Genomic DNA, 56,299 nt, shown 5'->3' with positions numbered 1-56,299 from the left:
GGCCTCCTCGGTGTGCGGGCGCAGCGCCGCGTCGTACGCGCGGGTCCAGGCGACATTGCGCTCGGTGTCGGCGGGATCGGCGAAGCTGGCGCCGAAGGCCGTGGAGAAGAGCGCGTCGCGGTAGGCGAAGGCGGTGTCCTCGGCGCCGACGCGGTGGCAGGCCCCGTCGATCGGGAAGACCACGGTCTGCGTGTGCATCGACGGGATCGTCTCCCCGTACGTCATATGGGCCTCGATCGCTCCGTCGGAGAGCTCCTTGCTGAAGTTGCCCTTCCAGTAGTGGAAGAGGCCCGGCGGCAGATCCTCGTCGAAGAGGGTGTTGATCGCCGGGTACGGCATCCGGTCCACGGCCTGCCCGATGACCTTTCCCAGCCCGGCGAGAGCGGAGCGGACCTTGTCGTCCTCCTCGACCGAACCGCTGAAGCAGGTGAGGACGCCACAGACCGGACGACCGTGCCAGCGCTCCGGCAGGAAGGGCAGCTGAGGCCCGAGGAATATGGCGAACAGGGTGTTCAGCGCCTCGGGGGACTCGGCGTTCAGCTCCTGCCAGCGGCGTGCGACATCGCCGTCGAGCGGATAGAGCGTGACACCGCCGAAGATGTCGTCCACCGGGTGCAGCCGGTACTCGAGCGAGGTCACGACGCCGAAGTTGCCGCCTCCGCCGCGCAGCGCCCAGAAGAGGTCGCTCTCGTGGCGCTCGTCGCAGGTCACGAAGGTGCCGTCGGCGGTCACCACGTCGGCCGAGACGAGGTTGTCGCAGCTCAGTCCGCAGCGGCGGGAGAGCGTGCCCATGCCACCGCCGAGGGTCAGGCCGCCGATGCCGGTCGTGGAGACGACGCCACCGGTGGTGGCGAGGCCGAACGGATGGGTCGCGTGGTTGAAGTCGCCCCAGGTGCAGCCGCCCTCGGCGCGGGCGGACCGGGCCTCGGGGTCGACGCGGACCGCCCGCATCCTGGTCAGGTCCGCCACGACGCCGCCGTCGCAGGTGCCGTATCCGGCGGCCGAGTGGCTGCCGCCGCGGATCGCGAGCGGCAGCCCGTTGTCACGGGCGAAGCCGACGGCGGCGATGACGTCACCGGCGTCGACGGCCCGGACCACGACCGCGGGGTGGCGGTCGTGCATCGCGTTGTAGACGTGGCGGGCCTGCTCGTACGTGGGGTCGCCGGGCGCGACGACCTCGCCGCGCACGGCGGCGCGCAGCAGCTCCAGGGGCAGATCCGCGAGGTCGGGGGGTGGGGTGGCGAGCGTGCTCATGATGCGTCCCTTCAGGAGGGCGGGGACGTGTCTCCGCGGTGCCTGTCGCGCGGGGCCGCCGGTCCCGCGCGCCTCACTTCGTTTGTAGGCCGCCGGGGCGGCCTGCGCATCGGCCGAACCGCCCAACCACGGCCGGCCGCCGGCATGGGCGGAACAGCCCAGGCGCGCCTAGGCCGCCAGGCCGTGGGAGTACGCGTAGGCCGTCGCTGCCGCACGGGAGGACACGCCCAGCTTGGCGAAGATGTTGTTGAGGTGGCGGGCCACGGTGTGCTCGCTGATGATCAGTGACCGGGCGATGTCCCGGTTGGTGCCGCCCGCCGCGACCAGCCGCAGGACCTCGGCCTCCCTCGCGGTGAGGCCGCCGGGCCGGGACCTGCGCGTCCCGCCGGCCAGGGCCGCCGCCCGCCGCGCGTCGGGAACCGCGCCGAGCCGCTCGAACGCCGCCCGCGCGGCCGTCAGCTCCAGCCGCGCGGCCTCGTCGTCGCCCGCGGCCCGGTCGGCGGCGGCCAGCAGCACCCGTACCTGCGCCGCCTCGTACGGCACCCGCAGCTCGAGCCAGCCCGCCAGCGCGCGGCGGAGCGGCCGCAGGGCCCGGTCGGGGTCGTGCGCTCCCTGCCGGGCCAGTTCCAGCGCTCCGAGGGCGGTGTCCGCCATGGATCCCAGCAGCGTCGCGCCGGCCGTCGGTTCACCGGCGAGCGCCAGGAGCTCCGCGACCGCCTCGGCCGCGCCCTCGATGTCCCCGACGGCCAGATCCACCTCGGTCTGCGCCGCCCGCAGCCGGGCGCGCCCCAGCACGTCATGGCGCGCGTCTCCCTGACACACCAGGGCCAGCCGCAACCCGGTCACCGCGGCGTCTGCCTTCCCCTGCGCGAGCCGGAGCAGCGCGAGGCCGGGCTGCGGGATGCGGCCGAGGTCGTTGGCGTGCGTGTACGCGACGGCGGCGTCGTCGTGCCGGCCGCGGCGCCGGGCGATCTCACCGGCGACGTACTGCGCCTCCGCGGCGGCCTCCAGGCTGTCGGGCAGCACCTCCTCGCAGACCAACTCGGCCTCGGCGTCGGCGAGCGCCCACTCCCCGAGTAGATCGAGCACCTGCACATGGTGGATCCTGCAGAGCCCCCGGAACGGGTTGTCGGTGAGAACACCCGGGCCGGGCGCGAGGGGGGCGGCGGGCCAGGCGGCGGTGCCGGGCGCCGGGTGGGCGACCATCCCGCTCCGGATCCGGGCGGTGCCGGGCGCCGGGTCGTCGCTGCCGCTGCGGGCGGGCCGGGGAGCTCCGCCCGCGACCGGGTCGCTGCCGTTGCGGGCGGGGCCGGCCGCCGGGCCGTCGGCTGCGTCGGGGCCGGGTCCCTCGCCCTTGGTGCGGGCGGGAGTTGGCGCCGTCTTTGGAGCCGGCCCCCGGTCAGGGGCCGAGGCCGGAGGGCCCTCCGTGGCCGGGCCGGTGGTCGGCGGGCCACTGGGAGCGGCGGGGCCGCCCCACACGCCGGGCGCGGGCCTCACGGGCGGCACCGGGGACAGCCCGGACGGGGACAGCGGGTCCAGGCTGCCGGTCGCACCCGCCCGGGGCGTCGGGTCGGTTGCCGCTCCTGTTGCCCGGGTCGTCGGGTCTACGGCCGCTGGGTCGGCGGCGCCCGCACCCGCCCGGGTCGTCGGGTCCCCGGCCGCCCCCGCCGATAGGCGAACGGCGCTCGCTCCCACCGCCCCGCGTCCGGCCCCGGACCACGGGCCCGCGCACCAGGCCATCGCCGCCGTCGTCCATTCGACCGCGCGGCCGAAGTCCGCCGCCTCCATGCACTGGGTGAGCGCCAGGCAGTACAGCCAGCCGGTGAACATGCCGTTCAGCTCGCCCGCCGTCACCGCGCACATCGCGTCGTCCAGGACGGCCAGACCTTCCGCCCTCCGGCCGTTGCCCAGCAGCGCCGTCGCGTGGGCCTGGCGGCTCAGGGCGACGAGTCCGGGGCTGCCCGCCTGACGGGCGATGCGGTACATGCGGCGGGCGGCGGACAGGGCGCCGACGGGGTCGTGGTGCTCCCGGGCCTCCTCCACATCGGTCCAGGCCAGATAGCACTGCTCCGGGCACTCCGGTACCTGCTCCAGATGGTGGCGGGCCCGGTGCAGCCAGCCCGCCGCCGCGGCGGGCCGCCCCAGGTTCCGGTACTCGAAGTAGATCCACCAGGCCGCGTACCCGGCCCGCCGGTGGTCGCCCGCCACCGCGTAACCGGCGTGGGCCCGCAGCCGGGCGCCGAGCGACTCGTCCACGTGCCCCGCCCACCACGCGGCGTCGGCCAGTGTGTCCAGGTCGTCCGGGTCGAGGGCGTGGGAGGGGTGCGCGTCGAGGTGGCGCAGCACGGCGTACGCCTCGGCCCAGGACTCGCGGGCCGCCGCGTCCCGCGCCCACTCCACGGAGGGGGCCTGCTGGACGGCCATGGCCGCTCCCTTCCCCTCCAGAGTAGGAGCGGAGCGGGTCTCCTGCGCGCCCCCGGCGCACAGACGGGCGCGCCCCGCCCGTCCCGTGAGGGTGAGCGGAGCGCGCCCGTGTGCTCGTGCCGGTCGTCAGCTCACTCGGCGAGCGTCACACCGCTCGCGCGGAGCATCTCCTCGCGCTCGACGAGCTTCACCCGCTCACGGCCCTGCGCCTCACCGAGTGCCTTCTCCGCCGCGTCCAGGCTGTGCCAGCCCTCCCACGTCGTGTACGTGACGCCCCGCGCCTCCAGGAACTCCACGATCGACTGCTCGTCCGGGGCGTCGGGGGTGTGCAGGCGGCCCTCGCGGTGGTCGTCGAGAAGGTTCGCGACCGTCTCGTTGGCGTCGCCCTTGGTGTGGCCGATGAGGCCGACCGGACCGCGCTTGATCCAGCCGGTGACATACGTCGACCGGAGGTGCTCGCCGCCCTCGAGGACCCGTCCGCCCTCGTGCGGCACGGTCCCGCTGTCGAAGTCGAAGGGGAGCTTGGGCAGCTCGTCGGAGAGGTAGCCCACCGCGCGGTAGACGGCCTGCACGTCCCAGACCTGCGTCTCGCCCGTGCCCTTCACATTGCCCGTGCCGTCCAGCTCGGTGCGCTCGGTACGGAGTCCGACGACCTTGCCGTCCTCACCGACGACCTCGGTCGGCGACTCGAAGAAGTGCAGGAACAGCTTGTGCGGCCGGTCGCCGACGTCCCGGATCGCCCAGTTCTCCAGCGTCTTGGCGACCATGTCGGTCTGCTTGTTCTTGCGGCGCTCGGCGATCGAGCCCTCGTCGTAGTCGATGTCCTCGGGGTTGACGATGACCTCGATGTTCGGCGAGTGGTCCAGCTCCCGCAGCTCCATGGGGCTGAACTTGGCCTGGGCCGGTCCGCGCCGTCCGAAGACGTGGACCTCCAGCGCCTTGTTCGCCTTGAGCCCGTCGTAGACGTTCGCCGGGATCTCGGTCGGCAGCAGCTCGTCCGCCGTCTTCGCGAGGATCCGCGCGACGTCCAGGGCGACGTTGCCGACACCCAGCACGGCCACCTTCTCGGCCTCCAGCGGCCAGGTGCGCGGCACGTCCGGGTGCCCGTCGTACCAGGACACGAAGTCGGCGGCGCCGTACGACCCGTCGAGGTCGATCCCGGGGACGTCCATCGCCCGGTCAGCGCTCGCGCCGGTCGAGAAGATGACCGCGTCGTAGAACGCGCGGAGGTCGTCCAGGCCGAGGTCCGAGGGGTAGTCGACATTGCCGAAGAGACGTATCTGCGGCTTGTCCAGCACCTGGTGCAGCGCGGTGATGATGCCCTTGATGCGGGGGTGGTCGGGCGCGACGCCGTACCGGATCAGCCCGAAGGGCGCCGGCATCCGCTCGAAGAGGTCGATGGACACGCCCGGCTCGGCGGCGGCCTCGGACTTCAGCAGGGCGTCGGCGGCGTAGATGCCGGCGGGGCCGGCGCCGACGATTGCGACCCGCAGGGGGCGAGGCATGAGGGTTCCCTTCGAGCGACCTGGGCGGCGGACAGCCGTCCTACTTAGGTCACCCTTTCAAACCCCTGACACGGGCCGGTACCCGCCCCCGGCCTATGACCCCATAAGGCGGCCTTATGGGATCCCCCTCAGCAGCCTTATGACAGAGAGCCGACGAAGACGGCCCACGCGGGGGCGCCGACGAGGAGGACGGGGCCGGTGGGGGTCTTGCTGTCGCGGACGGGGACGACGCCGGGAACGCCGTCGAGAACCTCGAGGCAGTCGCCGCCGTGGCCGTCACTGTAGGAGCTCTTGCGCCATGTGGCGCCTCTCAGGTCGTACTGGCGTCGCATCGTTTGAAGTCCTCTGCTGCCGACTCGATCAAGGCGAGGGACGCCTCCGGTGACAGCGCGGCGGCCCTGAGTAGATCGTAAGAGGCTCTTGCCCGCTTCACCATTACGGGATCGTCCAGCAGAGTTCCCGAATACCAGCCCTCTGTATAGGCCGTTGGGGGCGCGTCCTTGAACTCCATGAGCTTCAGCGTCCCGGCCATCTCCGGGTAGGCGCCGACGGCGTACGGGATTACCTGTACCAGCACCCTCCGGTCGGCCGCGTGGGCGAGGACGTGTTCGAGCTGATCGGCCATGGCGGCTGGGCCCCCGACGGGAGTTCGTAGCACGTTCTCGTGCAGGATCACCCAGAACGGCGTGCGGTCGGGGCCTTTGAGGATGCACGCGCGCTCCTTCCGGGCGGCGACTTTCTCCACCACGAAGTCCTCGGGGGCGAGGGGGTTGCTCGCCAGGGTGACCGCTCTTGCGTACGAAGGGGTCTGGAGCAGGCCAGGCACAAGCGTCGAGGCGAACTCGCACACATCGGCCGCGTGCTTCTCCAGCTCGGCCACTTCCGCGAAATAGGACGCGTAGGGCGACTGGTCGATCAGCTTCCGGCACATCCGCTCGAAAATGCCATCGGTTTGTAGCACCTCGTCGATCCGCTGCGCCACATCCAGCTGCGGCTTCCGAATCGCCTGTTCGAACTGTCCGATATACCCGCCCGAAACGAAGACCCGCCGCCCCAGCTCCGCCTGAATTAACCCCGCCGCCTCCCGCCGCCGCTTCAGCTCGGTCCCGAAGAACTCCCAGGCATCCTGCCGCGACCTATTGGCCATGGGTTAACTCCCCTGTGCTGCTCCGCAGTTGTAGCGCGTGTGCAACGGACGATTCTAGGTGGGTAGGGCCAGAGTGGGGGACGTAAACGGGAAATGGATTCGGAAAGGTCCGCCAGGGTGAAGAAGGAAGAGGAGAACCAGGCTCCGGTTGGGAGCATTGACGACGCGCGGGAGGCGGTGGCGGAATTGCGTGCGGCTCTGGAGAAAGTCGGTGTCAGGCTGCCTTCGCTGGGACTCGACCCCGTCTCGTGCGCGTACGAAGTGCCCCGGCCCCTGGTCGAATTGGGACGCTGCACGGTCGAGACGGCCCGCCGGCTGGCCGCTGCTCTACCGGGGGAAGGATGAACGGGATGGCCTTGCCCGTCGGGCTGTACGTCGTAGAGATCCGCACAGGACGTGTGGGCCGAGTCATGGGGCACGAGGGGCCCTACCTCCAGCTGAGACCCTTCGGCGGTGGCCGGGAATGGGACTGCGAACCGGAGGGCGTCCGGCTCGCGACGGCCTCGGAGCGGCTCAGTGCCGCGACGGCGTACGCGAACGCGCGGAGCCGGGGGGAGGTGCCGTGAAGGGGCTTTCGGGCGGCGCCCGGTCAGCCGTAGCAGGTGATGTTGCAGATGGAGACGCACTCGTGGCGCGGCACAGCGAGAAAACTGATGAGGCCGCGCCCACTGAGGATGTCGAACTCCCGCAGGCCGCCCTCGCGGTCGGTCGGCCGACCCACCTTGGTGGCCTCGTGCCCGAGTGCGGCGAGTTCGGTGGCCAGGCGCTCCACCTCCGCCACGACCCCTGGCGGCAGGCCGGCCGTGATGTATTCCTGGCTCGCGACGAAGACGGCCCACGAGTGGACGAAGGCCCGGAGCGGAGCGAGGCTCTGCGTGTGCTGGGCGTTGGTCGTGGCCTCGAAGAGGTGTTGTGTGAGTGCGGGAATCCGGCTGGACGCGATACGCGCAACAGCAGCGCGCAGGGCGTCGGGGGTCAGCTCGGGGAACGGGATCAGCGGCCTGTAAAGGCCGTCGGGCGGCGCACTCACAGAGGCCTCCGGTGCGGATGGGGCGGGTCCTCGTACCGTACCGCCCGGGTCGGGGCGTGGCCGGGGGAGCTTTCAGGAGCGGGCCGCCGGGGCCGCGCCGTACGGGACAATGGGCCGTATGAGTCTGTTCCGCGACGACGGCATCGTGCTGCGCACCCAGAAGCTGGGTGAGGCGGACCGCATCATCACGCTCCTCACGCGCGGTCACGGGCGCGTACGCGCCGTGGCGCGCGGGGTGCGGCGGACGAAGTCGAAGTTCGGGGCGCGGCTCGAACCCTTCTCTCACGTGGACGTGCAGTTCTTCGCGCGGGGCAGCGAGCTGATCGGGCGCGGGCTGCCGCTGTGCACGCAGAGCGAGACGATCGCGCCGTACGGCGGCGGGATCGTCAGCGACTACGCCCGCTACACCGCCGGGACGGCGATGCTGGAGACGGCGGAGCGGTTCACGGACAACGAGGGCGAGCCGGCGGTGCAGCAGTATCTGCTGCTCGTCGGGGGGCTGCGAACGCTCGCCCGGGGCGAGCACGCGCCACATCTCATCCTCGACGCGTTCCTGCTGCGCTCACTGGCCGTCAATGGTTACGCGCCCAGTTTCGAGGACTGCGCGAGGTGCGGCATCCACGGTCCGAACCGTTTCTTCTCGGTCGCGGCGGGCGGAGTCGTATGCGGCGACTGCCGGGTGCCCGGCAGCGTCGTACCCTCACCGGAGGCCGTCGGCCTCCTCAGCGCGCTGCTGACCGGCGACTGGGAGACGGCGGACGCGTGCGAACCGCGTCATGTCAGGGAGGGCAGCGGGCTGGTGTCCGCCTATCTGCACTGGCACCTGGAGCGCGGCCTGCGCTCGCTCAGATACGTAGAGAAATAGGAGATGTGAGCCGCATGGCACGACGCGGAATCCTCGGACGGTCCCGCCGTGAGTACAAGGTCCCCGAGCCGCACCCCTCCGGCGCGCGCCCCCCGAAGATCCCGGCCGAGCTGGTGCCGAACCACGTGGCGTGCGTCATGGACGGCAACGGCCGCTGGGCGAAGGAGCGCGGGCTGCCGCGCACCGAGGGCCACAAGGTCGGCGAGGGTGTCGTCCTCGACGTGCTCAAGGGCTGCATCGAGATGGGCGTCAAGAACCTCTCCCTGTACGCCTTCTCCACCGAGAACTGGAAGCGCTCGCCGGACGAGGTCCGCTTCCTGATGAACTTCAACCGGGACGTCATCAGGCGGCGCCGGGACGAGATGGACGAGCTGGGGATCCGGATCCGCTGGGTCGGGCGGATGCCGAAGATGTGGAAGTCGGTCGTCCAGGAGCTCCAGGTGGCGCAGGAGCAGACCGTCGACAACGACGCGATGACCCTGTACTTCTGCGTCAACTACGGCGGCCGCGCGGAGATCGCGGACGCGGCGCAGGCGATCGCGCGGGACGTGGCGGCGGGGAAGCTCGACCCGTCGAAGGTGAACGAGAAGACCTTCGCGAAGTACATGTACTACCCGGACATGCCGGACGTGGATCTCTTCCTGCGGCCGAGCGGCGAGATGCGCACCTCCAACTACCTGATCTGGCAGAGCAGTTACGCGGAGATGGTCTTCCAGGACGTGCTGTGGCCCGACTTCGACCGGCGTGACCTGTGGCGCGCGTGCCTGGAGTACGCCCAGCGCGACCGCCGCTTCGGCGGGGCGGTCCCGAACGAGGAGCTCGCGGCCATGGAGAACGGGCTCGTCAAGTGACCGGCTGACCGCGACGGCGTACGCGAGAGGGCCCGCACCGATCAGTCGTCGGTGCGGGCCCTTGCGCAGCCAGGGTCACTTCGCCGCGCACTCCGCGCACGTGCCGAAGATCTCGACCGTGTGCGCCACGTTCACATAGCCGTGCTGCGCCGCGATCGTCTCCGCCCACTGCTCCACCGCGGGGCCCTCGACCTCGACCGCCTTGCCGCACATGCGGCACACCAGATGGTGGTGGTGGTCGTCCGTCGAGCAGCGGCGGTAGACCGACTCGCCGTCGCTGGTGCGCAGCACGTCGACCTCGCCCGCGTCGGCGAGGGACTGGAGGGTGCGGTAGACCGTGGTCAGGCCGACGGAGTCACCGCGGTGCTTGAGCATGTCGTGCAGCTCCTGCGCGCTGCGGAACTCGTCCACCTCGCTCAGCGCCGCCGATACGGCGGCTCGCTGCCGGGTCGACCGGCCGCGCACGGGGGGTCCTGCAGTCGCCACAGGTGCCTCCTCACAATCGCCCGCACAAACACTCTGTCGGGCGCCATTCTGCCAGCTCGCGCTGTCGGTCCGGTCAGGCCGCGATGTCGTCCTTCGTCGGGCGGGTTCCCGGGACCGCCAGGTCGCACGTCTCGGCGGCGGCCTCGACCGTGCGCGCGCGGCGCCTGGCGAGGGGCCCCGCGAGCGCGGTGAGGGCGATGAACACGGCGATGGCCAGCAGCACGATGGTCGCGCCCGGGGAGACGTCCTGGTAGTACGTCGTGACCGTGCCGGCCAGCGTGACGCCCGTACCGATCACCACGGACAGGACGAACGTGGCCCGGAAGCTGCGCGTCAGCTGCTGCGCCGCCGCGACCGGCACCACCATCAGCGCGCTCACCAGCAGCAGACCGACGACCCGCATCGCGACCGTCACCGTCACCGCTGCGGTGACGGCGATGAGCAGGTTGAGCGCCCGGACCGGCAGACCCGTGACCCGGGCGAACTCCTCGTCCTGGCTCACCGCGAAGAGCTGGCGGCGCAGCCCGATCGTGACGAGGACCACGAAGGCCGCCAGCACGCAGATCGCGGTGACGTCCTCGGTGGAGACCGTGGACAGCGAGCCGAAGAGGTACGAGAGCAGGTTCGCGTTCGAGCCGTTCGGCGACAGGTCCATCAGCAGGACACCGCCGGCCATGCCGCCGTAGAAGAGCAGCGCCAACGCGATGTCGCCGCGGGTCCGTCCGTACGCCCGGATCAGCTCCATGGCGACCGCGCCGGCGACCGAGACGGCCGTGGCCATCCACACGGGGCTGGCCGACAGCAGGAAGCCGAGGCCGACGCCCGTCATGGCGACATGGCCGATGCCGTCGCCCATCAGCGCCTGACGGCGCTGCACCAGGAAGATGCCGACGGCGGGCGCGGTGATGCCGACGAGTACGGCCGCGAGGAGCGCCCGCTGCATGAAGGCAGGCTCGAGGAATTCCATGATCAGGTCAGCAGTCCCGTGCGGAGCGGCTCGTCGGCCGCGTGCGGATGTACGTGGTCGTGGCCCGGCAGCGCGTGCTGGCCGACGGCCTTGGGCGGGGGGCCGTCATGGACGACGCAGCCGTCCCGCAGCACCACCGCGCGGCTGATCAGCGGCTCCAGGGGGCCCAGCTCGTGCAGGACGAGCAGCACGGTCGCGCCGCCCGCGACCTGCTCGCGCAGGGTGTCCGCGAGGATCTCCTGGCTGGCGAGGTCGACGCCGGCCATCGGCTCGTCCATGATCAGCAGCTCGGGGTCGGAGGCGAGCGCGCGGGCGATCAGGACCCGCTGGTGCTGGCCGCCGGAGAGCGCGCCCACGGAGTCCTTGGCGCGGTCGGTGAGGCCGACGAGCGCGATGGCGCGGTCGACGGCGGCCCGGTCCGCCCTGGACATCGGGCCGAACTTCCTGCGGGAGAGCCGGCCCGAGGAGACGACCTCGCGCACGGTGGCGGGGACGCCGGAGGCGGCGGTGGTCCGCTGGGGCACGTACCCGACGCGCGTCCAGTCGCGGAAGCGCCGCAGCTCGGTGCCGAAGAGGGAGATGGCGCCGCCGGTCAGCGGGACCTGCCCGATGACGGACCGGACGGCGGTCGACTTGCCGGAACCGTTGGCGCCGAGCAGGGCGACGACCTCGCCGCGCCGGACGGTGAGATCGATGCCGCGCAGGACGGGGCGCGAGCCGAGCGCCGCCGTGGCTCCACGGACGGATATGACGGGCTCCATGGGCTGCGCCTCCATTGCCTGGGTCGCTGATGTGCGGGTCACTTCGCGCCGAGGGCCTTCTTCAGCGCGGCGAGATTGGACCGCATGACCTCGATGTAGTCATCGCCCCTGGACGTGTCCGTGATTCCCTCCAGCGGGTCCAGGACGTCGGTCTTCAGACCGGTGTCCTTGGCGAGGGTCTTGGCGGTCTTGTCGCTGGCGAGGGTCTCGAAGAAGACTGTGGTGACCTTGTCCTTCTCCGTTATGTCCTGGAGTTCCTTGATCCGTGCGGGGCTGGGCTCGGCCTCCGGGTCCACCCCGGAGATGCCTTCCTGGTCCAGGCCGTACCGCTCGGCGAGGTAGCCGAAGGCGGCGTGGGTGGTGATGAAGGTCTTGGTCGCCGTGTTCTTCAGGCCCTGCTCGAAGGAGGTGTGCAGGGCGCCGAGCCTGGTGACCAGCTCGGCGGTGTTCTTCTTGTAGGCCGCCGCGTGGGAGGGGTCGGCCTTCTCCAGGGAGGCGCCGACGCCCTTGGCGACCTCGGAGTACTTCACCGGGTCCAGCCAGATGTGCGGATCGGCGCCGGCCTCGCTCTCGTGGCCGTGCTCCTCGCCCTTGTGTTCCTCGGTCCCGTGGCCGTGGTCGTGGTCGTGGCCGACCCCGGTTCCGTGGCTCTCCAGAGTGGTGAGGGTCCCGGCATCGACGGTCTGCTTCACGTCGGCCTGCTTGATCGCCTCGTCCACCGCGGGCTGCACGCCCTTGAGGTAGAGGATGTAGTCCGCCTCGCCGAGCTCGCCGATCTGCCTCGGCTTGAGCTCCAGGTCGTGCGGCTCGGTACCGGGCTTGGTCAGAGTGGTGACCGAGACGTGTTCCCCCCCGATCTGCTCGGCGAGATACTGCAGGGGATAGAAGGACGCCACCACGCTCAGCTTGCCGTCGCTCTTCCCGTCGGCGGCGCCGGAGGCCCCGGAGCAGGCGGACAGGGAGAGAAGACCGAGGCAGACGGCCCCGGCGACGGCGGTGGTGGGTATGAGGCGGCGTACGTTCATGACACTCATTTTCAACAAAAGTGGAAACGATTGTCAACAAAGCTGCTCGGCGGCCGCCCCCCGCCCACCGATTTGATCCGGAGGGTGCCGCCGCCGGTAATCTGACTCCAATTCGTCCTCGTAATGAAGAGAGCACCGTGGCCGCCGACAAGATCGACACCATCGTCAGCCTGAGCAAGCGCCGTGGCTTCGTCTACCCGTGCAGCGAGATCTACGGCGGTTCCAAGGCCGCCTGGGACTACGGACCGCTGGGTGTCGAGCTCAAGGAGAACATCAAGCGCCAGTGGTGGCGCGCGATGGTCACCGCGCGCGAGGACGTCGTCGGCATCGACTCCTCGGTGATCCTGGCGCCCGAGGTCTGGGAGGCGTCCGGTCACGTCGCCACCTTCTCCGACCCGCTCACGGAGTGCACCTCCTGTCACAAGCGTTACCGCGCGGACCACTTGATCGAGGCGTACGAGGCCAAGCACGGCAAGGAGCCGGCCAACGGCCTCGCCGACATCAACTGCCCCAACTGCGGCAACAAGGGCCAGTTCACCGAGCCCAAGCAGTTCTCCGGCATGCTCGCCACGCACCTCGGCCCGACCCAGGACGCCGGCTCCCAGGCGTACCTGCGCCCGGAGACCGCGCAGGGCATCTTCACCAACTTCGCCCAGGTGCAGCAGACCTCGCGCAAGAAGCCGCCGTTCGGCATCGCGCAGATGGGCAAGTCCTTCCGGAACGAGATCACTCCGGGCAACTTCATCTTCCGTACCCGCGAGTTCGAGCAGATGGAGATGGAGTTCTTCGTCAAGCCGGGCGAGGACGAGCAGTGGCACGAGTACTGGATGGAGCAGCGCTGGAACTGGTACCGCGACCTCGGCATCCGCGAGGAGAACATCCGCTGGTACGAGCACCCCAAGGACAAGCTGTCCCACTACTCGAAGCGCACCGCCGACATCGAGTACCGCTTCAACTTCGGTGGCAGTGAGTTCTCCGAGCTGGAGGGTGTGGCCAACCGCACCGACTTCGACCTGAAGGCGCACTCCGCGGCCTCCGGCCAGGACCTGTCCTACTTCGACCAGGAGGCCGGCGAGCGCTGGACTCCGTACGTCATCGAGCCGGCGGCCGGCGTCAACCGCGCCATGCTCGCCTTCATGCTCGACGCGTACATCGAGGACGAGGCGCCCAACGCCAAGGGCGTCATGGAGAAGCGCACCGTGATGCGTCTCGACCCGCGCCTCGCGCCGGTGAAGGTCGCCGTGCTGCCCCTGTCCCGCAACCCGCAGCTGTCGCCGAAGGCCAAGGGCCTGGCGACCGACCTGCGCAAGAACTGGAACATCGAGTTCGACGACGCCGGCGCCATCGGCCGCCGCTACCGCCGCCAGGACGAGATCGGCACGCCGTTCTGCGTGACCGTCGACTTCGACACCCTCGACGACGACGCGGTGACCGTGCGCGAGCGCGACACCATGAAGCAGGAGCGCGTCTCGCTGGACCAGATCCAGTCCTACCTGGGCGGCCGTCTCCTCGGTTGCTAGGCCTCACGCCGAAGGCCCCGGTTCCGCAGTGGCGGAACCGGGGCCTTCGGCATTTCCGGCAGGTCGTGCGGCGGGCGGGGCTATGCGCGCAGGCCGCGCAGCAGCAGCGCCACCACCGCGTCGAACTCGGCGTCGACAGTGGGGCTGCTCCACTCCGGCGCGTACGCCGGGTCGTGGAAGCGGGCGGTCGCGTCGAAGACGGCGCGGGCGGTGCTCCCCGTGTCCGCCGGCGCGAAGTCCCCGGCGCCGACCCCCTCGTCGAGGATCTGCCGGACCTGACCGACGAGCGCGCCGATGTGGGCGTCCACGACTCCGCTGTTCTCGTCGATCAGCACGCCGTACGTGGCGAACAGCTCGGGGTCGTCCAGGGCCTTGTGGCGCTTGGACGCGAAGAGCGCGGCGAGCCAGTCGCCCAGCTTGCCGGGCGCCGGACGGCCCTGGGCCCCGGTGATCTGGGAGAGCGCGCCCTCGGAGCGGGCCAGCCAGCGCTCGGTGACGGCCTCGCGCAGCGCCGCCTTGGTGCGGAAGTGCCGGTAGACACTGCCGTGGCTGACGCCCAGCGCCCGGGCCACGTCGACGACCGTGGCCTTCGCCGGGCCGTAGCGCCGCAGCACCTCCTCGGTGGCTTCGAGGATGCGGTCGGCGGTCAGCGGCTCGGTGCTCATAACCAGTGAAGGTACCCGCCTGTGCGGACGGCTCAGCGCTCGCTGTCGAGGTGGGCCATCTGAGCGGCCGGGTAGCGCTCGCCCGCCGCGGCGTCCGCGGGGACGGCCTGCTCGATGGCGGCCAGGTCGTCGGCGTCGAGGGTCAGGTCGAAGGCGCCGAGGGCCTCGGAGAGGCGGTCGCGGCGGCGGGCGCCGACCAGCGGGACGATGTCGGTGCCCTGGGCGAGCACCCAGGCGATGGCGATCTGGGCGACCGTGGCGCCCTTGCGCTCCGCGAGCTCCCGGAGCCGGTCCACCAGGGCCAGGTTGTGCTGGAGGTTCTCGCCCTGGAAGCGGGGGCTCATCCCGCGGAAGTCATGGGCGGCCAGCTCCCGGTCGCGGGTGAAGTGGCCGCTGATCAGACCGCGCGAGAGCACGCCGTACGCGGTGATGCCGATGCCGAGCTCGCGGGCGGCCGGCAGGATCTCGTCCTCGATCCCGCGCGAGATCAGGGAGTACTCGATCTGGAGATCGGCGATCGGGGCGACCGCCGCGGCCCGGCGCAGGGTGTCCGCGCCGACCTCCGAGAGGCCGATGTGGCGGACATGGCCGGCCTCGACCAGCTCGGCGATGGCGCCGACCGTCTCCTCGATCGGGACGTCGGGGTCGACGCGGGCGATCCGGTAGATGTCGATGTGGTCGGTGCCGAGGCGCTGGAGCGAGTACGCGGCGAAGTTCTTGATCGCGGCCGGGCGGCCGTCGTAGCCGGTGAAGCCGCCCTCGACCGTGCGCAGGGCGCCGAACTTGACGCTGGTCAAGGCGTGTTCGCGCAGGCCGGCCGGGGCGGTGCGGAGCGCTTCGTTGATCAGCAGCTCGTTGTGGCCCATGCCGTAGAAGTCGCCGGTGTCGAGGAGCGTGATTCCCGCGTCGAGCGCGGCGTGGATGGTCGCGAGGGACTCGGCGCGGTCGCTGTCGCCGTAGAGCGCGGACATGCCCATGCAGCCGAGGCCGAGCGCGGAGACGAGGGGGCCGGTGGCGCCGAGCGGGCGGGTGGGGAAGGGGGTGGTCGTCGTCATGACGCCAACTATGGCATGTCGAATGACAGATTTCAATATCTGTCATTCGGTGCGCGGTGCGGTGGAAATCGTGTGCCGGGGTGCCGGAAAGCGGGGTACGGTCACGGGCATGTTCTCGTTCTTCCAGATCTACGAGTGAGAGTGCGGCGGGCCTCGCCCCCGCCTCCCGACCACGCGATTGCCGGATCACTTCTCACCAGGAATGGGAGACCCCCATGGCCAAGAGCCGTAACAACCTCCTCGGCGTAGGCGGACAGCGCAAGAAGCTCTCCCGCGCCGACCGGCAGGGCAACGGCCCCGCGCGGAACGCCGACCGCAAATCGGCGGCGGAGCAGAAGTTGGAGCTCGTCCGCAAGATGCGCGAGCGCGCGCAGGGCGCCGAAGGCGCGGAAGACACCGACAACGCCGCCGAATAGCCGTGCGAGCGGGCGCGACCACGTGAACGGCTGAGGCTGCCGCCCGTCACCACAGCGCGGGGCCCGGGTCACCTTCGTGACCCGGGCCCCGCCTGTGCGCAGGTCGCCGCAGCCCATCACCCTCGGCAGCCGCAGACCCGGCAACCCGGTCGCGGCCCCCGCCGCCGGCCGGTCCCCGCGATGTCCGCCGCGACGAGGACACCGCCGAGGATCCGGCCGGCGACCATGGAAGTCCGGCCGTGTCCCCGTGCACGGCGCGTGGCCCTGCGCCCGGTGGCTTCAGGCGCCGGCCCTCGCGGAGGTCTGAGCGCCGGCGGACTCCAGGCGGCCCGCGTTCCGCTCGGCGGTGCGGCGGGCCCAGGCTCCGCTGGTCAGCGCGCCGGCCAGCAGGACGCACAGGCCGCACCCGGTGATCACCCACCAGGCGGCCCGGCTCGCCTCGACGAAGCCCTCGACATGCGACGCGGGGCTCACTCCCGACGCCAGTACGGCCCCGACGACGGCGACGCCCAGGGTCGCCCCGATCTGGCGGCTGGTGGAGGCGACGGCGGCCGCCACGCCCGCCTGGGCGCGGGGCATCCCCGAGACGGCGGTGTTGGTGATGGGCGCGTTCACCATGCCGAAGCCGAGGCCGAACAGGACGTACCCGGTGAAGAGCAGCGGGGTGGACGCCTGCGCGTCGAGTACCGCGAAGACGAGCCCGCTCGCGGCCATGGCGATGCCCGCGACCAGCAGCGAGAGGCGGGGCCCGCGAGCGCCCACGAGCCGTCCGGACAGCGGCGCGCAGACGAGGGTCAGGCCCGCCATCGGCAGCATGTACAGCCCCGCCCGCAGGGCGGACAGGCCGCGGACGTCCTGTAGATAGAGCGTGTTCAGGAAGAGGAACCCGCTCAGCGCGGCGAACGCGCTCACCGCGATGACCGTGGCCCCGCTGAACGGCGCCGAGCGGAAGAAGCGCAGGTCGATCAGGGGCTCACGGCGCCTCGGCTCGTACAGGAGGAGGCCGGCGAGCGCGACGGCGGCCGGCGCGGCAGCGAGCGGACGCCGCTCGATGATCGCGTACGTGAGCGAGCCCAGGAAGACGATCACCAGGAGCTGGCCGATCGGGTCCATCCGGCGTGGCCTGGGCGCGCGGGACTCGGGGACGTACCGCAGGGTCAACAGCAGCGCGGCGAGACCGATGGGCAGATTGATCCAGAAGATCGAGCGCCAGCCGACCGACTCGACGAGGAGGCCGCCGACGAGTGGGCCCGCGGCCATGGAGATGCCGACGACACCGCCCCAGACGCCGATCGCGCGGGCCCGCTCGCGGGGTTCGGTGAAGGTGTTGGTGATGATCGACATGGCGACCGGGTTGAGCATGGACCCGCCGACGGCCTGGACCATGCGGAACGCGACGAGCGAGGTCAGATCGGGCGCGAGCGAGCAGAGCAGTGAGCCGAGGGTGAAGAGGACCAGGCCGGTGACGAAGACCTTGCGGCGACCGATGCGGTCGGCGGTCGAGCCGGCGAGCATCAACAGCGAGGCGAGGACCAGGGTGTAGGCGTCGATCGTCCACTGCAGCCCGGCGACGGTGGCATGCAGCTCCTTCTGGATGGAGGGGAGCGCGACATTGAGGACGGTGTTGTCCAGGCTGACGATCAGCAGGCTCATGCAGCAGATCACCAGGACCAGCACGCGCCGCCGGGATGTGAGCTCTGGCATACGTCGATAGTACGACTAACTAATGACTGCGGGTGTGCGCGACAATGGGGCAATGACCGCGTTCACTCCTCTCGCCATCGGCCCGCACACCGTGCAGCCGCCGGTGGTGCTCGCGCCCATGGCCGGCATCACCAACGCCCCCTTCCGCACTCTCTGCCGTGAGTTCAGTGGCGGCAAGGGGCTGTTCGTCAGCGAGATGATCACGACACGGGCGCTGGTCGAGCGCAATGAGAAGACCATGCAGCTGATCCACTTCGACGAGACGGAGACGCCTCGCTCGATCCAGCTGTACGGCGTGGACCCGGCCACGGTCGGCAAGGCCGTCCGCATGATCGTGGAAGAGGACCTGGCCGACCACATCGACCTGAACTTCGGCTGCCCGGTCCCGAAGGTGACCCGCAAGGGCGGCGGCTCCGCGTTGCCGTACAAGCGGCCGCTGCTGCGGGCGATCCTGCACGAGGCCGTCTCGGGCGCGGGCGACCTCCCGGTCACCATGAAGATGCGCAAGGGCATCGACGACGACCACATCACCTACCTCGACGCCGGGCGGATCGCCGTCGAGGAGGGCGTGACCGCGATCGCGCTGCACGGGCGGACGGCGGCGCAGCACTACGGCGGCACGGCGGACTGGGACGCGATCGCGCGTCTGAAGGAGCACGTGCCGGAGATCCCGGTGCTCGGCAACGGCGACATCTGGTCGGCCGACGACGCCCTGCGGATGATGCGCGAGACGGGCTGCGACGGCGTCGTCGTGGGACGCGGCTGCCTGGGGCGCCCGTGGCTGTTCGGCGACCTGGTGGCGGGCTTCGAGGGCACCGGCGCCTTCGCCGAGCCGACGCTGCGGGAGGTCGCGGACGTGATGATCCGGCACGCGACGCTGCTCGGCGAGTGGATCGGCGACGAGTCGCGCGGGGTCATCGACTTCCGTAAGCACGTGGCCTGGTACCTGAAGGGCTTCGCGGTCGGCTCGGAGATGCGCAAGCGGCTGGCGATCACCTCGTCGCTGGACGAGCTGAGCGCTCAGTTGAGCGAGCTCGACCTGGATCAGGCATGGCCGGTGGGCGCGGACGGCCCCCGGGGCCGTACCTCGGGCAACAACCGGGTCGTCCTGCCGGACGGCTGGCTGAAGGACCCCTACGACTGCTCCGGGGTCAGCGCGGACGCGGAACTGGACACGTCGGGCGGGTGAGCCCACATGGGCGAGGAGCCGCTCAGATGGTCCGGATGCTGGAATTCCGGCTGTGAGCGCGGCGTGATCCTCGCCACCCCTGATAGGAGGTGCGCTCAGATGAGCGGTTCAGAGGTGGCTGCAATTCTCAAAGGGTGGCACTGGGTGCCACCCTTTGTGCATTCAAGACTTGAACGCATAGCAGTAGTTGGGCGCTCGTATGAGCGCTTAGTCTTTAGTTTGAGTCAAAGAACCTTCGAGGAGTGAAGGGCTGAGCCGCCCCTGGGTTACCCCCTAGTCACTTTCGATCTGCTGGCGGACGGGTGGTTAAGGCCGTATGACGGGTAGGCGTACATACCCAGACGCCTTCGATCTGGGTATGTTCCTCGCCGTCAGGGCAGCCACCGAGTCCTCGAGGAGTCGAGACCCGTGTCGGAAAACAAAGATCAGAAGTTCGTGTACGACTTCACCGAGGGCAACAGGGACCTCAAGGACCTGCTCGGTGGCAAGGGCGCGAACCTCGCCGAGATGACCAACCTCGGCCTCCCGGTTCCTCCCGGCTTCACCATCACCACCGAGGCCTGCAAGGTCTACCTGGAGAGCGGCACCGAACCCGCCGCGCTGCGCGACGAGGTCAGCGCGCACCTCGACGCCCTCGAGCAGACCATGGGCAAGAAGCTCGGCCAGGCCGACAACCCGCTTCTCGTCTCGGTCCGCTCGGGCGCCAAGTTCTCCATGCCGGGCATGATGGACACCGTCCTCAACATCGGTCTGTCCGACGAGTCCGTGGCCGGACTCGCCCAGCAGGCCGGCGACGAGCGCTTCGCCTGGGACTCGTACCGCCGTCTGATCCAGATGTTCGGCAAGACGGTCCTCGGCGTCGACGGCGAGCTCTTCGAGGAGGCCCTCGAGGAGGCCAAGCAGGCCAAGGGTGTCGTCGTCGACACCGACCTCGCGGCCGCCGACCTCAAGAAGCTGGTCAAGCACTTCAAGAAGATCGTCTCCCGCGAGGCCGGGCGTGACTTCCCGCAGGACCCGCGCGAGCAGATGGACCTGGCCATCAAGGCCGTCTTCGACTCCTGGAACACCGACCGCGCCAAGCTCTACCGCCGCCAGGAGCGCATCCCCGGCGACCTGGGCACCGCCGTCAACGTCTGCTCCATGGTCTTCGGCAACCTCGGCCCCGACTCCGGCACCGGCGTCGCCTTCACCCGCGACCCCGCCTCCGGCCACCAGGGCGTCTACGGCGACTACCTGCAGAACGCGCAGGGCGAGGACGTCGTCGCCGGTATCCGCAACACCGTGCCGCTCGCGGACCTCGAGTCGATCGACAAGAAGTCCTACGACCAGCTGATGACGATCATGGAGACGCTGGAGACCCACTACAAGGATCTCTGCGACATCGAGTTCACCATCGAGCGCGGCCAGCTGTGGATGCTGCAGACCCGGGTCGGCAAGCGCACCGCCGGTGCCGCCTTCCGCATCGCCACCCAGCTCGTGGACCAGGGCCTGATCGACGAGGCCGAGGCCCTCCAGCGCGTCAACGGCGCGCAGCTCGCGCAGCTGATGTTCCCGCGCTTCGACGACAAGGCGAAGGCCGAGCTGCTGGGCCGCGGCATCGCCGCCTCGCCCGGCGCCGCCGTCGGCAAGGCCGTCTTCGACTCGTACACCGCCGTCAAGTGGTCCCGCTCGGGCGAGAAGGTCATCCTGATCCGCCGCGAGACCAACCCGGACGACCTGGACGGCATGATCGCCGCCGAGGGCATCCTGACCTCGCGCGGCGGCAAGACCTCGCACGCCGCCGTCGTCGCCCGCGGCATGGGCAAGACCTGTGTCTGCGGCGCCGAGGACCTCGAGGTGGACACCAAGCGCCGCCGGATGACCGTCAACGGGACCGTCATCGAGGAGGGCGACGTCGTCTCCATCGACGGCTCCACCGGCAAGGTGTACCGCGGTGAGGTCCCCGTCGTGCCGTCCCCGGTCGTCGAGTACTTCGAGGGCCGGATGCACGCCGGCGCCGACGACGCCGACGAGCTGGTCGCCGCCGTCCACCGGATCATGGCGTACGCGGACCGAGTACGCCGCCTGCGCGTACGCGCCAACGCCGACAACGCCGAGGACGCCTCGCGCGCCCGCCGCTTCGGCGCCCAGGGCATCGGCCTGTGCCGCACCGAGCACATGTTCCTCGGTGAGCGGCGCGAGATGGTCGAGCGTCTGATCCTCGCCGACACGGACGAGGAGCGCGAAGCGGCACTGAGTGCCCTGCTGCCGCTCCAGAAGAAGGACTTCGTCGAGCTGTTCGAGGCGATGGACGGCCTGCCCGTCACGGTCCGTCTCCTCGACCCGCCGCTGCACGAGTTCCTGCCCGACATCACCGAGCTGTCGGTCCGGGTCGCTCTCGCCGAGTCCCGCAAGGACGCCAACGAGAACGACCTGCGCCTCCTTCAGGCCGTGCACAAGCTGCACGAGCAGAACCCCATGCTGGGTCTGCGCGGTGTCCGCCTCGGTCTGGTCATCCCGGGCCTGTTCGCCATGCAGGTCCGCGCGATCGCCGAGGCCGCCGCCGAGCGGAAGAACGCCAAGGGGGACCCGCGCGCCGAGATCATGATTCCGCTCGTGGGCACGGTCCAGGAGCTGGAGATCGTCCGCGAGGAGGCCGACCAGGTCATCGCCGAGGTCGAGGCCGCGACCGGCACCGACCTGCGCCTGACCATCGGCACGATGATCGAGCTGCCCCGCGCCGCCCTGACCGCCGGTCAGATCGCCGAGGCCGCGCAGTTCTTCTCCTTCGGCACCAACGACCTCACCCAGACGGTGTGGGGCTTCTCGCGGGACGACGTGGAGGCCAGCTTCTTCACCGCGTACCTGGAGAAGGGCATCTTCGGGGTCTCGCCGTTCGAGACCATCGACAAGGACGGCGTCGGCTCGCTCGTCCGCAGCGCGGTGGAGGCCGGCCGGGCCACCCGGCCCGACCTGAAGCTCGGTGTCTGCGGCGAGCACGGCGGTGACCCGGAGTCGGTGCACTTCTTCCACGAGGTGGGTCTGGACTACGTCTCCTGCTCGCCGTTCCGCATCCCTGTGGCGCGCCTGGAGGCCGGCCGCGCGGCGGCCACCTCCACGGGCTCCGACAGCCGGTAGGGCCGAAGAGCCACTGAAGCACCGGAGCCGCCGTCCGTCCCCGACCCTCACCGATGGGCGGCGGCTCCGGGATGAAAGAGACGGGGCGGGACACCTTGTGCGGAGGTGTCCCGCCCCGTAGTCATTCGTCCGGTTTCAGAAATGTCAGTTCCTGTTCAGTCCCGGCCGGTTGAATTGTGGTCTGTTGAAGACCAGAAGATGTCCGTTGAACTCCGGACCATTTCTCGGGGGGTATTGGCGGAGGTCGATTTCCGCCATTCGTCCCGCAAAGAATGGTGGGGGCGCGGCCGCCGGATCCCCACCCGGCGGCCGCGCCCATTACCGCTGTCGGGCAAGTGAGCCGCAACCTTCGCCGACCGCCGCCGGACGCGCAAAGCCCCCCACGGTCTTCACGACGTCACCTCGGTCCTGAAGGTTTCCTGCCCGACGCCGTACAGCCTTTCGGTTTGCGCCCGTTCTCCGCGATGCGTTTCAACTGTGGCTGAAACACCCTGGTAACGTCCTGTGATGGCGTGCATACTCTTCGACGGGGGTGATTGCGGGTGCAACAGGTGGGGGTTCAATGCTTCGGATTCATTTCACTGGTGAAGACCTTGCCGGTGTCCGTATGGCCGCCCGGCCGGATGTGTTGTGGGAAACGATTCTCAGCTTTCACCGGCTAAGGGACCGGCGCGGTGCGATGGTGTTCGGGGAATGGCGCTCCGAAACCCGCACGCGGTTGAACGGTGAAACACGACTGCTCGGCGCACTCGTGCCGACGCGCGGCTATTTCCCCGACTTTCTGACACCGCCGGAGGGCGTCCTCGGCCTCGACGAGGGCCTCCAGGCGCTGCGGGCCACCCCACCGGCCCGGCTCCACGGCGAACTGACCCTGCTGGCCTCGGACCGCTCGGGAACGCGCGTCCTGCCCCCGCCGCTCTCCTCGCTCGCCGAGGGCTGCGCGGCGCCGCTGAGCCGCCTCCTGGGCGCGCTGCGCAGCTACCACCGGGCCGCCATCGAGCCGTACTGGCCCTACATCCAGGCGCGCGTGGACGCGGACCGGGCCGTCCGGGGCCGGGCCGTCCTGGACGGCGGCGCCGACGAACTGCTGGCCTCGCTCCCGCCGATGCTCCGCTGGCACGCCCCCGTCCTGGAGGCGGACTATCCCGTCGACCGCGACATCCATCTGGAGGGGCGCGGGCTGCTGCTCCAGCCCTCGTACTTCTGCCGGGGCACGCCGGTGATGTACCGCAACCCGGAGCTCCAGCCGGTCCTGGTCTATCCGATCACCCACACCGACGCCCCGGTGTGCAGCGAGCCGGGCGGCCCCTCCCTCGGCAAGCTGGTCGGCCACACCCGCTCCGCCGTGCTCCACGCCATCGGCGGCGGCGGCACGACCAGCGAACTGGCCCGCAGGGCAGGGGTGTCGCTCGCCTCGGCGAGCCAGCACGCCGGGGTGCTGCGCGACGCCGGCCTGGTGGTCACCCTGCGGCACGGCAACTCGGTCCTGCACACGCTGACCCCGCTGGGCACCGCCCTGCTCGGGGCGGGCGCCCAGCGGGACCCCTGTTACGCGCGGAACGGCCCGGTCACCTCGTAGGTGATGCCGCCGGACGAACTGCCGCTGGTGCCACGCTGGCTGGAGAAGTACAGCCGGTTGCCGGCCGGCGAGAAGGCCGGGCCGGTGATCTCGGAGCCGGACTGGCCGGTGATCCGGAGGAACGGCGCCACGATGTCGTCGGGCGTGATGACGCAGATCTCCATGTTGCCGCCGTCCTCGGCGACGAAGAGGTCACCGGAGGACGTGCCGGTGATGTTGTCGACGCCGGTGAGCGGAGCGGTTCCGGAGACCAGCGAGTCGTCGTAGGCCAGCTCGTAGGTGCTGTTCGAGAGGTTGACCTGCCAGACGCGGTTGTCGCCCTTGGTGGTGAACCAGACGGTGTTGTTCGCGTAGTAGCAGCCCTCGCCGCCGTTGAACCGCTTGGCGCCGGAGACCTGGTCGCGGGTGACGGTGGGGGAGCCGTCCGGATCCGGCACGGTCTGCCAGGTGAAGGAACCGGAGGTGCCGGTGCCCGCCTTGAGGACCTGGAGCGTGCCGGTGGACAGGTTGCCCCATGTGGTGGGGATGAACCGGTAGAAGCAGCCGTTCGTCTCGTCCTCGGTCAGGTAGATCACCTGACGGACGGGGTCGGCGGCGGCCGCCTCGTGCTTGAACTTGCCCATCGCGTCCCTGCGGGTGCTGGTGCCGCCCCACGGGTTGGTCTCGTGGACGGAGCCGAGGGACACCTCCTCGCACGACAGCCAGGTGTTCCACGGCGTGGCGCCGCCCGCGCAGTTCTGCCGGGTGCCCGAGAGGATGCGGTAGGCGCCGGTGATCGTTCCGGAGGAGTTGAACTTCACCGCGCTCGCGCCGCCGCCGGGGTTGATCTCCGAGTTGGAGACGTAGATCCAGCCGCTGCCGTCGGCGAAGCAGGCGCCGCCGTCAGGAGCGTTGTGCCAGGCGTACGAAGTGCCCGGGACCGTCTGGCCGGACCGGGCTATCACCCGGCTGGTGAACCCGCTCGGCAGCTGGATACCGTTCGCGTCCGCCGCGCCGAGCGCGCCGTACGGACCCGTTCCGGGCTGGGCGGGAGCCGCGAAGGCGGCCCCCCGCCACAAGGTGCCGCCGAAGGCGGCTGCCGACGTGCCGATGACCGCTCCGCGCAGGAAACTGCGTCGCTCCACGTCTCACTCCAGAGGGGGTGGTGACCGCCCCGCCGCACCGGTCGGCGGCGGGGTCGCGCGCTTCCGGAACCTAGGAGTACGGAATTGACGGTGCGGCAACAGCCGGTGAAGGGGAAGCGTCGGGTCGCCGTCGGCGCCGCGGGGCGGGTGCGCGAGGGGCCCCTGGCCGGTCAGGCCCCGCCCTCCAGCAGCGCCTCGAGGTCGGTGAGGCGCTCGCGCCAGAAGGTCTTGCAGGCCTGGACAGCGTCGGCGTCCGGGGGTTTGGTGCGGCCCCTCTCGCCCGCGGTGCACGATGGGGGCCGAGGCTACTCCCGAAAATTTCTTCCGCAGCGGCGATGAGTTTCGCCCACCACCCCTGTCTACCCCTCCGTAAGCGCGACGACAGCGACTGAGGAGAGCGGCATGAACCAGATGATCTTCGTGAACCTGCCGGTGAAGGACCTCGAGACCACCAGGAACTTCTGGAGCAAGCTCGGCTTCTCGTTCAACCCGCAGTTCTCCGACGAGAACGCCGCCTGCCTCGTGTTCAGCGACACCATCTTCGCGATGCTGCTGACCGAGAAGCGGTTCAAGGACTTCACCAAGAAGGAGATCGCCGACACGGCCACGACGACCGAGGCGATCCTCTGCCTCAGCGCCGAGAGCCGCGGAAAGGTCGACGAGCTCGCCGACGCGGCGCTCTCGGCCGGCGGGTCCACCGCCGGCGAAGCCATCGACGAGGGCTTCATGTACGGGCGATCCTTCCAGGACCCGGACGGCCACCACTGGGAGGTCATGTGGATGGACGCGGCGGCCGTCCAGGGCTGATCAGCCCTTGAGCCCCTCGTACGTCACGCCGGTGAGCTGCTCGGACGCGATCCAGAGCCGCTCGCCGGCGACGTCGTTCAGCGTCCACTTCGCCCGCCACGACGGCGCCGGCGCGCCCCTCCACATCAGGAACGACGGTCCGGTGAAGGAATCGGGCCGTACTCCCGGCGCGGTCGCCGCGTGCAGGGTCGGCAGCGCGCCCGACTCGGCCGGCTGGGCGACGGCCCTGTTGCCGAGTTCCACGATCCGCTCGACGGCCCTGCGGCCCTCCATCCGGACGCCGGCGGTCTGGAGGTTCGTCGCCGCGTAGCCGGGGTGGGCCGCCGCCGCGACCACGTCCGCCCCGGCCGCCCGCAGCCGCCGCGCCAGTTCGTGGGTGAAGAGCAGGTTGGCCGTCTTCGAGCGGCCGTAGGCGACCCAACGGCGGTAGCGCCGCTCGCTGTTGAGGTCGCCCATGTCGACGTTGGCCAGCGCGTGGAGCCCGCTGGACACAGTCACCACCCGGGCCCCCGCGGCGCCGAGGAGCCGGGGGAGCAGCAGCCCGGTGAGCGCGAAGTGCCCCAGGTGGTTCACGCCGAACTGCGTCTCGAAGCCGTCCGCCGTGCGTCCGTACGGCAGGGCCATCACGCCCGCGTTGTTGATGAGCAGATCGAGCCGCTCGTACGGGAACGAGCCCGCGAAGTCCCGGACGGAAGCCAGGTCCGCCAGATCCAGCTGCTTGAACTCCACCCGGGCGGTGGGGACGTCCCGGCGGAGGGCCGCCACGGCGGCGGTGCCCCGGGCCTCGCTCCGGCAGGCGAGCACGACCCTCGCCCCGCGCCGGGCGAGTTCGCGCGCGGTGACGAGCCCTATGCCGCTGTTGGCGCCGGTGACCACGGCGGTACGGTCGGCCTGGTCGGGGATCTTGCCTATGTGCCAGCCGGTCGTGGCCATGCGGACCTCCTCGTTCTTACTACCCAGTAGGAAAGAGCTCCGCACAGCCTACGGCCGCCCCCGCCGCCGTCAGGCAGAGACTCCGCCGTCGATCACCAGGTCCGTGCCGACCACCGACCCGGCGTCCTCCGACGCCAGATAGAGCACCGCGGCGGCGACCTCGTCGCCGGTCGAGATCCGTCCGAGCGGCGACTGGTCCTTCATCCGTACGGCGCGCTCGGCGTCCGTCTCGCCGGGCAGGAGCGACATCGACGAGTCGGCGGGGCCCGGGCTGACCGCGTTGATCCGGATACCGTCGGCGATGTGGTCGAGGGCGGCGGCGCGGGTGAGCGCGGAGACGGCGGCCTTGGAGACGGCATAGCCGGCGAGGCCCGGATGCCGGGTGTGGGCGCCGAGGTTGGAGGCGATGTTCACGATGGCGCCGCCGCCGTGGGACCGCATATGGGCGACCTCGGCCTGCAGGGACAGCAGGACACCGGTGACGTTGACGTCGAGGAGGGTCCGCCAGTCCTCCTCGGGGAGGTCGGCCACCGGCTGCCCGCCGCGGAAGACCCCGGCGTTGTTGACGGCGACATCGAGGCCGCCGAACCGCTCGGCGGTCCGTCGCACCAACTCCCGCGCGTCCCCGGAACGGGCCACGTCGGCGGTGAAAGCGGCAGCGGCGCCGCCCGCCTCCTCGATGAGGGCGACCGTCTCGGCAAGCGGCCCGGCGCTGCGACCGGCGACCGCGACCGACGCGCCCTCGGCGGCGAAGGACAGGGCGATCGCGCGGCCGAGGCCGCTGCCGCCGCCGGTGACGAGGACGGTCCTGCCCTGGAAGCGGGCGGCCGGGCGTGTGGATGTGCGTGCGGGCATGGTGACAACTCCCCGAATCAGGAGGGCCCTTGACAAGGCAGCCCCCTCTTATTTGACCGTACGTTCCAATATGAAGGCAGAAAGAAACGGCGCCGCAGCGCCGTTCCCGACAAGCCGTTCAGTCCAGCAGTTCCAGCGCCTGTTCCGCCGCCTCCCGCACCCGCGCCGGGTCCGTCGAGGCCTTGCCGACCAGCCGGATGCCCTGGAGGAGGACCAGCAGCATCCGGGCCAGCGCCTGCGGGTCGCGGCCCTCGGGCAGCTCGCCCCGGGCCCGGGCCCGGACGAGCGCCGAGTGCAGCAGGGTCTCGATCTGCTCCCAGCTCCGCTCCACCCGGCGGGCCGCGGTCGCGTCGTGCGGCCCCAGCTCCGCCGCCGTGTTGGTGATGAAGCAGCCGCTCAGGCGCAGGTCGTCGGCCGCGGCCTCGGCGGCGAACCGGCGCACCACCGCGCGTACGGCGGGCAGCGCCGGCCCCGGCCGGGACAGCTCCTCCATCAGCAGCGGATCGTTCAGCCGGAGGTAGCGGTCCATCGCCTTCAGATACAGCTCGTGCTTGTTGCCGAAGGTCGCGTAGATACTGGCGCGGCCGATCCCGAGGTGCTCGACGAGGTCCGACATCGTCGTCGCCTCGTACCCGCGCCGCCAGAACAGTTCGAGCGCTGACTGGAGCGCGGCGTCCGGATCGAATTCCTTGGTCCTGGCCACGCCGTGACTCTAGATCATATTGGAACGAGCGGTCAAGGAAGGGCGGTTATACCGTCCGCACCTCGAACACCTCGACCGAGACCTCCTCGTCGTCCAGGCATCTGCCCGTCTCCAGATCGAAGCGCTGCTTCAACAGCGGCGACGCCACGAACGGACGCCCCGACACCGAGCCGAGCAGTCCCCGCGAGAGCACCTGCGCGCCCGTGAACGGATCGCGGTTGTCGATCGCGTACGCCCGGCCCGACCGGTCCACGAAGAGCGCCGCCTGCCGCCCGTCCGGCAGCAGCGCCGCCACCCCGCGGCCCGGCGTCAGCCGGGACTCCTCGCAGACGGTGAGCCAGGCGTCGGAGGCGTGGGAGAGCTGAAGAGTCATCGCGCGGAAACCCCTTCCAGGGTGAGGATGGTGAGGTCGGGCTTGATCTGGTCGCGCTCCGGCACGAACCGGACCGACGGGTCCGGCGCGTCCGGCGCGTTGACGAAGGAGACGAAGCGGCGCAGCCGGTCCGGGTCGTCCAGGGTCTGCGCCCACTCGTCCTGGTAGCCGTCGACGTGCGCGGCCATCAGGGACTCCAGCTCGTCACAGAGCCCCAGGGAGTCGTGGACCACGACGTCCCGGAGGTGGTCCAGGCCGCCCTCCAGCCGCTCCAGCCAGGTGGAGGTGCGCTCCAGCCGGTCCGCCGTACGGATGTAGAACATCAGGAACCGGTCGATCAGCCGCACCAGTTCGGCGTCCGAGAGGTCCTGCGCGAGGAGGTCGGCGTGGCGCGGGGTCGCGCCGCCGTTGCCGCCGACGTACAGGTTCCAGCCGCTCGCCGTGGCGATCACGCCGAAGTCCTTGGACTGGGCCTCCGCGCACTCGCGGGCACAGCCGGAGACCGCCGACTTGAGCTTGTGCGGGGAACGCAGGCCCCGGTAGCGCAGCTCCAGATTGATCGCCATCTTCACCGAGTCCTGCACGCCGTAGCGGCACCAGGTCTGTCCCACACAGGACTTCACCGTCCGCAGGGACTTGCCGTACGCGTGGCCCGACTCGAAGCCGGCGTCCACCAGCCGCGTCCAGATCGCCGGCAGCTGCTCCACCCGGGCGCCGAACATGTCGATCCGCTGTCCGCCCGTGATCTTGGTGTAGAGGCCGAAGTCGCGGGCCACCTCGCCGATCACGATCAGCTTCTCCGGGGTGACCTCGCCGCCGGGGATGCGCGGCACCACCGAGTACGAGCCGTTGCGCTGCAGGTTCGCCAGGAAGTGGTCGTTGGTGTCCTGGAGCGAGGCCTGCTCGCCGTCGAGGATGTAGCCGTTGTTGAGGCTGGCCAGGATCGAGCCGACGGTCGGCTTGCAGACCTCGCAGCCCTCACCGCCGCGCGCCTCCGGCCGCCCGTGCGAGTCCAGGAGCGCGGCGAACGAGGTCAGCCGCAGCGTACGGGTGATCTCGTACAGCTCGGTGCGGGTGTACGAGAAGCAGGCGCAAAGACCGCTGTCGGCGGGCGCCGGGAGCAGCTGGCCGATCAGCTTCACGCAACTGCCGCAGCCCGTACCGGCCTTGGTGCACTTCTTCACCTCGGGCATCGAGGAGCAGGCCGTGATCGCCTTCTTGGTCACGTTGTGGCAGCTGCAGATCACCGCGTCGTCGGGCAGCGCGGACGGGCCGAGCGCCACGGGCGCTCCCGCGCCGGCCGGCAGCACCAGCTGCTCGGGGGAGACCGGCGGGACGGACCCGGTGAGCGGGCGCAGCATCCCGTACGAGTCGGCGTCACCGACCAGCACGCCGCCGAGCAGCACGCCGTCGCCGTCCACGACCAGCTTCTTGTAGATACCGGAGCGGGAGTCCGAGTAGACGACGTCCAGGCAGCCCTCCGCCGTGCCGTGCGCGTCACCGAACGACGCCACGTCCACGCCGAGCAGCTTCAGCTTCGTCGACATGTCGGCACCCGTGAAAGTGACATCAGCGGCTGCCGCCGCGGACTGCTCCCCGGCCGCGGCGATCGTCGCCGCGGCCGTCTGCGCCATCTCGTAGCCCGGCGCGACCAGGCCGTAGACCTTGCCGTCCGACGCCAGCGCGCACTCACCGATGGCGTACACCGCCGGGTCCGACGTACGGCACTGTTCGTCGATCGCGATACCGCCACGCTCGCCCACGGCGAGACCGCAGTCGCGGGCCAGCTGGTCCCGGGGCCGCACACCCGCCGAGAAGACGACCATGTCGGTCTCCAGCTCGGAGCCGTCCGACAGCCGCATCGCGGTGACCGTGCCGTCGGCGGTGAGGACCTCCTGGGTGCCGATGCCGGTGTGGACGGCCAGCCCCATCTGCTCGATCGTGCGCAGCAGCGCCGCGCCACCGCCCTCGTCGACCTGCACCGGCATCAGCCGGGGCGCGAACTCGACGACGTGCGTCTCCAGGCCGAGGCCCTTCAGGGCGCCCGCCGCCTCCAGGCCGAGCAGACCGCCGCCGACCACCGCGCCGACCTTCGACGTCTTCGCGAACTCCTCGATCGCGAGGAGGTCCTCGATCGTGCGGTAGACGAAACAGCCGCGCGCGTCCTTGCCGGGCACCGGCGGGACGAACGGGTACGAGCCGGTCGCCAGCACCAGCGTGTCGTAGGTGAAGGACCGCCCCGAGCGGGAGACGACCGTGCGGCTCTCCCGGTCGACGGTCTCGGCCGGGTCGTCCAGATACAGCTCGATCCCGTGCCGCTCCATGAAGCCGCCCTCGACCATCGAGAGGTCGTCCGGGGTCTTGCCGTCGAAGTACGAGGTCAGCTTGACCCGGTCGTACGCCGGGCGCGGCTCCTCGCAGAGCACCACGACACGGGCCCGCTCGGTGACACCGCGGTCCGCGAGGGCCTCCAGGAACCGCTGGCCGACCATCCCGTGGCCGACCAGGACGATGGTGGGGGTGTTCACGGTCATCTCAGGACCCTCCGTCATGGGTGAGCAGGTGGAGCAGGGGAGCTTCGGGCAGGGCCTCGTCGCCCTCCCAGGCCCGGGCGAGCGCCCCGACCGCGGCGAGATCGCCGAGAAGTACACCGCCGACCAGCCGGTCGCCACGGACGACGACCTTCCGGTAGGCGCGGCGGGTGGCGTCCGTCAGCTGGACGACGTCGTCGCCCGGCTGCGCCGTGGCCTCGCCGAACGCGGCGAGGTCCAGCGCCTCGGGCCCGCCGAGGGTGAGCCGGGTCAGCGCCCGGGTGCCGGCGTAGGCGGGGCCGCCGTTGCCGGTCAGTACGGAGACCAGCGCGTCGGCCTGTTCCAGCGCGGGGCCGGCCAGGCCGTAGACCCGGCCCTGGTGCTCCGCGCAGTCGCCGACGGCGTGGATGAAGGGGTCCGACGTACGCAGCTCGTCGTCGACGATCACGCCCGTGCGGACGTCGAGCCCCGCGTCCCGGGCGAGACCCACGCGGGGCCGTACCCCGCAGGCCAGGACGACGACCTGCGCGTCCAGGACGAAGCCGTCCGCCAGCTCCACGGCCGTGACCGCTCCGTCGCGCTGCCGCAGTCCGCTCACCCGGCACTCGGTGTGCACCTCGACGCCGAGCGATTCGACGTGGGAGCGCAGGAGGGCCGAGGCCTGCTCGTCCAGCTGGCGTTCCATCAGCCGCTCGCCCTGCTGCGTCAGCACGACCTCCGCGCCGCGCGCCGCCAGCGCCCGGGCGGCGGACACCCCGAGCAGACCGCCGCCGACCACGACCGCCCGCACCCCGGGGCGCACCAGCGCCCGGAGCTCCAGACAGTCGTCGAGCGTGCGGAACGGATGGACCCCCTCGGGCAGCCTGCTGCCGCGCAGACCGCGCAGCGGCGGCAGCACCGGGTTGGAACCCGTCGCCAGGACCAGCCGGTCGTAGCCGACCGTGCTGCCGTCGGCGCAGTGCACCACCCGGGCCTCCCGGTCGATGCGCTCGGCCCGCACGCCGTGCCGTACCGGCTCCAGGGGCGCCGGCAGGGCGATCACCTCCGGCGCGTACCGCCCGGCCAGGACGTCGGCGAGCAGCACCCTGTTGTAGGGCGCGTGCGGCTCTTCGCCGAGGAGGGTGACCGGCAGGCGCTGGGCGAGCCGGGCGCCCGCCGTCCCGCCGCCGACCACCACGATCCGTGTACTCATACCCGCAGCGTGCGGGGTCGGTGTTACCCGACGGCATCCCGTCTGTTTCCCGTACGGAACGCTGACCTCAGCCGCCGTCCATCCGGGATGTGAGGGAAAGCGACCGGGCAGCGCTGCCCGGGACCGCTCCGGCCGCCGCGACGGGGCTCCGCAACCTCAGGGGTACCTCAACTCTCACCGAGATCGATGGACGGCACACTCATCGCCTCCCTAGGCTCGCGGTCATGCCCGACATATCGCTGACCACCCTCGTCCTGCTGTGTCTCGCCGCCCTCGTGGCCGGCTGGATCGACGCGGTGGTCGGCGGCGGCGGGCTGCTCCTGCTGCCCGCGCTGCTGCTCGGGATGCCGCATGTGCCGGCCGCCCAGATCCTGGGCACCAACAAGGCCGTGTCCATCGTCGGTACGTCCGGTGCCGCCGTCACCTATGTGCGCAAGGCGCCCGTCCAGGTGGGGACGGCGGTACGGATCGGTCTCGCCGCGCTCGCCGGGTCCATGGCGGGGGCCTTCTTCGCGGCCGGGATCAGCAGCGAGGTGCTGCGGCCGGTCATCATGGTCGTCCTGCTGGGCGTGGCCGCGTTCGTGCTGCTGCGGCCGTCCTTCGGGACCGGCGAGGACAAGGGCCCGGCGACCCGGGCCCGGGTGGTCGCCGCGATCGTCCTGGTCGGCGGGGGCATCGGTTTCTACGACGGCCTCGTCGGCCCCGGGACCGGCACCTTCCTGGTCCTCGCGCTGACCGCCGTGCTCCATCTCGACCTGGTGACCGCCTCCGCGACCGCCAAGATCGTCAATGTGTGCACCAACGCGGGGGCGCTGGCGATGTTTGCGTACCAGGGGACCGTGCTCTGGCAGGCGGCGGCGGTGATGGCGGTCTTCAACCTGACCGGCGGGATGATCGGCGCGCGCATGGCCCTGCGCAAGGGCGCGGAGTTCGTGCGCGGGGTCCTGCTGTTCGTGGTCTTCTCGCTGGTCGCGAAGCTCGCCTTCGACCAGTGGGCGTAGGGGCGGGGCACAGGGCAGGCGCACGCGTGCGGCCCGGGTCGTGTCCTAGCGCACTCCGATGAGGTGCGCGAAGGCCACGACGTTGCCCTGGTAGCCGGACTTCTTGGAGAAGCCGCCGCCGCAGGTGATCACCCGTAGCTCCGCGCGGTCGGCCTGTCCGTACACCTTCTCGTCCGGGAAGGCGTCGTTCTCGTACACCTCGACGGCGTCGATGGTGAAGACGGCGGTGCGGCCGTCGACACGGTCCACTTCGATGCGGTTGCCCTTCTGCAGCGCCCCGAGCGCGTAGAAGACGGCGGGGCCCCGGGCGTTGTCGACATGGCCCGCGACGATCGCCGTGCCCTTGGCGCCGGGTGGGGTGCCGTCCTTGTACCAGCCCGCCAGATTGCGGTTGCCGGCCGGCGGCACCTCCAGCCGGCTGTTCCTGTCGAGGCCCAGGCGCATCACCGGCGCGTCCACGTCGATCTTCGGGATGCGGAGCCGGTACGGCGGCGACGGAGGCAGCGGGTCGGCGGCCGCCTCCGTGTGCAGTTCCGGGCCGGCCGCGAACGCCTGGGCGGCGGACGGGACGGGCGGGGTCACGTCGTGGGAGCCGTTCTGGACCAGCCAGAGACCGACGCAGACGGCGGCCGCTATGCCCCAGCCCTTGTTCTTGGTGGTCACGGTCGGGGTCCTTTGGAGGTGATCAGGGTGTGGCCCCGCCCCCGCCGGGCCGGGGGGCGCGCAGCGGGGGCGGGGCGGCGATACGCGGGACGGCCGTCCCGGCTAGCGGCCCTGCGCGCCGCTCGCCCGGCGGCGCAGAAGCCACGTACCGCCAACGGCGGCAGCGGCCAATACGGCCGCGCCCGCCGCGATCTGGGTGGTGTCCGGACCGACGCTGCCGCCGACTCCGGTACTCACATGTCCGCTGGGGCCGTGATGGCGCACCACCAGCTCGCCGCTCGCCCGCTTGCCGTTGTCGCACTCGACGGTGATGCGGTGGGTGCCGCCCTCGGCGTGGTGCGGGACCGTGAACTGGCCGGCCACGACCTCCTTGTGCATGCTCGACGACAGCTGGAACCGGCCCGCGTCGAGGCCGTGGACCTCACCCACGCCATGGCCGTTCTTGCCGCAGGCGGTGGTGTTCACGGTGACGCGCGTGCCCGGGGAGGCGGTCGAGGGGAAGACCTCGAGACCCTCGTGTCTCCCGGTGCGGTCCTCCGCCTCGTGGTTCCCGGTGCGGTCCTCCTCGTGGTCTCCGGCGTACGCGACGGGCGCGGCGACCGCGACCAGGGCGCAGAACGGTAGGAGCGCCGACGCGGTACCGGTCAGCAGGCGGGCGGTGGTGCGCATGGAATCCTCCGGGGCGCGCGTTTTCGGGCGGTGTCCTCATCACGAGATAAGGCCCGACGCGGCGCGCACGCCTGCTGATGGGGGGTCAGATTCCGCCGACAGAGACGGCGTGTCGGCCTGGACGCACCGCGTTTGCGCAGGTGGGAGCGGGTTATGAAGCGTCAGCTGCTTTCCCGCGCCGAACGGGTGACGGGGCCTTGGCGGCCGGCGAGTCGGGAGGTCCCGCAGCGGCCCAGGGGCGCCCGCCTGCACCCGCGGCTTCGGGCGCCCGCCCTTGCTCACCCGTGCCTTCTGGCACCTGCCCGCGCCGGGCCGTCCGTCGGGTCGCCGGGGCGAGCGGCTCGGGCGCGCGTCCCTCCAGTCGCGGCGGGCTCCCGCGCCGTCAGGGCGGGGACTCGTCCGTGCCCGTCGGCCGACGCGGCCCACCCTCGCCTCAGATCTCGTCCCACTCCACCGACTCGTACGCTTCGTACACCCGCTTCATCAGGTCCTCCTCCACCTCGTACGCCACCCCGTCGATCCTCCGCACCGGTGCGATCCCCCGGGCGTTCGTCACGAAGGCCGCCCGGAGGGACGGGAGGTCCGAGAGGGTCACCCGCGCGTGGGTCGAGGGGAGGAGGGGTTCCACGAGGGCCATCGTGATGCCGCGCAGGCACGGGGCGTCCGGCCAGATCACCGATGTGCCGTCCCAGAAGGCGATGTTGGTGATCGAGCCCTCGGAGATCACGCCGCCGGGGCCGGTCAGCAGCGCCTCGTCGAAGCCGGCGCGCTCCGCCTCGGTGCCGTAGTAGAGCTGGCCGAAGCCGCCCAGATGCTTGATGTGGGGGACGGGCCGCTGGTACGCCACGGACATCAGGCTGCGCGGCTCCTGGCCCGTCGTCACCGGCTCGCGGACCGTCACCACCGGCAGCACCTCCCCGCCCGGCCCCCGGTAGACGTAGACCCGGGTCGCCGCGTCCCGGCGGTCCGCCGCCGTCATGGCCTGCCGCACGAGCGCGCGCACCCGCCCGCCGTCCAGGCCCGTGCCGAAGAGCTCCCTGGTGGCCGCGTCCAGCCGGGCCAGGTGCAGGTCGAGCCCCCGGACCCGCCCGCCCCGCACCTGCATCGCCGTGAAATGCCCGTAGCCGCTCTGCGCGACACCGAAGAGCTCGGCCTCGCCCACGGCCCTGCCGTCGGCCTCGATGTACACGGATGCGGTCGTCATGGACCCCACCGTACGACCGCCGTTCGGCACCCCGAAAGGATCTTTCCAAGATCCGCTTGACCTCAACCAACCTTGAGGAAGGAGTCTTTTCCTCATGACCCCGCAGACCGTGCCGACGCGCACGACGCCCACGCCCATGTCCACCTCGACGTCCGCCACCCCCGCCCCGCCCACCCTCGCCGTCATCGTCGCGAGCGTCCGCGAGGGCCGCTTCGCCCCTGTCATCGCTGACTGGTTCCTCTCCCGGACCGGTGAGCGCACCGACTTCGCCGTCGACCTCATCGACCTCGCCGACATCGACCTGCCCCCGGCGCCCTCCCACAACCCGGGCCCCGCCGTCCGCGCCGAGCTGGAGAGGGTGAGCCCCCGGCTCGCCGCCGCCGACGCCTTCGTCGTCCTCACCCCCGAGTACAACCACTCCTTCCCCGCCTCCCTGAAGAGCCTCATCGACTGGCACTACAGCGAGTGGCAGGCCAAGCCCGTCGGCTTCGTCTCCTACGGCGGGATCTCCGGAGGCCTGCGTGCCGTCGAGCAACTGCGCCAGATCTTCGCCGAGTTGCACGCCGTCACCGTCCGCGACACCGTCTCCTTCCATCACGCCCACTCCCACTTCGGACCGGACGGGCAGCACAAGGACCCCGACGCCGCCAATGCCGCCGCCACCGCCATGCTCAACCAGCTCGGCTGGTGGGCGAAGGCGTTGAGCGAGGCCAAGTCCGCCCGCGCCTACGCCGCGTGAGGGGGATGGGGGCCGGGGGACGCCCCCCTTGAGGAGGAGGCCGCCGGGGCCGCGCTGCATCCTTCGGCGCAGCGCGGTCTCGTCTCCGCTCGGGACGCTCCCCGCGCATGGCGCCGGGACGATGGGTACATGACCGAGATTCTGCGCCCGAAACTGCAAACCCCCCTTCTGGACAAGACAGTTGGGAGACTGCCACTGCTCGACGTACTGCGCGGCGCGGCCATCCTCGGCACCCTGATGACCAACGTCTGGATCTTCACCGCCCCGGGCTCCGAGTGGGGTCTCCTGCAGAACGCGAGCGCGCCGGAGCCCTTTTCGGCCCAGGGGATCTTCCGGCTCGCCGCCGACGGCAAGTTCCTGTCCCTGCTGACCGTCCTCTTCGGCGTCGGCCTCGCCATCCAGTACGACTCCGCCGCCCGCCGCGGACAACCCTGGCCGGGCCGCTACCGGTGGCGGGCGCTCTTCCTCTTCGCCGAGGGCACCGCGCACTTCGTCCTCGTCTTCGCCTGGGACGTCCTGATGGGGTACGCCGTCACCGCCCTCCTCGTCGCCTGGCTGCTGGCCCGAACCGAGCGCGTGAGGCGGGTGGCGATGTGGTGCGCGGGCGGCTTCCATCTCGCGGTGATGGCCCTGCTCACCCTGGCGTTGGCCGGTGAGTCCGACACCGGCCCGGACACGGACGACGAGGGCGCGGTCCAGCTCTACGCCCACGGCGGCTACCTCGACCAGATCGCCTTCCGCCTCGACCACGCCCTCGCCCTGCGCATCGAGCCGGTGTTCTCCTTCGGGCTGCTCGTCTTCCTCTTCCTGCTCGGCGTGCGCCTCCACCGGGCCGGGGCGTTCGGCGCGGACGCCACCGGCCGCCGGATCCGCCTCAGGATGCTCGGCTGGGGCCTCGGCCTGGGCGTGCCGCTGAACGTCGCCGCCGCCGCGGGGGGCTCCGACTTCTTCCTGCTCGGCCGCTATGTCGCCGCCCCGGTCGTGGCTCTCGGCTACATCGGCCTGATCGGCCTGCTCCTCGACCGCGCCCGCGGCACCGGGATCCTCACCAGCGGCCTGACCGCGGTGGGCCGCACCTCCCTCTCCTGCTACGTCGCCCAGAACGTGCTGTCCATGCTCGCCTGCTACGGCATCGGCCTCGGCCTCGCCGCCCGCCTGGGCGAGGACGGCAGCCCGTGGTGGGTGATGGGACTGTGGGCGGCGGTCTGTCTCGTCCTCGTGGCGGGCGCGAGCCTCTGGCTGCGCCGGTTCGACCACGGTCCGCTCGAGGCACTCCAACGGTGGGTGCTGCGGCGCGCCCAGCGGGCGCCCCGGGGCTGCGAGCCGCATAGGGTGTCGGCCGAACGGCGGGAGCGGCGGCACGTCCCGCCCGGCGAGTGAGCTGAAGGAGGCTCGGGTGTCGAAAGGGAGACCGCGCGGAGGCTGCGAGGAACGGGCGGTCGAGCACGACCGACCGTCGGCACGCGCGGAAAGCGCCCCGGAGGCGAACCGAGCCCGGACAAGAGAGAGAACCGGACAAGAGAGAGAAGGAGCGCGCCCGTGACCCTGGCCCTGACCGTCCTCACCACCACCGACAGCGCGGCCAAGGCCGAGGAACTGGCCCGTGGCGCCGTGGAGGCGCGGCTCGCCGCCTGCGCGCAGGTCACCGGACCCGTCACCTCGATCTTCCACTGGCGGAAGGCGATCGAGACCAGCGAGGAGTGGCAGGTGACCCTGAAGACGACGGACGCCTGCTACGACGATCTGGAGGCCCATCTCGTCGCCGCTCACGACTACGAGACCCCGGAGATCATCGCCACGCCGGTGGTCCGCGCGAGCGCCGCCTACCTCGCCTGGCTCCAGGCGGAGACCGTCGCCAGGTGACCGGCCCCGAACTGCCGTTCTTCGTCTACGGAACGCTGCGCCCCGGCGAGCACAACCACGACCGCTTCCTGCGGGGACGTACGGCCGGCGAGGAGCCGGCCACGCTGCCGGGCGCGCTTCTGTACGACGGCCCCGGGTACCCGTACGCGCTCCCGGGCCCCGCCGAACACGGCGCGCGGGTCAGGGGCGAGCTGGTGACCGCCGCGCCCGGCGCGTACGCCTCCCTGCTCTCCGTACTCGACGCCCTGGAGGAGTACTCCGGACCCGGGCATCCGCTCAATCTGTACGAGCGGCACGCGCGGGACGTCGTCCGGGACCGGGACGGCGCGACCGTCCGCGCCTGGGTGTACTTCGCGGCGCCCCGGGCGGTCCTCGGCCCGCCCGTCCCCGGCGGTGACTGGGTCACCCGCGCACGGCCTCCAGGCGCACCGCGCACACCTTGAACTCGGGCATCCGCGAGACCGGGTCGAGCGCCGGGTTGGTCAGGGTGTTGGCGCGGCCCTCGCCCGGCCAGTGGAACGGCATGAAGACCGTGTCGGGCCGGATGTTCGTGGTGATCCTGGCAGGGGCCACGGCCCGGCCGCGCCGTGACACCACGGCGACGGACTCGCCCTCGGCGACCCCGAGGCGTTCGGCGAGCCGGGGGTGGAGCTCCACGAAGGGGCCGGGCGCCGCCGCGTTGAGCTCGTCGACGCGGCGGGTCTGCGCGCCGGACTGGTACTGGGAGACGACCCGGCCGGTCGTCAGCACGACCGGATACTCCGCGTCGGTCTCCTCGGCGGCCGCCCGGTGGACCACGGGAACGAACCGGGCCCGTCCGTCCGCCGTGGCGAACCGGTCCAGGAAGAGCCGGGGCGTCCCCGGGTGCTCCGGCTCCGGGCAGGGCCAGAAGACCCCGTCCTCCTCGGCGATCCGCCGGTAGCTGATGCCGGAGTAGTCGGCGGGGCCGCCGGCGGAGGCGCGTCGCAGCTCCTCGAAGACCTCCTCCGGGTCGGTCGGGAAGCCCTTCTCCCGGCCGAGGAGGGCGGCGAGGCCGTTGAGTACCTCCAGGTCGCTGCGGACTCCCTCGGGCGGGGTGATCGCCCGCTGCCGCAGCAGGACGCGACCCTCCAGGTTCGTGGTCGTACCGGTCTCCTCGGCCCACTGGGTCACCGGCAGGACGACGTCGGCGAGTTCCGCCGTCTCCGAGAGGACCACGTCCGCCACGGCCAGGAAGTCCAGGGAGCGCAGACGTTCCTCGATGTGGGCGGCGCGCGGCGCGGAGACGACCGGGTTGGAGCCCATCAACAGCAGCGCCTTCACGTCACCGCCGAGGGCGTCGAGGAGCTCGTAGGCGCTGCGGCCCGGGCCCGGCAGCGACTCGGGGGACACGCCCCACACCTGGGCGACGTGCTCGCGGGCGGCGGGGTCGTCGAGCTTGCGGTAGCCGGGGAGCTGGTCGGCCTTCTGGCCGTGCTCGCGGCCTCCCTGGCCGTTGCCCTGGCCGGTGAGGCAGCCGTAGCCGGACAGCGGGCGGCCCGCCTTGCCGGTCGCCAGGCAGAGGTTGATCCAGGCGCCGACGGTGTCGGTGCCCTTGGACTGCTGCTCGGGGCCGCGCGCGGTGAGGACCATGCCCGTCGGCGCGTCGCAGAACATCCGGACGGCGTCACGCAGCCGGGGGACCGCGATCCCGGTGATGCGTTCGACCAGCTCGGGCCAGTGGGCCATCGCGCCGGACCGGGCGGCCTCCCAGCCGTCCGTTCGGGTGGCGATGAACTCCTCGTCCGTACGCCCCTCGGCGACCACGAGGTGCAGCATCCCCAGCGCGAGCGCCAGATCGGTGCCGGGGCGGGGCGCGAGGTGGAGATCGGCCTGCTCGGCGGTGCGGGTGCGGCGGGGGTCGATGACGATCAGCTTGCCGCCGTTGGCCTTCAGCTCGGTGAGGTAGCGCAGGGCGGGGGGCATCGTCTCGGCCAGGTTGGAGCCGACGAGGATCACGCAGCCGGTGCGGGGGATGTCCTCCAGCGGGAAGGGGAGCCCGCGGTCGAGGCCGAAGGCGCGCTGGTGAGCGGCGGCGGCGGAGGACATGCAGAAGCGGCCGTTGTAGTCGATCTGGGAGGTCCCGAGGACGATCCGGGCGAACTTCCCGAGGGCGTACGCCTTCTCGTTCGTGAGCCCGCCGCCCCCGAAGACGCCCACGGCGTCGGCCCCGTGCCCGTCCCGGGTCCGTCGCAGTCCCTCGGCGACCGCGCCGAGGGCCTCCTCCCAGGTGGCCGGTTCGAGCCTGCCTGTGTCAGGGCATCGGACCAGGGGCCCGGTCAGCCGGACCTGGGAGGAGAGCACAGCGGGCGCCGTCCGCCCCTTGCCGCACAGCGCGCCCCGGTTGACGGGGAAGTCGGTGCGCTCGACCACCTCGACGGGCAGCCCCCCTTCGGCGGGGCGCAGCGACATGCCGCACTGAAGGGCGCAGTAGGGACAGTGCGTGGGGGTGGTGACCTGGGGCATGACGGGCATACCAGCGAGCGTGCGACGCGTGTGTTACGCCCGTGGTAGCGCCTGATTACGACCCCGGTACGTCGGACTCCACGGAGGGAGGGGAGGGGGGTGAGGATTCCCCCAGCCGGGGCGCCGGGAGGGGCGGCGGTCAGGGCCCGACCGGCGGACGCCGGGCACGACAGTGGTCAGCGCGTGTCCGACGCCAGCGCCTCCGCCACGCCCGCCTCCTCGCGGCCCAGGAAGTGCGGTTCCGGCCGGAGGGCCGCGTCCACGGCCGCCTTGCCCGCCGCCGCGAGCTCCCGGACGCCGCCGTAGTACCAGACCGAGTCGTGCGGCTCGGTGACGCCGACGCCGTACGCGTCCACCCCCGCCGCCGTGCAGAGCGCCACCGCCCGGCGGATGTGGAAGCCCTGGGTCACCAGGACCGCCCGCTCCACCCCGAAGATCTTCTTCGCGCGGACGCAGGAGTCCCAGGTGTCGAAGCCCGCGTAGTCGCTGACGATCCGCCCGTCCGGCACCCCACGCGCGGTGAGGTACGCGCGCATCGCGTCCGGCTCGTCGTATTCGACCCGGCTGTTGTCACCCGTGACGAGTACGACCCGTACCTTCCCCGTCCGGTACAGCTCGGCCGCCGCGTCGAGCCGGTGTGCGAGGTACGGGGTGGGGCGCCCCTTCCACAGGCCGGCACCGAAGACCACGGCGACGTCCCGCGCGGGAACGTCCGCGGTGGTGCGCAGGCGGCTGTCGGCGACGGCGTGCATCCAGGTCGCCGGCGCGAGCGCGAGCACACATCCGGCCATGACGGCCTGGAGGGCCCGCCGTTGCGCGCGACGGGTCCGGGGCGGCCGGAGCCGCGGCAGTCGAAGCCGTGGCAGCCGGAGCCGGGGCAGAATCGGCCTCGGCAGTCCGGGCCCCGGCCTCATCCGTGCCCTGCGTCGCATGTACGAACCTCCTGGTGGTGTCACCCGTCGCCTGCTCCGACGCACCACACACGCGTACGGTTTCAGCCCGCCCCAAGATCGCCGGGCTCGGCCCCGGCCGGCTCTCGGCGTGCGACACGCACGGGACCGTACAGCACCGCCGCGAGCCCCGCCCCCAGCGCTCCGCCGACCAACTGCGCGGCGATGAACCCCGGCAGTGAGGCCGGGGCGATCCCGGTGAACGAATCGGTGAACGCCCGGCCCACCGTCGCCGCCGGATTGGCGAAGGAGCCGGAGGAGGTGAACCAGATCGCCGCCGCGATGTACGCACCCACCGCGACCGGGGCGAGCTGCGCCCGCCCGATCCGCTGGAGTCCCACGATGAGCAGCACCAGACCGGCGGTGGCCACGACCTCACCGAGCCACAGATGACCGGCCGACCGCACCTGGGTGGACCAGACCCCGGGCGTGCGCCCGAACATCGCCTCCGCGAGCAGCGCGCCGCCGACCGCCCCGGCGAGCTGCGCGGCGATGTAGAGGGCGGCGGCGCGCCCGTCGGGGCCGTCCTCGTCACCACCGCGACGCGCCCACCACGCGGAGAGGGTGACGACGGGGTTGAGGTGTCCGCCGGAGACCGGGCCGAAGAGGGCGATGAGCAGCCCGAGCCCGATCGCGGACGCCAGGGAGTTGGCCAGCAGCCGGACGCCGACGTCCTGGCTGAGCGCGCTGGCCTGGATTCCCGATCCGATGACCACGGCGACCAGCGACGCGGTGCCGACCAGTTCGGCGACGACTCGGCGCCGAAGGGCGCGCTGTGTGCTCATGATGGTGTGTCCCCCTCACTCTTGTTCGTGTGGCGGAAAATATATTCCGTTCTCCGGAAGATGTGGAGGGCGCATGGGGGCGTGACGGGGGAGCGGGGGAGACGTCGGTCGAGCCGGCCCACCCAGCGCAGGCGCGGCTCCTCGCACCTATCGGAGGCGATGGCGTCCCGGTAGGCACGCTCGGCCTGCTCCTCCTGGTCCTCCGGACCGCCGGACGAGAAGTACCCGACGAGGCAATCGGGGGGCTCTACGCCGGTCGCCTACCAGCCGAAGACGGCCGTCGCGATGACGGCGGCGCAGGAGGCGCCGGCGATGAGGGGGCGGATCATCGGCGCATCGTACTGACGTCCGGCCGCCGCGCCCCGAGCCACCTGCCATGATCTCTGCATGATCACGGGGACCGGCAGCGACAGGGACCGCGGGGCCGCCGCCCGCAACAACGCCGAGTGGTGCGACGCCATGTGCCGCGCCCACGGCCTGCGCGGCAGCTGGGGCGAGCGCGCCTGGACCACCGCCCGCCGCGCCCCGACGTACTACCCCGACGCCGTGACGCTCACCGCCGACGCCTCCGTACGGGACGTGCTCGGCGCCGTCGACCGGTCGGCGCCCGGCTGCTCCGTCAAGGACAGCTACGCCACGCTCGACCTGCAGACGGAGGGCTTCACGCTGCTCTTCGAGGCCGAGTGGATCCACCGCCCGGCCGGCCACGCGCTCCCCGCTCCCTCCGCCGCACAGTGGGGCCCCGTCCGTACGCCCGGTGAACTCACCGCCTGGGAAAGGGCCTGGAGCGGCGACGACCCCCACCTGGCCGGCCTCTTCCGGGCCGAGCTGCTCACCGACCCGTCGACGACCGTCCTCGCCGGCCGGGCCGACGGCCGGATCGTCGCCGGTGCGGTGCTCAGCGCCCGCGCGGGCTCCCCGGTCGTCGGTGTCTCCAACCTCTTCGCGGCCGACGACACGAGCGCGGCCGCCGACGACGCCTGGGCGGGCTGTCTCGCCGCGGCCGCGTCGCTGTACCCCGAGACCCCCGTGGCCGGCTACGAACACGGCGACGACCTCACCGCCGCCCTCCGCCAGGGCTTCACGCCGACGGGCTCCCTGCGGGTCTGGCTCGACACGTCCGCCTGACGGGCCGGCCGACAGGTCCGACACGCCGACGGCACCCGCATCCCCACCCGCATCCCCACCCGCATCCCCACCCGCACCCCCGCCCACCCCCTGCGCCCGCTCCCGCGCCCCCTTCTGTGAGCTCCCGGAAAACACCCGTCACTCCCGCGCAACCGCCACGCAATGTGTGGACGTCAGGATCGGTTCATGACGGAGCCGGTACACCTTCGTGAGTCCCCGTTCCCTCCCGCCGACGACACGTTCGACAGCACCGCCGCGCTGCTCACACGTATCACCGCGCAGCTCGGCAGCCAGCTGAGCAACGTCCACCTGAACGGAACGCGCAGACCCATGAGCACTTCCCGGCCCGGGTCCGACCGGCCCACCCTCATAGCCGTCGCGCACGGCAGCCGCGACCCCCGTGCCGTCGCCGTGGTGCGCGATCTCCTCGAGCGGGTGCGGGAGCTGCGGCCCGGTCTGGATGTCCGGCTCGGGCACGTCGAACTGAACGAGCCGCTGCTGCCGGACACCCTCGAAGGCCTCGCCGGGGGCGTCGGCGGCGGCCCGGCCGAGGCCGTTCTCGTACCGCTGCTGCTCAGCCGCGGCTACCACGTCAAGCACGACCTGCCCGCCGCGGCCGCCGCCGCCCGCCACGCGCGCGTCCGGATCGCCGCCCCGCTCGGCCCGCACCCGCTGCTCGTCGAGGTGCTCCGCGACCGGCTCGCGGAAGCCGGATGGCGCCCCGAGGACAGCGCGAGCCGCTCCACCGGCGTCGTCCTGGCCGCGGCCGGCTCGCGGGACCCGGAATCGGCCGCCGACACGCGCCGTACGGCAGCGCTCCTGAGCGAACGGCTCGGCGGAGTCCCCGTCGTCGCCGCCTACGCCTCCGCCGCCGCCCCCACCGTCCAGGAGGCCATCCGCGCCCTCGCCGCCCGCGGACGCCACCGGATCGCCGTCGCCTCCTACTTCACCGCCCCCGGACTCTTCGCCACCCGCAGCGCCGCGGCCGCCCCCTGGATCGCCGCCGCCCCCCTCGGCGCCCACCCGGCCCTCGCCCGGCTCGTCCTCCAGCGCTACGAACAGGCCCTCACCGCCCGCCCCGTCGCCGCCCCCAGGGAACTCGCCCCTCTGGAACTCGCCACGGCCTAAGTCGGGGGAACACACCCACCGGCTCCGGATACCGTCGGTGCATGGACGGCATGGAAGGCACCACCGAGCACACCACACCCCCCGAGTACGACGAGGCCGCGACCGAGCGCTGGGCCCCCGAGCCCGACAAACGCCCCGGCCGCACCGCCTTCCAGCGCGACCGCGCGCGCGTGCTGCACTCCGCCGCGCTGCGCAGGCTCGCCGGCAAGACTCAGGTCGTGACACCCGGCTCCCGGGGCCACGCCTGGGACGCCAGCCCGCGCACCCGGCTCACCCACTCCCTGGAGTGCGCCCAGGTCGGGCGCGAGCTGGGGGCCGCCCTCGGGTGCGACCCCGACCTCGTCGAAGCCGCCTGCCTCTCGCACGACATGGGCCACCCGCCGTTCGGGCACAACGGCGAACAGGCGCTCAACGACGTCGCCAAGGACTGTGGCGGCTTCGAGGGCAACGCCCAGTCACTGAGGCTGCTCACCCGCATCGAGCCCAAACGGTTCGTCGCCGACCCCGCCACCGGTGAACTCGTCAGCGTCGGCCTCAACCTCACCCGCGCCGCGCTCGACGCCGCCACCAAGTACCCCTGGCCGCGCGGCGGCCACCCCGACGACCCCGACTCGTCCAAGTTCGGTGTGTACGAGGACGACCTGCCGGTCTTCGACTGGGTGCGCCAGGGCGCCCCCACGTACCGCAAGTGCTTCGAGGCCCAGGTCATGGACTGGTCCGACGACGTCGCCTACTCGGTGCACGACGTCGAGGACGGTCTGCACGCCGGCCACATCGACCCGAACCTGCTCTACGCCGAGCCCGAGCGCGCCGACATCTTCGCCGTGGCCATCGGCCGGTACGTCCCCGACGACACCGACCCGCAGGAGCTCGCCGAGGCCCTCGACCGTCTCCTCGGGCAGCAGTGGTGGCCCCATGGCTACGACGGTTCCGCCGTCGCCCAGGCCCGTCTCAAGGACGCCACCAGCCAACTCATCGGGCGTTTCTGTCTGGCGGCCGAGGGCGCGACCCGGCAGGCCCACGGCTCCGGCCGCCTCACCCGCTACTCCGCCGAGCTGGTCGTCCCGCGTGAGACGCGCAACGAGTGCGCCGTGCTCAAGGCCGTCGCCGACCGGTATGTCATGCAGCGCGCCGAGCAGGAGGCGCTCCGCGCCGACCAGCGCATCGTCCTCGCCGAACTCGCCGAAGTGCTCACCGCCCGCGCCCCGGAAGGCCTGGACCCCCAGTTCCGTGCCCTGTTCGACGCCGCGGGGGACGACCGCGCCCGCAAACGGGTGATCATCGACCACATCGCCTCGCTGACCGACGCCTCCGCCCGTACGCTGCACGCCCGGCTCACGAGCCGACGCTGATGACCGGCCGGGGTCGGGAACCGGCCATCGGCGCGCCGCCGTGACACGCCCGGAGAGCGGCCCCTCTTCCGCCATCACGCTCCGTGCGGGACGCTCGCCGGTAGCGGCATGCCGGCGAGCGCGCCGAAGGGACGCGCCGCTGTCGAGAGGGAGACCGCGCGGAGGCCGTGAGGAACGAGCGGTCGAGCACGGTGGACCCTCGACAGCGGCTCCAGCGTCCCGGAAGCGAGCCGAGCCCGGAAGGGAAGGGCTACGGCGGCGGCGTAGCGTAGAAGCGGGCGCAACGAGGAGGCATCAAGTGGTCGACGCAGATCAGACCTTCGTCATCGTCGGCGGGGGACTGGCCGGGGCCAAGGCGGCGGAGACGCTCCGCGCCGAGGGGTTCAAGGGCCGGGTGATCCTCATCGGTGACGAACGCGACCACCCGTACGAACGGCCGCCCCTGTCCAAGGGGTACCTCTCCGGCAAGGAGGAACGCGACAGCGTCTTCGTCCACGAGCCGGCCTGGTACGCCAGGGCCGAGGTCGAACTGCACCTCGGCCAGCCCGTGACCGCCATCGACCGGGAAGCGCGGACCGTGCGCCTCGGCGACGGCACCACGATCCGCTACGACAAGCTGCTGCTCGCCACCGGCGCGGAGCCGCGCCGCCTGGACATCCCCGGCACCGGCCTCGCGGGCGTCCACCATCTGCGCCGCCTCGCCCACGCCGACCGGCTGCGCCGCGTGCTGGCCGCGCTCGGCCGCGACAACGGCCATCTGGTCATCGCGGGCGCCGGCTGGATCGGCCTGGAGGTCGCGGCCGCCGCCCGCGGCTACGGCGCCGAGGTCACCGTCGTCGAACCGGCGCCCACCCCCCTCCACCACGTCATCGGCCCCGAGCTCGGCCAGCTCTTCGCCGACATCCACGCCGCCCACGGCGTCCGCTTCCACTTCGGCGCCAAGCTCACCGAGATCACCGGACAGGACGGCATGGTCCTCGCCGTCCGCACCGACGACGGCGAGGAGCACCCGGCCCACGAGGTGCTCGCCGCGATCGGCGCCGCCCCCCGCACCGCCCTGGCCGAGACCGCCGGCCTGGCGCTCGTCGACCGGTCCCACGGCGGCGGCGTCGCCGTCGACGCGAGCCTGCGCACGTCCGACCCCGACATCTACGCCGCCGGGGACGTGGCCGCCGCCCAGCACCCGCTGCTGAACCTCCGCCTCCGTGTCGAGCACTGGGCCAACGCCCTCAACGGCGGCCCGGCCGCGGCGAGGGCGATGCTCGGCCGGCAGGTCTCCTACGACCGTGTCCCGTACTTCTTCTCGGACCAGTACGACCTCGGTCTCGAGTACTCGGGATGGGCGCCGCCCGGCTCGTACGACCAGGTGCTGCTCCGCGGCGACGTGGGAAAGCGCGAGTTCATCGCCTTCTGGCTGAAGGACCGCCGGGTGCTGGCGGGGATGAACGTGAATGTGTGGGACGTCACAGATCACATCCAGCAACTCATCCGCTCCGGCGCCCCCGTGGACCCCGACGCCCTCGCGGACCCGGCGGTGCCTCTGGACAGCCTGGCCTGAGGGACCGCCCTCCCGGGGTGCACGGGGGTCCGGGCCCCGAGAGGGTCCGGGCGCCGCACCTCGGGACCGTAGACTCGTGGCGTGGCAGGCAGGATCAACGATGACGACGTGAAGGCGGTACGGGACGCGGTCCCGATCGACGCCGTCGTGTCCGAGTACCTCCAGCTGCGCAACGCCGGCGGCGGCAACCTCAAGGGCCTGTGCCCCTTCCACGACGAGAAGTCCCCCTCCTTCCAGGTCAGCCCGAGCAAGGGCCTGTTCCACTGCTTCGGCTGCCAGGAGGGCGGCGACACCATCGCCTTCGTGATGAAGATCGACCACCTCTCCTTCTCGGAGACGGTCGAGCGTCTCGCCGCCAAGGCGGGCATCACCCTGCGTTACGAAGAGGGCGGGTACAACCCCGGCCACCAGCGCGGCGAGCGCATCCGGCTCGTCGAGGCGCACAAGGCCGCCGCCGACTTCTACGTCGCCCAACTCGACAGCGCCGAGGCGGAGATCGGCCGGAAGTTCCTCGCCGCCCGGGGCTTCGACCAGGCCGCCGCGGCCCACTTCGGCGTCGGCTACAGCCCGGCCGGCTGGGACCACCTCACCCGCTTCCTGCGCGGCAAGGGGTTCAGCGACAAGGAGCTGACCCTCTCCGGGCTCTCCCAGGACGGCCGCCGCGGCCCCATCGACCGCTTCCGCGGCCGGCTGATGTGGCCGATCCGCGACGTCGGTGGCGAGGTCGTCGGCTTCGGCGCGCGCAAGCTCCGCGACGACGACAACGGCCCGAAGTACCTGAACACACCCGAGACGCCGATCTACAAGAAGTCCCAGGTGCTGTACGGCATCGACCTGGCCAAGAAGGACATCGCCAAGGTCAGCCGCGCCGTGGTCGTCGAGGGCTACACCGATGTCATGGCCTGCCACCTCGCCGGGGTCACCACCGCCATCGCCACCTGCGGCACCTCCTTCGGCGGCGACCACATCAAGATCCTCCGTCGTCTGCTGATGGACAACGGCTCGGCCCGCGTGATCTTCACCTTCGACGGCGACGCCGCCGGCCAGAAGGCCGCGCTGCGCGCCTTCGAGGACGACCAGAAGTTCGCCGCCGAGACCTATATCGCCATCGCCCCGGACGGCATGGACCCGTGCGACCTGCGGCTCGCCAAGGGCGACGAGGCCGTGCGGGAGCTGGCCGAGCCGCGCACCCCGCTCTTCGAGTTCGCGCTCCGCCAGATCGTCGGCCGCTACGACCTGGAGACACCGGCGGGACGCGGCGCCGCGCTCGACGAGGCGGCGCCCGTCGTCGCCCGGATCAAGAACATCTCCTCGCAGCACGAGGTCGCCGTGCAGCTCGCCGGGATGCTCGGCATCCTCGACACCCAGTTCGTCGTCAAGCGGGTCGCCCAGATCGCCCGCTGGGCCCGCGACCGGGGCGGACGCGGACCGGCCTCGCCCGAGCGAACCTACGAGAGACAGCCCGTGGCGGCGCCGCGGACCGCCACCGGCGGACCCGCGCTCAACCTCCGCAGCCCCGCCCACCGCACCGAACGCGAGCTGCTGAAGCTCGCCCTTCAGTACCCGGCGCTGGTCTCACCCGCCTTCGACGCGTACGGCATCGACGAGTTCACCGCCCCTCCGTACGCCGCCGTCCGACAGTGCATCCAGGACGCGGGCGGCGCCACCGACGCGCCCTCGGACTATCTGGCGGCGGTCCGCGAGTCCGCTCCCAACGACACGGTCCGCGCGCTCGTCACCGAGCTGGCGGTCGAGGCCATCCACGCCCGGGTCGTCGACGAGGCCTACGCGGGGGAGCAGCTCGTCTGGGTGCGCAGACGCGCCGTGGACCGGCGCCTCCAGGAGATCCAGGGCACGCTGGCCCGGCTCGGACAGAACGGCGACCCGGCCCAACTGGCTTCAGTACAGAACGAGTTGTGGGTCCTCCAGCAGTACGGCCAGTCCCTGCGGGACCGGGGCGCCGACGCGCTCTGACGCCCCCTGCGGCCTCCGGCAGGCGGTAACCGCTCGGTGACGCCCCGGATTCAAAAAGTCACCGCACGCCCCTCGTGGCGGTGATGTGTCGTACCCCACACTGGGTCCGGTGCCTGAGTCCTCGGATCGCGCCCCCGCGGTTCCGCTCATCGTGTACGGGACGGAAACCGGCGGCCCGGCCGCCCCCGTCCCGCTGCCGCACGCCCCCGACCCGGCAGCGATCACCCTGGAGGTCGCCCCCGTGCAGACCCGGACCCTGACAGAAGCAGAGGCCGTGGCGGGGGTCCCCGTGCAGGCCCTCGCCGCACACCATCCGGAGGCGGTGCCGGACCCCGTCCCCGACCCCGTACCGGACCTCGGGCCGGAGGCCGTCGCGGACGTGCCCGACCTCCCCGAGCCGCCCGAGCCGCGCGCCGTGCGACCCGACACGAGCGGGCCGACCTCCGACCTGTTCCGCCAGTACCTGCGCGAGATCGGCCGCATACCGCTGCTCACCGCGGCCGAGGAAGTCGAGCTGGCCCGTCGGGTGGAAGCCGGCCTGTTCGCCGAGGAGCGGCTCGCCCGCACCCCCGACCCCGACTCGCAACTCGCCGTCGACCTGGACCGGTTGGTCGTCATGGGCCGGATGGCCAAGCGCCGGCTCATCGAGGCGAACCTCCGGCTCGTGGTCTCCGTGGCCAAGCGCTACATCGGCCGGGGCCTGACCATGCTCGACCTCGTCCAGGAGGGGAACCTGGGCCTGATCAGAGCCGTCGAGAAGTTCGACTACGCGCGCGGCTACAAGTTCTCGACGTACGCGACCTGGTGGATCCGGCAGGCGATGTCCCGCGCCCTCGCCGACCAGGCCCGCACCATCCGGGTCCCGGTCCATGTCGTCGAACTCATCAACCGGGTCATCCGCGTCCAGCGCCGGATGCTCCAGGAACGCGGCTACGAACCGACCCCCGAAGAGGTCGCCGCCCACCTCGACCTGACCCCGGAGCGCGTCAGCGAGGTCCTGCGCCTGGCCCAGGAACCCGTCTCGCTGCACGCCCCCGTCGGTGAGGAGGACGACGTCGCCCTCGGCGATCTCATCGAGGACGGCGACGCCGCGTCCCCGGTCGAATCGGCGGCCTTCCTGCTGCTGCGCGAGCACCTGGACGCGGTGCTCTCCACGCTCGGTGAACGCGAACGCAAGGTCGTCCAGCTGCGCTACGGCCTCGCCGACGGCCGCCCCCGCACACTGGAGGAGATCGGCCGGATCTTCGGCGTGACCCGGGAACGCATCCGCCAGATCGAGTCCAAGACGCTGAACAAACTGCGTGACCACGCCTTCGCGGACCAGCTGAGGGGCTATCTCGACTGACGGCCCGCCCCTACGGCGAGGGGCGGGCCGCCTGCCGGCGCCCCGCCCCCGTGTCCTGGCCCCGGTCCTAGTCGACCTCGGCCACCGCCTGCGCGAACTGCGCCGCGTACAGCCGGGCGTAGGCGCCCTCCGCCGTGAGCAACTCCTCGTGCGTGCCCTGCTCGACGATCGAGCCGTTCTCCATCACCAGGATCACGTCCGCGTCCCGGATCGTGGAGAGCCGGTGGGCGATCACAAAGCTCGTCCGTCCGTGCGCCAGCCGGGCCATCGCCTTCTGGATGAGCACCTCGGTGCGGGTGTCGACGGAGCTGGTGGCCTCGTCGAGCACCAGGATCACCGGATCGGACAGGAACGCCCGCGCGATGGTGATCAGCTGCTTCTCGCCGGCGCTGACGCCCGAACCCTCGTCGTCGAGCACGGTGTCGTAGCCGTCGGGCAGGGTCCGGACGAACCGGTCGGCGTGCGCGGCGCGCGCCGCCTCCTCGATCTCCTCCCGGGTGACCTTCCGCGAGGCGCCGTAGGCGATGTTCTCGGCGATGGTGCCGCCGAAGAGCCAGGTGTCCTGCAGGACCATGCCGATCCCGGAGCGCAGTTCGTCCCGGGACATCGTCGACACATCGACTCCGTCGAGGGAGATCCGGCCGCCGGTCACCTCGTAGAACCGCATCAGCAGATTGACCAGCGTCGTCTTGCCCGCACCCGTCGGACCGACGATCGCGACCGTCTGCCCCGGATCCACCGCCAGCGACAGCTCCTCGATCAGCGGCTTCTCCGGCTCGTAGCGGAACGACACCTTCTCCAGCGCCACCCGGCCCCTCGGTCCGCGCGGCTCCTTCGGCGCCACCGACTCCCCATCCCGCACCGGGGCGTCCGGCTCCATCTCGTCCGCGTCGAGCAACTCGAAGATCCGCTCGGCGGAGGCGACACCGGACTGCACGAGATTGGCCATCGAGGCGACCTGCGTCAGCGGCATCGAGAACTGGCGGGAGTACTGGATGAACGCCTGGACGTCACCGATGGACAGCGAACCGGACGCCACCCGCAGCCCGCCGACCACGGCCACCAGCACATAGTTGATGTTCGAGATGAAGAACATCACCGGCTGCATGACCCCGCTGTTGAACTGCGCCTTGAAACCGGCCTCGTACAGCGCCTCGTTCTGCTCCCGGAAGTCGGCGGCCGACTCGTCCTGCCGCCCGAAGACCTTCACCAGCGCGTGGCCGGTGTACATCTCCTCCACATGGGCGTTGAGCCGCCCGGTGGACTTCCACTGCTGCACGAAGTGCGGCTGTGAGCGCTTGCCGACCTTCGTCGCCACGACCACCGACACCGGCACGGTCACCAGCGCGACCAGCGCCAGCAGCGGCGATATCCAGAACATCATCGCCAGTACGCCGACGATGGTCAGCAGGGAGTTGATGAGCTGACCCATCGACTGCTGCATCGTCTGCGAGATGTTGTCGATGTCATTGGTGGCCCGGCTCAGCACCTCGCCCCGCTTGGCCTTGTCGAAGTACGACAGCGGCAGCCGCGCCAGCTTCGCCTGGACGTCCTCGCGCATCCGGTACACGGTCCGGTTGATGACCTTGATCGACATCCGGGTCGACACCAGCATCAGCAGACCGGCCGCCACATAGATGGCCAGCGCCCACAGCAGCACCTCGCCGACCGCGGTGAAGTCGATGCCCTGTCCGGGCACGAAGTCCACGCCGGAGAGCATGTCGGCGAGCCCGTCGTCCCCCTTGGCCCGCAGCGCCGCGATCGCCCTGTCCTTCGTGACCTCCTTCGGCATGCCGCGCCCGACGACCCCGGCGAAGACCAGGTCGGTCGCCCTGCCGAGGATCTTCGGGCCGACCACCGACGCCGCCACGCTCAGCACACCCGCGCCGAGCATCAACCACAGCGCCGTCCGCTCCGGCGCCAGCTGCCGCAGCAGCCGCTTGCCGGAACCCTTGAAGTCCATCGACCGCTGGTCGGGGCCGCCACCGGCCATCATTCGTCCACCAGGACCGGCCATCAGGCAGCCTCCGCCTCGGTCAGCTGGGAGAGCACGATCTCCCGGTAGGTCTCATTGCCCGCCATCAGCTCGTGATGGCGTCCTGTGCCGACGACCCGGCCCTCGTCGAGGACCACGATCCGGTCGGCGTCACGGATGGTCGACACCCGCTGGGCGACGATCACCACGGTCGCGTCGGCGATCTCCCGCGACAGCGCGGCGCGCAGGAGGGCGTCGGTCGTGTGGTCGAGCGCCGAGAAGGAGTCGTCGAAGAGATAGATCTCCGGCCGCTGCACGAGCGTCCGCGCGATCGCGAGCCGCTGACGCTGCCCGCCGGAGACGTTGGTGCCGCCCTGCGCGATCGGCGCGTTCAGCCCGTTCTCCAGACCGCGTACGAAGTCGGCGGCCTGGGCGACCTCCAGCGCGTGCCAGAGCTCCTCGTCGCTCGCGTCCGGCTTCCCGTAGCGCAGGTTCGTCGCCACGGTCCCGGAGAAGAGGTACGGCTTCTGCGGCACCAGCCCGACGGTCCTGGCGATCAGCGCCGGGTCCAGTGTGCGGACATCGACCCCGTCCACCAGGACGTCGCCGCCGGTCGCGTCGAACAGCCTGGGCACGAGTCCGAGCAGCGTCGACTTGCCGCTGCCCGTCGATCCGATGATCGCCGTCGTCTCGCCCGGCCTGCCGATCAGATCGACCTCGCGCAGCACCGGCTCCTCGGCCCCCGGGTAGCGGAAGTCGGCGCCCCGTACCTCCAGATGACCGCGGCGGGACAGCTCCCGTACCGGCGCGGACGGCGGTACGACACTCGTCTCGGTGCTCAGCACTTCCTCGATCCGCTCGGCACACACCTCGGCCCGCGGCACCATCATGAACATGAAGGTGGCCATCATCACGGCCATCACGATCTGCATCAGATAGGCCAGGAACGCCGTCAGCGCGCCGATCTCCATCCCACCGCTGTCGATGCGGTGGGCGCCGAACCAGACGACCGCGATGCTGGAGACGTTCACGACCGTCATCACGGTGGGGAACATCAGCGCCATCAGCCGGCCCGTCGACATCGACACATCCGTCAGCTCGCCGTTGGCGTGGCCGAAGCGCTCCTTCTCGTAGCCGTCCTTCACGAACGCCCGGATGACGCGGTTGCCGGTGATCTGCTCGCGCAGCACCCGGTTCACCGTGTCGAGCCGGTCCTGCATGGTGCGGAACAGCGGCCGCATCCGCTTCACGATCAGGCTCACGGAGACACCGAGCACCGGCACCACGGCCAGCAGCACCGCCGACAGCGGCACATCCTGGCCGAGCGCCATGATCACGCCGCCGACGCACATGATCGGCGCCGACACCATCAGGGTGAACGCCATCAGCACCAGCATCTGGACCTGCTGGACGTCATTGGTCGTGCGGGTGATGAGCGAGGGCGCCCCGAAGTGGCCGACCTCGCGCGCCGAGAAGGACTGCACCCGCTCGAAGACGGCCGCCCGCACGTCGCGGCCGAGCGCCGAGGCGGTGCGGGCCCCGTAGTACACGGCCCCGATGTTGCAGACGACCTGGAGCACGGAGACCGCGACCATGATCGCGCCGAACTCCAGGATGTAACGGGTGTTCCCGTCGACGACACCGTTGTCGATGATGTCCGCGTTCAGGGTGGGCAGGTAGAGGCTGGCGCAGGTCTGCAGGAACTGCAGCGCCACCAGAAGGCTGATCGGTTTCTTGTACGGTCCAAGGTGGGTTCGGAGAAGTCGTATGAGCACGGGTTCACTATCGCGTGCGCCCGCACAACGTTACGACTCCGTTTTTCCGGATGATCAGGAAGCGAACGATCCCGGGTGCACCTGGTCCCGCGTGGCGATGTACTGCTGGCGCACCGCCTGACCGACCGCCAGCTCCTCGCCCGCCTCGAACACCTGGGCCGCCGCGCCCTGCCAGGCCGGCGGGGCCTGCGGCGACAGCGTCCCCCGGCTCACCCCGAGCGCCCACGCCGCCTGCCGTGCCGCGCCGAGCGCCGCGTAGTCGGCGGCTTGCGGAACGACGACCTGCGCGCCGAAGACACTCGGCGCCACGGCCTGCACGGCCGGCAGCTCGGCCGCCGCTCCCAGCAGGAAGACCCGGCGCACCTCGACCCCGCGCCCGCGCAGCACGTCCATCGCGTCCGCGAGCGAGCACAGCATGCCCTCGAAAGCGGCCCGCGCCAGGTGCTCCGGCTTCATCGACTCCCGGCGCAGCCCGCTGAGCGTGCCCGCGGTGTGCGGCAGGTGCGGCGTCCGCTCGCCCTCCAGATAGGGGAGCAGCACCAGACCGGACGCGCCCGGAGTGGACTTCATGGCCAGCGCGGACAGCTCCGCCAGGTCGTCGACGCCGAGCATCTCCGCGGTGCCGCGCAGCGCCCGGACGGCATTGGAGGTGTGCACGACCGGCAGGTGCATCCCGGTGGCGTCGGCGAATGAGGTGATCATCCCGCGGGGGTCGGCCAGCGCCTCGTGGTGCACGGCCATCACGGAGCCCGAGGCCCCCAGCGACACGACCGCGTCACCGACCGCCAGGCCGAGCCCGAACGCGGCGGCCATGGTCTCGCCCGTCCCCGCGGAGATCAGCAGGCCCTCGGGCGTCGTCCCGGCGGCCTCGGCGGGGCCGAGCACCTCGGGGAGCATCGCCTGGTGGCCGAGCGCCAGTTCGACGAGATCGGGCCGGTACGCACCACTGGCCGCCGACCAGTAGCCGGTGGCCGAAGCCGCGCCCCGGTCGGTGGTCCGCCGCGCGGGCCGGCCGAGCAGCTGCCACACCAGCCAGTCGTGCGGCTGCATCAGGACGGCGACGCGCCCGGCCGCCTCCGGCTCGGTACGCGCCAGCCACCGCAGCTTCGACACCGTCTGCGAGGCCTGGGGCACACAGCCGACGGCCTCGGCCCAGGCCTGCCGGCCGCCGAACGCCTCGATCAGATCGGCGGCGGCGACCTGCGCCCGCTTGTCGTTGCCGACGAGCGCCGGCCGCACAAGCGAGCCCTGGGCGTCGAGGGGGACGAGCCCGTGCTGCTGCGCACAGACACCGATGGCCTGCACGCCCTCGAGCAGACCGCCGGTCGCGGCCTCGCCGAGCGAGAGCAGCCAGGCCTGCGGGTCCACCTCGACGGCCTTGGGGTCGACGGGGTGCGGCGCATAGCCCTGCCGCAGCACCGCACCCGTATCCGTGTCACAGACGACGATGCGTGTGAACCCAGACGAACTGTCCAACCCGGCGACTATCCCCATGTCTGGAGATTCTGCCGCACGGGCGGGCATGCTCGCCCTCAGGTGTTGGTGGTTCCCCACTCGTCCTCGGTGCCGTTGCCGCGGTCCCGCAGCGCGCGCACCCGCTGGGTCACCGAGGCGGGCACCGCGTCACC

The 56,299-nt window shown here is 71.6% G+C and carries 51 protein-coding genes (2 of these 51 cut by a window edge); 21 read left to right on the top strand and 30 right to left on the bottom strand.

The features are described from left to right. The 5 genes from ACZ7J0_RS07150 to ACZ7J0_RS07130 form a co-directional block, all read right to left on the bottom strand. Positions 1–1,254: the 5' portion of an FAD-binding oxidoreductase gene (locus ACZ7J0_RS07150; protein WP_470884794.1), read on the bottom strand. Its footprint begins 141 nt before the window's first position; 1,254 of the gene's 1,395 nt are visible here — the first part of the coding sequence; the start codon lies at positions 1,252–1,254; its stop codon lies off the left edge, out of view. Between the two features lie 168 nt (positions 1,255–1,422). After that, positions 1,423–3,678 (bottom strand): LuxR C-terminal-related transcriptional regulator, encoded by a 2,256-nt coding sequence (locus tag ACZ7J0_RS07145; RefSeq protein ID WP_470884792.1) that lies wholly within the window; start codon positions 3,676–3,678, stop codon positions 1,423–1,425. Positions 3,679–3,809: 131 nt separating this feature from the next. Then, the gene (locus tag ACZ7J0_RS07140; RefSeq protein WP_470884790.1) at positions 3,810–5,183 is read right to left on the bottom strand and encodes an FAD-dependent oxidoreductase; all 1,374 of its coding nucleotides are present in this window, start codon (positions 5,181–5,183) and stop codon (positions 3,810–3,812) included. Between the two features lie 137 nt (positions 5,184–5,320). Further along, complete coding sequence (locus ACZ7J0_RS07135; RefSeq protein WP_470884788.1) at positions 5,321–5,515, bottom strand: DUF397 domain-containing protein; 195 nt, start codon at positions 5,513–5,515, stop codon at positions 5,321–5,323. After that, entirely contained in the window at positions 5,494–6,330 is an 837-nt protein-coding gene (locus ACZ7J0_RS07130) for a helix-turn-helix domain-containing protein (RefSeq protein ID WP_470884786.1), read from the bottom strand. The genes ACZ7J0_RS07135 and ACZ7J0_RS07130 overlap by 22 nt, the downstream gene beginning before the upstream one ends. A 117-nt stretch (positions 6,331–6,447) precedes the next feature. On the opposite strand from ACZ7J0_RS07130, the gene ACZ7J0_RS07125 reads away from it, so the two are divergent. Both ACZ7J0_RS07125 and ACZ7J0_RS07120 read left to right on the top strand, forming a co-directional pair. Beyond that, positions 6,448–6,675: a hypothetical protein gene (locus ACZ7J0_RS07125; RefSeq protein WP_470884785.1), complete on the top strand. Its 228-nt coding sequence runs from the start codon at positions 6,448–6,450 to the stop codon at positions 6,673–6,675. Positions 6,676–6,680: 5 nt separating this feature from the next. Further along, on the top strand, positions 6,681–6,896 hold the full coding sequence (locus ACZ7J0_RS07120; RefSeq protein WP_468705708.1) for a hypothetical protein: 216 nt from the start codon (positions 6,681–6,683) through the stop codon (positions 6,894–6,896). A 23-nt stretch (positions 6,897–6,919) separates the two neighbouring features. Here the strand turns inward: ACZ7J0_RS07120 and ACZ7J0_RS07115 are convergent, their stop codons facing one another. After that, positions 6,920–7,360, bottom strand: a complete 441-nt coding sequence (locus tag ACZ7J0_RS07115; RefSeq protein ID WP_470884783.1) for a hypothetical protein — start codon at positions 7,358–7,360, stop codon at positions 6,920–6,922. A gap of 118 nt (positions 7,361–7,478) precedes the next feature. Between ACZ7J0_RS07115 and recO the strand changes: the two genes are divergently transcribed. Then, the gene (gene recO / locus ACZ7J0_RS07110) at positions 7,479–8,225 is read left to right on the top strand and encodes a DNA repair protein RecO (RefSeq protein WP_470884781.1); all 747 of its coding nucleotides are present in this window, start codon (positions 7,479–7,481) and stop codon (positions 8,223–8,225) included. A 14-nt stretch (positions 8,226–8,239) separates the two neighbouring features. Further along, complete coding sequence (locus ACZ7J0_RS07105; RefSeq protein ID WP_470884779.1) at positions 8,240–9,076, top strand: isoprenyl transferase; 837 nt, start codon at positions 8,240–8,242, stop codon at positions 9,074–9,076. Positions 9,077–9,151: 75 nt separating this feature from the next. On the opposite strand, the gene ACZ7J0_RS07100 is transcribed toward ACZ7J0_RS07105, so the two are convergent. The 4 genes from ACZ7J0_RS07100 to ACZ7J0_RS07085 form a co-directional block, all read right to left on the bottom strand. Then, positions 9,152–9,562, bottom strand: a complete 411-nt coding sequence (locus ACZ7J0_RS07100; RefSeq protein WP_468705700.1) for a Fur family transcriptional regulator — start codon at positions 9,560–9,562, stop codon at positions 9,152–9,154. A 73-nt stretch (positions 9,563–9,635) separates the two neighbouring features. Beyond that, positions 9,636–10,529 (bottom strand): metal ABC transporter permease, encoded by an 894-nt coding sequence (locus ACZ7J0_RS07095; protein WP_470884777.1) that lies wholly within the window; start codon positions 10,527–10,529, stop codon positions 9,636–9,638. 2 nt (positions 10,530–10,531) lie between these two features. Beyond that, positions 10,532–11,305 (bottom strand): metal ABC transporter ATP-binding protein, encoded by a 774-nt coding sequence (locus ACZ7J0_RS07090; RefSeq protein ID WP_470885167.1) that lies wholly within the window; start codon positions 11,303–11,305, stop codon positions 10,532–10,534. Positions 11,306–11,328: 23 nt separating this feature from the next. Then, the gene (locus ACZ7J0_RS07085; RefSeq protein WP_470884775.1) at positions 11,329–12,315 is read right to left on the bottom strand and encodes a metal ABC transporter substrate-binding protein; all 987 of its coding nucleotides are present in this window, start codon (positions 12,313–12,315) and stop codon (positions 11,329–11,331) included. A gap of 137 nt (positions 12,316–12,452) precedes the next feature. On the opposite strand from ACZ7J0_RS07085, the gene ACZ7J0_RS07080 reads away from it, so the two are divergent. Further along, positions 12,453–13,835, top strand: a complete 1,383-nt coding sequence (locus ACZ7J0_RS07080; RefSeq protein WP_468705694.1) for a glycine--tRNA ligase — start codon at positions 12,453–12,455, stop codon at positions 13,833–13,835. Positions 13,836–13,915: 80 nt separating this feature from the next. Here the strand turns inward: ACZ7J0_RS07080 and ACZ7J0_RS07075 are convergent, their stop codons facing one another. Further along, on the bottom strand, positions 13,916–14,500 hold the full coding sequence (locus ACZ7J0_RS07075; RefSeq protein WP_470884773.1) for a TetR/AcrR family transcriptional regulator: 585 nt from the start codon (positions 14,498–14,500) through the stop codon (positions 13,916–13,918). Positions 14,501–14,532: 32 nt separating this feature from the next. Next, positions 14,533–15,555, bottom strand: coding sequence for an aldo/keto reductase (locus ACZ7J0_RS07070; protein WP_470884771.1), 1,023 nt, complete (start codon positions 15,553–15,555; stop codon positions 14,533–14,535). Between the two features lie 215 nt (positions 15,556–15,770). On the opposite strand from ACZ7J0_RS07070, the gene ACZ7J0_RS07065 reads away from it, so the two are divergent. After that, positions 15,771–15,971, top strand: coding sequence for a DUF6243 family protein (locus ACZ7J0_RS07065; RefSeq protein WP_470884770.1), 201 nt, complete (start codon positions 15,771–15,773; stop codon positions 15,969–15,971). 279 nt (positions 15,972–16,250) lie between these two features. On the opposite strand, the gene ACZ7J0_RS07060 is transcribed toward ACZ7J0_RS07065, so the two are convergent. Further along, positions 16,251–17,675, bottom strand: a complete 1,425-nt coding sequence (locus ACZ7J0_RS07060; RefSeq protein WP_470884768.1) for an MFS transporter — start codon at positions 17,673–17,675, stop codon at positions 16,251–16,253. Positions 17,676–17,727: 52 nt separating this feature from the next. On the opposite strand from ACZ7J0_RS07060, the gene dusB reads away from it, so the two are divergent. The 3 genes from dusB to ACZ7J0_RS07045 all read left to right on the top strand — a co-directional run bounded on the left by dusB (position 17,728) and on the right by ACZ7J0_RS07045 (position 23,560). Next, complete coding sequence (gene dusB / locus ACZ7J0_RS07055) at positions 17,728–18,864, top strand: tRNA dihydrouridine synthase DusB (RefSeq protein WP_470884766.1); 1,137 nt, start codon at positions 17,728–17,730, stop codon at positions 18,862–18,864. A gap of 408 nt (positions 18,865–19,272) precedes the next feature. Continuing rightward, entirely contained in the window at positions 19,273–21,981 is a 2,709-nt protein-coding gene (gene ppdK / locus ACZ7J0_RS07050) for a pyruvate, phosphate dikinase (protein WP_470884764.1), read from the top strand. A 562-nt stretch (positions 21,982–22,543) separates the two neighbouring features. Next, positions 22,544–23,560, top strand: a complete 1,017-nt coding sequence (locus ACZ7J0_RS07045) for an ArsR/SmtB family transcription factor (protein WP_470884762.1) — start codon at positions 22,544–22,546, stop codon at positions 23,558–23,560. Here ACZ7J0_RS07045 and ACZ7J0_RS07040 read toward each other — a convergent pair. Then, on the bottom strand, positions 23,530–24,684 hold the full coding sequence (locus ACZ7J0_RS07040; RefSeq protein WP_470884760.1) for an alkaline phosphatase PhoX: 1,155 nt from the start codon (positions 24,682–24,684) through the stop codon (positions 23,530–23,532). The two genes, ACZ7J0_RS07045 and ACZ7J0_RS07040, sit on opposite strands and share 31 nt — an antisense overlap. A gap of 402 nt (positions 24,685–25,086) precedes the next feature. Between ACZ7J0_RS07040 and ACZ7J0_RS07035 the strand changes: the two genes are divergently transcribed. After that, a complete protein-coding gene (locus tag ACZ7J0_RS07035) occupies positions 25,087–25,491 on the top strand; it encodes a VOC family protein (protein WP_470884759.1) in 405 nt (134 codons plus the stop codon). On the opposite strand, the gene ACZ7J0_RS07030 is transcribed toward ACZ7J0_RS07035, so the two are convergent. The 6 genes from ACZ7J0_RS07030 to ACZ7J0_RS07005 all read right to left on the bottom strand — a co-directional run bounded on the left by ACZ7J0_RS07030 (position 25,492) and on the right by ACZ7J0_RS07005 (position 32,078). Then, positions 25,492–26,424: an oxidoreductase gene (locus ACZ7J0_RS07030; RefSeq protein WP_470884757.1), complete on the bottom strand. Its 933-nt coding sequence runs from the start codon at positions 26,422–26,424 to the stop codon at positions 25,492–25,494. It abuts the gene before it with no gap. Positions 26,425–26,493: 69 nt separating this feature from the next. Next, entirely contained in the window at positions 26,494–27,279 is a 786-nt protein-coding gene (locus ACZ7J0_RS07025) for an SDR family NAD(P)-dependent oxidoreductase (protein WP_470884755.1), read from the bottom strand. A gap of 118 nt (positions 27,280–27,397) precedes the next feature. After that, complete coding sequence (locus ACZ7J0_RS07020; RefSeq protein WP_470884753.1) at positions 27,398–27,982, bottom strand: TetR/AcrR family transcriptional regulator; 585 nt, start codon at positions 27,980–27,982, stop codon at positions 27,398–27,400. A 46-nt stretch (positions 27,983–28,028) separates the two neighbouring features. Then, the gene (gene nirD, locus ACZ7J0_RS07015; protein WP_470884751.1) at positions 28,029–28,355 is read right to left on the bottom strand and encodes a nitrite reductase small subunit NirD; all 327 of its coding nucleotides are present in this window, start codon (positions 28,353–28,355) and stop codon (positions 28,029–28,031) included. Further along, on the bottom strand, positions 28,352–30,889 hold the full coding sequence (gene nirB / locus ACZ7J0_RS07010; RefSeq protein ID WP_470884750.1) for a nitrite reductase large subunit NirB: 2,538 nt from the start codon (positions 30,887–30,889) through the stop codon (positions 28,352–28,354). The genes nirD and nirB overlap by 4 nt, the downstream gene beginning before the upstream one ends. 1 nt (position 30,890) lies before the next feature. Beyond that, positions 30,891–32,078 carry an NAD(P)/FAD-dependent oxidoreductase gene (locus tag ACZ7J0_RS07005; protein ID WP_470884748.1) on the bottom strand — a complete coding sequence of 396 codons (1,188 nt, stop codon included), beginning with the start codon at positions 32,076–32,078 and terminating at the stop codon, positions 30,891–30,893. A 224-nt stretch (positions 32,079–32,302) separates the two neighbouring features. On the opposite strand from ACZ7J0_RS07005, the gene ACZ7J0_RS07000 reads away from it, so the two are divergent. Beyond that, on the top strand, positions 32,303–33,079 hold the full coding sequence (locus ACZ7J0_RS07000; protein ID WP_470884746.1) for a sulfite exporter TauE/SafE family protein: 777 nt from the start codon (positions 32,303–32,305) through the stop codon (positions 33,077–33,079). A gap of 45 nt (positions 33,080–33,124) precedes the next feature. Here ACZ7J0_RS07000 and ACZ7J0_RS06995 read toward each other — a convergent pair whose 3' ends face one another. The 3 genes from ACZ7J0_RS06995 to ACZ7J0_RS06985 all read right to left on the bottom strand — a co-directional run bounded on the left by ACZ7J0_RS06995 (position 33,125) and on the right by ACZ7J0_RS06985 (position 35,615). Next, complete coding sequence (locus tag ACZ7J0_RS06995) at positions 33,125–33,742, bottom strand: class F sortase (RefSeq protein ID WP_470884744.1); 618 nt, start codon at positions 33,740–33,742, stop codon at positions 33,125–33,127. A 102-nt stretch (positions 33,743–33,844) separates the two neighbouring features. After that, positions 33,845–34,411 (bottom strand): hypothetical protein, encoded by a 567-nt coding sequence (locus ACZ7J0_RS06990; protein ID WP_470884742.1) that lies wholly within the window; start codon positions 34,409–34,411, stop codon positions 33,845–33,847. Positions 34,412–34,844: 433 nt separating this feature from the next. Then, complete coding sequence (locus tag ACZ7J0_RS06985; RefSeq protein ID WP_470884740.1) at positions 34,845–35,615, bottom strand: aminotransferase class IV; 771 nt, start codon at positions 35,613–35,615, stop codon at positions 34,845–34,847. A 94-nt stretch (positions 35,616–35,709) separates the two neighbouring features. Between ACZ7J0_RS06985 and ACZ7J0_RS06980 the strand changes: the two genes are divergently transcribed. The 4 genes from ACZ7J0_RS06980 (at position 35,710) to ACZ7J0_RS06965 (ending at position 38,660) form a co-directional block, all read left to right on the top strand. Next, positions 35,710–36,354, top strand: coding sequence for an NADPH-dependent FMN reductase (locus ACZ7J0_RS06980; protein WP_470884738.1), 645 nt, complete (start codon positions 35,710–35,712; stop codon positions 36,352–36,354). Between the two features lie 129 nt (positions 36,355–36,483). Next, entirely contained in the window at positions 36,484–37,734 is a 1,251-nt protein-coding gene (locus tag ACZ7J0_RS06975) for a DUF418 domain-containing protein (RefSeq protein ID WP_470884737.1), read from the top strand. A gap of 159 nt (positions 37,735–37,893) precedes the next feature. After that, the gene (gene cutA / locus ACZ7J0_RS06970) at positions 37,894–38,217 is read left to right on the top strand and encodes a divalent-cation tolerance protein CutA (protein WP_470884735.1); all 324 of its coding nucleotides are present in this window, start codon (positions 37,894–37,896) and stop codon (positions 38,215–38,217) included. Beyond that, entirely contained in the window at positions 38,214–38,660 is a 447-nt protein-coding gene (locus ACZ7J0_RS06965) for a gamma-glutamylcyclotransferase family protein (RefSeq protein WP_470884733.1), read from the top strand. Before cutA ends, ACZ7J0_RS06965 begins: the two co-directional genes overlap by 4 nt. On the opposite strand, the gene ACZ7J0_RS06960 is transcribed toward ACZ7J0_RS06965, so the two are convergent. The 3 genes from ACZ7J0_RS06960 to ACZ7J0_RS06950 all read right to left on the bottom strand — a co-directional run bounded on the left by ACZ7J0_RS06960 (position 38,620) and on the right by ACZ7J0_RS06950 (position 42,436). Beyond that, positions 38,620–40,701, bottom strand: a complete 2,082-nt coding sequence (locus ACZ7J0_RS06960; protein WP_470885165.1) for a molybdopterin oxidoreductase family protein — start codon at positions 40,699–40,701, stop codon at positions 38,620–38,622. The genes ACZ7J0_RS06965 and ACZ7J0_RS06960 overlap by 41 nt on opposite strands. A 176-nt stretch (positions 40,702–40,877) precedes the next feature. After that, positions 40,878–41,633, bottom strand: coding sequence for a SanA/YdcF family protein (locus ACZ7J0_RS06955; protein ID WP_470884731.1), 756 nt, complete (start codon positions 41,631–41,633; stop codon positions 40,878–40,880). Between the two features lie 62 nt (positions 41,634–41,695). Then, positions 41,696–42,436, bottom strand: a complete 741-nt coding sequence (locus ACZ7J0_RS06950) for an aquaporin (protein WP_470884729.1) — start codon at positions 42,434–42,436, stop codon at positions 41,696–41,698. Positions 42,437–42,823: 387 nt separating this feature from the next. Here ACZ7J0_RS06950 and ACZ7J0_RS06945 point away from each other — a divergent pair, with 387 nt between their 5' ends. The 6 genes from ACZ7J0_RS06945 to ACZ7J0_RS06920 all read left to right on the top strand — a co-directional run bounded on the left by ACZ7J0_RS06945 (position 42,824) and on the right by ACZ7J0_RS06920 (position 50,921). Continuing rightward, positions 42,824–43,564: a hypothetical protein gene (locus tag ACZ7J0_RS06945; RefSeq protein ID WP_470884727.1), complete on the top strand. Its 741-nt coding sequence runs from the start codon at positions 42,824–42,826 to the stop codon at positions 43,562–43,564. A gap of 186 nt (positions 43,565–43,750) precedes the next feature. After that, positions 43,751–44,692: a sirohydrochlorin chelatase gene (locus tag ACZ7J0_RS06940; RefSeq protein ID WP_470884725.1), complete on the top strand. Its 942-nt coding sequence runs from the start codon at positions 43,751–43,753 to the stop codon at positions 44,690–44,692. Positions 44,693–44,733: 41 nt separating this feature from the next. Continuing rightward, entirely contained in the window at positions 44,734–46,044 is a 1,311-nt protein-coding gene (locus tag ACZ7J0_RS06935; RefSeq protein ID WP_470884723.1) for a deoxyguanosinetriphosphate triphosphohydrolase, read from the top strand. A gap of 298 nt (positions 46,045–46,342) precedes the next feature. Next, entirely contained in the window at positions 46,343–47,602 is a 1,260-nt protein-coding gene (locus ACZ7J0_RS06930; protein WP_470884721.1) for an NAD(P)/FAD-dependent oxidoreductase, read from the top strand. A gap of 81 nt (positions 47,603–47,683) precedes the next feature. Beyond that, positions 47,684–49,576 (top strand): DNA primase, encoded by a 1,893-nt coding sequence (dnaG, locus tag ACZ7J0_RS06925; RefSeq protein ID WP_470884719.1) that lies wholly within the window; start codon positions 47,684–47,686, stop codon positions 49,574–49,576. Positions 49,577–49,685: 109 nt separating this feature from the next. Continuing rightward, the gene (locus ACZ7J0_RS06920) at positions 49,686–50,921 is read left to right on the top strand and encodes an RNA polymerase sigma factor (protein ID WP_470884717.1); all 1,236 of its coding nucleotides are present in this window, start codon (positions 49,686–49,688) and stop codon (positions 50,919–50,921) included. A 67-nt stretch (positions 50,922–50,988) separates the two neighbouring features. On the opposite strand, the gene ACZ7J0_RS06915 is transcribed toward ACZ7J0_RS06920, so the two are convergent. The 4 genes in view from ACZ7J0_RS06915 to ACZ7J0_RS06900 are tightly spaced (at most 54 nt apart) and all read right to left on the bottom strand, a layout consistent with a single transcriptional unit that may run on beyond the window. Continuing rightward, positions 50,989–52,938 carry an ABC transporter ATP-binding protein gene (locus ACZ7J0_RS06915; RefSeq protein WP_470884715.1) on the bottom strand — a complete coding sequence of 650 codons (1,950 nt, stop codon included), beginning with the start codon at positions 52,936–52,938 and terminating at the stop codon, positions 50,989–50,991. Beyond that, positions 52,938–54,671, bottom strand: a complete 1,734-nt coding sequence (locus ACZ7J0_RS06910; protein ID WP_470884713.1) for an ABC transporter ATP-binding protein — start codon at positions 54,669–54,671, stop codon at positions 52,938–52,940. Before ACZ7J0_RS06910 ends, ACZ7J0_RS06915 begins: the two co-directional genes overlap by 1 nt. Positions 54,672–54,725: 54 nt before the next feature. Continuing rightward, entirely contained in the window at positions 54,726–56,165 is a 1,440-nt protein-coding gene (locus tag ACZ7J0_RS06905) for an FGGY family carbohydrate kinase (protein ID WP_470884711.1), read from the bottom strand. A 38-nt stretch (positions 56,166–56,203) separates the two neighbouring features. Then, on the bottom strand, positions 56,204–56,299 hold the 3' portion of the coding sequence (locus ACZ7J0_RS06900) for a YtxH domain-containing protein (protein WP_469118409.1). 204 nt of this gene lie beyond the right edge of the window; 96 of the gene's 300 nt are visible here — the last part of the coding sequence; its start codon lies off the right edge, out of view; its stop codon occupies positions 56,204–56,206.

It is taken from the genome of Streptomyces sp. NPDC038280 (genome assembly GCF_055600045.1).
The sequence above is the reverse complement of the archived record's forward strand: the minus strand, read 5'-3'. Positions and strand labels throughout refer to the sequence as shown.

Bases quoted from the DNA above. Each gene is read 5' to 3' on its own strand.
- ACZ7J0_RS07145 (WP_470884792.1), bottom strand. From the start codon at position 3,678: ATGGCCGTCCAGCAGGCCCCCTCCGTGGAGTGGGCGCGGGACGCGGCG.
- ACZ7J0_RS07140 (WP_470884790.1), bottom strand. From the start codon at position 5,183: ATGCCTCGCCCCCTGCGGGTCGCAATCGTCGGCGCCGGCCCCGCCGGC.
- ACZ7J0_RS07135 (WP_470884788.1), bottom strand. From the start codon at position 5,515: ATGCGACGCCAGTACGACCTGAGAGGCGCCACATGGCGCAAGAGCTCC.
- ACZ7J0_RS07130 (WP_470884786.1), bottom strand. From the start codon at position 6,330: ATGGCCAATAGGTCGCGGCAGGATGCCTGGGAGTTCTTCGGGACCGAG.
- ACZ7J0_RS07120 (WP_468705708.1), top strand. From the start codon at position 6,681: ATGGCCTTGCCCGTCGGGCTGTACGTCGTAGAGATCCGCACAGGACGT.
- recO (WP_470884781.1), top strand. From the start codon at position 7,479: ATGAGTCTGTTCCGCGACGACGGCATCGTGCTGCGCACCCAGAAGCTG.
- ACZ7J0_RS07105 (WP_470884779.1), top strand. From the start codon at position 8,240: ATGGCACGACGCGGAATCCTCGGACGGTCCCGCCGTGAGTACAAGGTC.
- ACZ7J0_RS07095 (WP_470884777.1), bottom strand. From the start codon at position 10,529: ATGGAATTCCTCGAGCCTGCCTTCATGCAGCGGGCGCTCCTCGCGGCC.
- ACZ7J0_RS07090 (WP_470885167.1), bottom strand. From the start codon at position 11,305: ATGGAGGCGCAGCCCATGGAGCCCGTCATATCCGTCCGTGGAGCCACG.
- ACZ7J0_RS07085 (WP_470884775.1), bottom strand. From the start codon at position 12,315: ATGAACGTACGCCGCCTCATACCCACCACCGCCGTCGCCGGGGCCGTC.
- ACZ7J0_RS07075 (WP_470884773.1), bottom strand. From the start codon at position 14,500: ATGAGCACCGAGCCGCTGACCGCCGACCGCATCCTCGAAGCCACCGAG.
- ACZ7J0_RS07070 (WP_470884771.1), bottom strand. From the start codon at position 15,555: ATGACGACGACCACCCCCTTCCCCACCCGCCCGCTCGGCGCCACCGGC.
- ACZ7J0_RS07065 (WP_470884770.1), top strand. From the start codon at position 15,771: ATGGCCAAGAGCCGTAACAACCTCCTCGGCGTAGGCGGACAGCGCAAG.
- ACZ7J0_RS07060 (WP_470884768.1), bottom strand. From the start codon at position 17,675: ATGCCAGAGCTCACATCCCGGCGGCGCGTGCTGGTCCTGGTGATCTGC.
- dusB (WP_470884766.1), top strand. From the start codon at position 17,728: ATGACCGCGTTCACTCCTCTCGCCATCGGCCCGCACACCGTGCAGCCG.
- ACZ7J0_RS07045 (WP_470884762.1), top strand. From the start codon at position 22,544: ATGCTTCGGATTCATTTCACTGGTGAAGACCTTGCCGGTGTCCGTATG.
- ACZ7J0_RS07035 (WP_470884759.1), top strand. From the start codon at position 25,087: ATGAACCAGATGATCTTCGTGAACCTGCCGGTGAAGGACCTCGAGACC.
- ACZ7J0_RS07030 (WP_470884757.1), bottom strand. From the start codon at position 26,424: ATGGCCACGACCGGCTGGCACATAGGCAAGATCCCCGACCAGGCCGAC.
- ACZ7J0_RS07025 (WP_470884755.1), bottom strand. From the start codon at position 27,279: ATGCCCGCACGCACATCCACACGCCCGGCCGCCCGCTTCCAGGGCAGG.
- nirD (WP_470884751.1), bottom strand. From the start codon at position 28,355: ATGACTCTTCAGCTCTCCCACGCCTCCGACGCCTGGCTCACCGTCTGC.
- nirB (WP_470884750.1), bottom strand. From the start codon at position 30,889: ATGACCGTGAACACCCCCACCATCGTCCTGGTCGGCCACGGGATGGTC.
- ACZ7J0_RS07005 (WP_470884748.1), bottom strand. From the start codon at position 32,078: ATGAGTACACGGATCGTGGTGGTCGGCGGCGGGACGGCGGGCGCCCGG.
- ACZ7J0_RS07000 (WP_470884746.1), top strand. From the start codon at position 32,303: ATGCCCGACATATCGCTGACCACCCTCGTCCTGCTGTGTCTCGCCGCC.
- ACZ7J0_RS06990 (WP_470884742.1), bottom strand. From the start codon at position 34,411: ATGCGCACCACCGCCCGCCTGCTGACCGGTACCGCGTCGGCGCTCCTA.
- ACZ7J0_RS06985 (WP_470884740.1), bottom strand. From the start codon at position 35,615: ATGACGACCGCATCCGTGTACATCGAGGCCGACGGCAGGGCCGTGGGC.
- ACZ7J0_RS06980 (WP_470884738.1), top strand. From the start codon at position 35,710: ATGACCCCGCAGACCGTGCCGACGCGCACGACGCCCACGCCCATGTCC.
- ACZ7J0_RS06975 (WP_470884737.1), top strand. From the start codon at position 36,484: ATGACCGAGATTCTGCGCCCGAAACTGCAAACCCCCCTTCTGGACAAG.
- ACZ7J0_RS06960 (WP_470885165.1), bottom strand. From the start codon at position 40,701: ATGCCCCAGGTCACCACCCCCACGCACTGTCCCTACTGCGCCCTTCAG.
- ACZ7J0_RS06955 (WP_470884731.1), bottom strand. From the start codon at position 41,633: ATGCGACGCAGGGCACGGATGAGGCCGGGGCCCGGACTGCCGAGGCCG.
- ACZ7J0_RS06950 (WP_470884729.1), bottom strand. From the start codon at position 42,436: ATGAGCACACAGCGCGCCCTTCGGCGCCGAGTCGTCGCCGAACTGGTC.
- ACZ7J0_RS06945 (WP_470884727.1), top strand. From the start codon at position 42,824: ATGATCACGGGGACCGGCAGCGACAGGGACCGCGGGGCCGCCGCCCGC.
- ACZ7J0_RS06940 (WP_470884725.1), top strand. From the start codon at position 43,751: ATGACGGAGCCGGTACACCTTCGTGAGTCCCCGTTCCCTCCCGCCGAC.
- ACZ7J0_RS06935 (WP_470884723.1), top strand. From the start codon at position 44,734: ATGGACGGCATGGAAGGCACCACCGAGCACACCACACCCCCCGAGTAC.
- ACZ7J0_RS06915 (WP_470884715.1), bottom strand. From the start codon at position 52,938: ATGGCCGGTCCTGGTGGACGAATGATGGCCGGTGGCGGCCCCGACCAG.
- ACZ7J0_RS06905 (WP_470884711.1), bottom strand. From the start codon at position 56,165: ATGGGGATAGTCGCCGGGTTGGACAGTTCGTCTGGGTTCACACGCATC.